Origin of the sequence: Aeromonas jandaei (assembly GCF_037890695.1) — a bacterium.
GTDB classification, from domain to species: Bacteria; Pseudomonadota; Gammaproteobacteria; order Enterobacterales; family Aeromonadaceae; genus Aeromonas; species Aeromonas jandaei.
Genome location: NZ_CP149571.1, coordinates 765001 through 821678, shown reverse-complemented (window position 1 = coordinate 821678; position 56678 = coordinate 765001). Strand labels below are relative to the sequence as shown.

General features: G+C 60.2%; 52 protein-coding genes, 4 tRNA genes, 2 pseudogenes and 1 riboswitch (2 of these 59 only partly in view). Of the genes and pseudogenes, 23 read left to right on the top strand and 35 right to left on the bottom strand.

What is annotated here, in order from left to right:
• The 5 genes from WE862_RS04060 to WE862_RS04040 form a co-directional block, all read right to left on the bottom strand.
• Positions 1-438 carry the 5' portion of a GNAT family N-acetyltransferase gene (locus WE862_RS04060; protein WP_042031094.1) on the bottom strand. Its footprint begins 327 nt before the window's first position, so 438 of the gene's 765 nt are visible here — the first part of the coding sequence; it begins with the start codon at positions 436-438; its stop codon lies beyond the left edge, outside the window.
• Between the two features lie 80 nt (positions 439-518).
• Positions 519-896 (bottom strand): VOC family protein, encoded by a 378-nt coding sequence (locus WE862_RS04055; RefSeq protein ID WP_042031095.1) that lies wholly within the window; start codon positions 894-896, stop codon positions 519-521.
• Positions 897-962: 66 nt separating this feature from the next.
• Complete coding sequence (locus WE862_RS04050; protein WP_042031096.1) at positions 963-1667, bottom strand: helix-turn-helix transcriptional regulator; 705 nt, start codon at positions 1665-1667, stop codon at positions 963-965.
• 65 nt (positions 1668-1732) lie between these two features.
• Positions 1733-2692, bottom strand: coding sequence for a helix-turn-helix domain-containing protein (locus WE862_RS04045; RefSeq protein WP_042031097.1), 960 nt, complete (start codon positions 2690-2692; stop codon positions 1733-1735).
• 91 nt (positions 2693-2783) lie between these two features.
• Complete coding sequence (locus WE862_RS04040) at positions 2784-3554, bottom strand: MBL fold metallo-hydrolase (protein ID WP_042031098.1); 771 nt, start codon at positions 3552-3554, stop codon at positions 2784-2786.
• A 280-nt stretch (positions 3555-3834) separates the two neighbouring features.
• On the opposite strand from WE862_RS04040, the gene WE862_RS04035 reads away from it, so the two are divergent.
• The gene (locus tag WE862_RS04035) at positions 3835-4248 is read left to right on the top strand and encodes an Hsp20 family protein (RefSeq protein ID WP_041210487.1); all 414 of its coding nucleotides are present in this window, start codon (positions 3835-3837) and stop codon (positions 4246-4248) included.
• A gap of 92 nt (positions 4249-4340) precedes the next feature.
• Positions 4341-4781 carry an Hsp20 family protein gene (locus WE862_RS04030; protein ID WP_005339297.1) on the top strand — a complete coding sequence of 147 codons (441 nt, stop codon included), beginning with the start codon at positions 4341-4343 and terminating at the stop codon, positions 4779-4781.
• 72 nt (positions 4782-4853) lie between these two features.
• On the opposite strand, the gene WE862_RS04025 is transcribed toward WE862_RS04030, so the two are convergent.
• Positions 4854-6104, bottom strand: a complete 1251-nt coding sequence (locus WE862_RS04025) for a valine--pyruvate transaminase (RefSeq protein ID WP_042031100.1) — start codon at positions 6102-6104, stop codon at positions 4854-4856.
• Between the two features lie 292 nt (positions 6105-6396).
• Between WE862_RS04025 and WE862_RS04020 the strand changes: the two genes are divergently transcribed.
• Complete coding sequence (locus tag WE862_RS04020; RefSeq protein WP_082035451.1) at positions 6397-6630, top strand: hypothetical protein; 234 nt, start codon at positions 6397-6399, stop codon at positions 6628-6630.
• On the opposite strand, the gene WE862_RS04015 is transcribed toward WE862_RS04020, so the two are convergent.
• Positions 6560-7384 (bottom strand): AraC family transcriptional regulator, encoded by an 825-nt coding sequence (locus WE862_RS04015; RefSeq protein ID WP_042031102.1) that lies wholly within the window; start codon positions 7382-7384, stop codon positions 6560-6562. The genes WE862_RS04020 and WE862_RS04015 overlap by 71 nt on opposite strands.
• Positions 7385-7478: 94 nt before the next feature.
• On the opposite strand from WE862_RS04015, the gene WE862_RS04010 reads away from it, so the two are divergent.
• Positions 7479-8609, top strand: coding sequence for a multidrug effflux MFS transporter (locus WE862_RS04010; protein WP_042031103.1), 1131 nt, complete (start codon positions 7479-7481; stop codon positions 8607-8609).
• A gap of 4 nt (positions 8610-8613) precedes the next feature.
• On the opposite strand, the gene WE862_RS04005 is transcribed toward WE862_RS04010, so the two are convergent.
• The 10 genes and pseudogenes from WE862_RS04005 to WE862_RS03960 form a co-directional block, all read right to left on the bottom strand.
• Complete coding sequence (locus WE862_RS04005; protein ID WP_033115265.1) at positions 8614-9297, bottom strand: response regulator; 684 nt, start codon at positions 9295-9297, stop codon at positions 8614-8616.
• A pseudogene (locus WE862_RS04000) lies at positions 9297-11886 on the bottom strand (DUF4118 domain-containing protein). Before WE862_RS04000 ends, WE862_RS04005 begins: the two are co-directional and overlap by 1 nt.
• Positions 11887-11955: 69 nt before the next feature.
• Positions 11956-12483: a potassium-transporting ATPase subunit C gene (locus WE862_RS03995; RefSeq protein WP_042031104.1), complete on the bottom strand. Its 528-nt coding sequence runs from the start codon at positions 12481-12483 to the stop codon at positions 11956-11958.
• 60 nt (positions 12484-12543) lie between these two features.
• Positions 12544-14601 (bottom strand): potassium-transporting ATPase subunit KdpB, encoded by a 2058-nt coding sequence (gene kdpB, locus WE862_RS03990; protein WP_339058703.1) that lies wholly within the window; start codon positions 14599-14601, stop codon positions 12544-12546.
• The gene (kdpA, locus tag WE862_RS03985) at positions 14602-16278 is read right to left on the bottom strand and encodes a potassium-transporting ATPase subunit KdpA (protein WP_042031106.1); all 1677 of its coding nucleotides are present in this window, start codon (positions 16276-16278) and stop codon (positions 14602-14604) included.
• 449 nt (positions 16279-16727) lie between these two features.
• Entirely contained in the window at positions 16728-18077 is a 1350-nt protein-coding gene (gene gorA, locus WE862_RS03980; protein ID WP_042031107.1) for a glutathione-disulfide reductase, read from the bottom strand.
• A 76-nt stretch (positions 18078-18153) separates the two neighbouring features.
• Positions 18154-20121 (bottom strand): ATP-binding protein, encoded by a 1968-nt coding sequence (locus WE862_RS03975; protein WP_042031108.1) that lies wholly within the window; start codon positions 20119-20121, stop codon positions 18154-18156.
• A gap of 119 nt (positions 20122-20240) precedes the next feature.
• Complete coding sequence (locus WE862_RS03970) at positions 20241-23321, bottom strand: multidrug efflux RND transporter permease subunit (protein WP_339058702.1); 3081 nt, start codon at positions 23319-23321, stop codon at positions 20241-20243.
• Positions 23322-23336: 15 nt separating this feature from the next.
• Complete coding sequence (locus WE862_RS03965) at positions 23337-24470, bottom strand: efflux RND transporter periplasmic adaptor subunit (protein ID WP_042031110.1); 1134 nt, start codon at positions 24468-24470, stop codon at positions 23337-23339.
• Entirely contained in the window at positions 24467-25063 is a 597-nt protein-coding gene (locus tag WE862_RS03960) for a TetR/AcrR family transcriptional regulator (protein WP_042031111.1), read from the bottom strand. The genes WE862_RS03965 and WE862_RS03960 overlap by 4 nt, the downstream gene beginning before the upstream one ends.
• Before the next feature lie 252 nt (positions 25064-25315).
• Between WE862_RS03960 and WE862_RS03955 the strand changes: the two genes are divergently transcribed.
• The 6 genes from WE862_RS03955 (at position 25316) to WE862_RS03930 (ending at position 26968) form a co-directional block, all read left to right on the top strand.
• A tRNA-Arg gene (locus tag WE862_RS03955) sits at positions 25316-25392 on the top strand.
• A 51-nt stretch (positions 25393-25443) separates the two neighbouring features.
• A tRNA-His gene (locus tag WE862_RS03950) sits at positions 25444-25519 on the top strand.
• Positions 25520-25539: 20 nt separating this feature from the next.
• Positions 25540-25625, top strand: a tRNA-Leu gene (locus tag WE862_RS03945).
• A 63-nt stretch (positions 25626-25688) separates the two neighbouring features.
• Positions 25689-25765: transfer RNA gene (locus WE862_RS03940), tRNA-Pro, on the top strand.
• Positions 25766-25988: 223 nt separating this feature from the next.
• Positions 25989-26429 carry an RICIN domain-containing protein gene (locus tag WE862_RS03935; RefSeq protein WP_042031112.1) on the top strand — a complete coding sequence of 147 codons (441 nt, stop codon included), beginning with the start codon at positions 25989-25991 and terminating at the stop codon, positions 26427-26429.
• Complete coding sequence (locus tag WE862_RS03930) at positions 26426-26968, top strand: RICIN domain-containing protein (protein WP_225628303.1); 543 nt, start codon at positions 26426-26428, stop codon at positions 26966-26968. The genes WE862_RS03935 and WE862_RS03930 overlap by 4 nt, the downstream gene beginning before the upstream one ends.
• A 33-nt stretch (positions 26969-27001) precedes the next feature.
• Here WE862_RS03930 and WE862_RS03925 read toward each other — a convergent pair whose 3' ends face one another.
• The 8 genes from WE862_RS03925 to WE862_RS03890 all read right to left on the bottom strand — a co-directional run bounded on the left by WE862_RS03925 (position 27002) and on the right by WE862_RS03890 (position 34974).
• Positions 27002-27814 (bottom strand): Cof-type HAD-IIB family hydrolase, encoded by an 813-nt coding sequence (locus tag WE862_RS03925; protein WP_042031113.1) that lies wholly within the window; start codon positions 27812-27814, stop codon positions 27002-27004.
• Between the two features lie 89 nt (positions 27815-27903).
• Positions 27904-28944 (bottom strand): alpha/beta fold hydrolase, encoded by a 1041-nt coding sequence (locus tag WE862_RS03920; RefSeq protein ID WP_042031114.1) that lies wholly within the window; start codon positions 28942-28944, stop codon positions 27904-27906.
• Positions 28944-29606 carry a CatB-related O-acetyltransferase gene (locus WE862_RS03915; RefSeq protein WP_042031115.1) on the bottom strand — a complete coding sequence of 221 codons (663 nt, stop codon included), beginning with the start codon at positions 29604-29606 and terminating at the stop codon, positions 28944-28946. Before WE862_RS03915 ends, WE862_RS03920 begins: the two co-directional genes overlap by 1 nt.
• Positions 29606-30337 carry a tRNA (guanosine(18)-2'-O)-methyltransferase TrmH gene (gene trmH, locus WE862_RS03910; protein ID WP_042031116.1) on the bottom strand — a complete coding sequence of 244 codons (732 nt, stop codon included), beginning with the start codon at positions 30335-30337 and terminating at the stop codon, positions 29606-29608. Before trmH ends, WE862_RS03915 begins: the two co-directional genes overlap by 1 nt.
• A gap of 45 nt (positions 30338-30382) precedes the next feature.
• Complete coding sequence (gene spoT, locus WE862_RS03905; RefSeq protein ID WP_041210828.1) at positions 30383-32500, bottom strand: bifunctional GTP diphosphokinase/guanosine-3',5'-bis pyrophosphate 3'-pyrophosphohydrolase; 2118 nt, start codon at positions 32498-32500, stop codon at positions 30383-30385.
• 136 nt (positions 32501-32636) lie between these two features.
• A complete protein-coding gene (gene rpoZ / locus WE862_RS03900; RefSeq protein WP_026456240.1) occupies positions 32637-32912 on the bottom strand; it encodes a DNA-directed RNA polymerase subunit omega in 276 nt (91 codons plus the stop codon).
• A gap of 80 nt (positions 32913-32992) precedes the next feature.
• On the bottom strand, positions 32993-33619 hold the full coding sequence (gmk, locus tag WE862_RS03895) for a guanylate kinase (RefSeq protein WP_033115281.1): 627 nt from the start codon (positions 33617-33619) through the stop codon (positions 32993-32995).
• A 299-nt stretch (positions 33620-33918) separates the two neighbouring features.
• A complete protein-coding gene (locus tag WE862_RS03890) occupies positions 33919-34974 on the bottom strand; it encodes a glycosyltransferase family 9 protein (RefSeq protein ID WP_042031133.1) in 1056 nt (351 codons plus the stop codon).
• A gap of 200 nt (positions 34975-35174) precedes the next feature.
• Here WE862_RS03890 and WE862_RS03885 point away from each other — a divergent pair, with 200 nt between their 5' ends.
• The gene (locus WE862_RS03885; RefSeq protein ID WP_042031136.1) at positions 35175-35888 is read left to right on the top strand and encodes a 3-deoxy-D-manno-octulosonic acid kinase; all 714 of its coding nucleotides are present in this window, start codon (positions 35175-35177) and stop codon (positions 35886-35888) included.
• A 70-nt stretch (positions 35889-35958) separates the two neighbouring features.
• Positions 35959-36821 (top strand): annotated as a pseudogene (locus tag WE862_RS03880) (GGDEF domain-containing protein).
• Positions 36822-36828: 7 nt separating this feature from the next.
• Here WE862_RS03880 and WE862_RS03875 read toward each other — a convergent pair.
• Positions 36829-37683, bottom strand: coding sequence for a carboxylate/amino acid/amine transporter (locus WE862_RS03875; protein ID WP_042031118.1), 855 nt, complete (start codon positions 37681-37683; stop codon positions 36829-36831).
• Positions 37684-37726: 43 nt separating this feature from the next.
• Here WE862_RS03875 and WE862_RS03870 point away from each other — a divergent pair, with 43 nt between their 5' ends.
• Positions 37727-38185 (top strand): DUF6314 family protein, encoded by a 459-nt coding sequence (locus WE862_RS03870; protein WP_042031138.1) that lies wholly within the window; start codon positions 37727-37729, stop codon positions 38183-38185.
• 127 nt (positions 38186-38312) lie between these two features.
• Here WE862_RS03870 and WE862_RS03865 read toward each other — a convergent pair whose 3' ends face one another.
• Positions 38313-38474: a hypothetical protein gene (locus WE862_RS03865; protein ID WP_104016764.1), complete on the bottom strand. Its 162-nt coding sequence runs from the start codon at positions 38472-38474 to the stop codon at positions 38313-38315.
• A complete protein-coding gene (locus tag WE862_RS03860; protein WP_041210832.1) occupies positions 38459-39358 on the bottom strand; it encodes a DMT family transporter in 900 nt (299 codons plus the stop codon). Before WE862_RS03860 ends, WE862_RS03865 begins: the two co-directional genes overlap by 16 nt.
• A gap of 91 nt (positions 39359-39449) precedes the next feature.
• On the opposite strand from WE862_RS03860, the gene WE862_RS03855 reads away from it, so the two are divergent.
• Positions 39450-40409 (top strand): LysR family transcriptional regulator, encoded by a 960-nt coding sequence (locus tag WE862_RS03855; protein WP_033115285.1) that lies wholly within the window; start codon positions 39450-39452, stop codon positions 40407-40409.
• On the opposite strand, the gene trpS is transcribed toward WE862_RS03855, so the two are convergent.
• A complete protein-coding gene (gene trpS, locus WE862_RS03850; protein WP_042031119.1) occupies positions 40388-41401 on the bottom strand; it encodes a tryptophan--tRNA ligase in 1014 nt (337 codons plus the stop codon). The two genes, WE862_RS03855 and trpS, sit on opposite strands and share 22 nt — an antisense overlap.
• A gap of 192 nt (positions 41402-41593) precedes the next feature.
• On the bottom strand, positions 41594-42031 hold the full coding sequence (locus WE862_RS03845) for a universal stress protein (RefSeq protein ID WP_005339229.1): 438 nt from the start codon (positions 42029-42031) through the stop codon (positions 41594-41596).
• 411 nt (positions 42032-42442) lie between these two features.
• On the opposite strand from WE862_RS03845, the gene fabV reads away from it, so the two are divergent.
• From fabV to WE862_RS03815, 6 genes are all read left to right on the top strand, one after another.
• Positions 42443-43630, top strand: a complete 1188-nt coding sequence (gene fabV, locus WE862_RS03840) for an enoyl-ACP reductase FabV (protein ID WP_042031120.1) — start codon at positions 42443-42445, stop codon at positions 43628-43630.
• Between the two features lie 92 nt (positions 43631-43722).
• Positions 43723-44247, top strand: a complete 525-nt coding sequence (gene ftnA / locus WE862_RS03835; RefSeq protein WP_041210835.1) for a non-heme ferritin — start codon at positions 43723-43725, stop codon at positions 44245-44247.
• Positions 44248-44397: 150 nt separating this feature from the next.
• Positions 44398-45582: an NAD(P)/FAD-dependent oxidoreductase gene (locus tag WE862_RS03830; protein ID WP_042031121.1), complete on the top strand. Its 1185-nt coding sequence runs from the start codon at positions 44398-44400 to the stop codon at positions 45580-45582.
• Between the two features lie 77 nt (positions 45583-45659).
• Positions 45660-47333 carry a sensor histidine kinase gene (locus WE862_RS03825; protein ID WP_033115291.1) on the top strand — a complete coding sequence of 558 codons (1674 nt, stop codon included), beginning with the start codon at positions 45660-45662 and terminating at the stop codon, positions 47331-47333.
• Between the two features lie 46 nt (positions 47334-47379).
• The gene (locus WE862_RS03820; protein ID WP_042031122.1) at positions 47380-48111 is read left to right on the top strand and encodes a LytR/AlgR family response regulator transcription factor; all 732 of its coding nucleotides are present in this window, start codon (positions 47380-47382) and stop codon (positions 48109-48111) included.
• Positions 48112-48220: 109 nt separating this feature from the next.
• Positions 48221-49417 (top strand): L-lactate MFS transporter, encoded by a 1197-nt coding sequence (locus WE862_RS03815; protein ID WP_019446255.1) that lies wholly within the window; start codon positions 48221-48223, stop codon positions 49415-49417.
• Between the two features lie 73 nt (positions 49418-49490).
• Here the strand turns inward: WE862_RS03815 and WE862_RS03810 are convergent, their stop codons facing one another.
• The 4 genes from WE862_RS03810 to WE862_RS03795 all read right to left on the bottom strand — a co-directional run bounded on the left by WE862_RS03810 (position 49491) and on the right by WE862_RS03795 (position 52418).
• Entirely contained in the window at positions 49491-50615 is a 1125-nt protein-coding gene (locus tag WE862_RS03810) for a 5-(carboxyamino)imidazole ribonucleotide synthase (protein WP_042031123.1), read from the bottom strand.
• Positions 50612-51121 (bottom strand): 5-(carboxyamino)imidazole ribonucleotide mutase, encoded by a 510-nt coding sequence (gene purE / locus WE862_RS03805; RefSeq protein WP_042031124.1) that lies wholly within the window; start codon positions 51119-51121, stop codon positions 50612-50614. Before purE ends, WE862_RS03810 begins: the two co-directional genes overlap by 4 nt.
• Positions 51122-51184: 63 nt before the next feature.
• Positions 51185-51487 carry a P-II family nitrogen regulator gene (locus WE862_RS03800; RefSeq protein ID WP_033138869.1) on the bottom strand — a complete coding sequence of 101 codons (303 nt, stop codon included), beginning with the start codon at positions 51485-51487 and terminating at the stop codon, positions 51185-51187.
• Positions 51488-51491: 4 nt separating this feature from the next.
• A complete protein-coding gene (locus WE862_RS03795) occupies positions 51492-52418 on the bottom strand; it encodes a sodium-dependent bicarbonate transport family permease (RefSeq protein WP_042031125.1) in 927 nt (308 codons plus the stop codon).
• A gap of 109 nt (positions 52419-52527) precedes the next feature.
• Here WE862_RS03795 and WE862_RS03790 point away from each other — a divergent pair, with 109 nt between their 5' ends.
• The 3 genes from WE862_RS03790 (at position 52528) to murI (ending at position 56452) form a co-directional block, all read left to right on the top strand.
• Positions 52528-53430 carry a LysR family transcriptional regulator gene (locus WE862_RS03790; protein ID WP_042031126.1) on the top strand — a complete coding sequence of 301 codons (903 nt, stop codon included), beginning with the start codon at positions 52528-52530 and terminating at the stop codon, positions 53428-53430.
• A gap of 35 nt (positions 53431-53465) precedes the next feature.
• Positions 53466-53643: riboswitch (cobalamin riboswitch) on the top strand.
• A gap of 52 nt (positions 53644-53695) precedes the next feature.
• Positions 53696-55540, top strand: a complete 1845-nt coding sequence (locus WE862_RS03785; RefSeq protein WP_042031127.1) for a TonB-dependent receptor domain-containing protein — start codon at positions 53696-53698, stop codon at positions 55538-55540.
• A 108-nt stretch (positions 55541-55648) separates the two neighbouring features.
• The gene (gene murI, locus WE862_RS03780; RefSeq protein ID WP_042031128.1) at positions 55649-56452 is read left to right on the top strand and encodes a glutamate racemase; all 804 of its coding nucleotides are present in this window, start codon (positions 55649-55651) and stop codon (positions 56450-56452) included.
• A gap of 7 nt (positions 56453-56459) precedes the next feature.
• On the opposite strand, the gene WE862_RS03775 is transcribed toward murI, so the two are convergent.
• On the bottom strand, positions 56460-56678 hold the 3' portion of the coding sequence (locus tag WE862_RS03775; protein WP_042031129.1) for an RNA recognition motif domain-containing protein. 273 nt of this gene lie beyond the right edge of the window; 219 of the gene's 492 nt are visible here — the last part of the coding sequence; its start codon lies beyond the right edge, outside the window; it ends in the stop codon at positions 56460-56462.

The following is a 56678-nucleotide window of genomic DNA, read 5'->3' as shown; positions in this document are numbered from 1 at the left end:
CATCAAGACAAAGGTCGGCCGGATTTTGGGATCCTGCTCGTTGACCGCTTCGATATAGAGGATTTTGCCTGCTGGCTGAGAACCGCAATGCGCTCTGAATATTGCAGTGTGATCCGGGCCTGCGGGCATATGAACGGCTTCGTGCAGATAACCGCTTTGAGTTAGAGGGGTATAGAGCTCCTGATACGTGGTGAGTATCACCACCTCATTAATGAGGTGGCCCTGCTGCCGTTGTTCATCGATCAGCTGATCCAGATAATCGAGCGGAGTACCGAGAAAGCTCGCTTCCGGGTAGTGGACGATGACGTTGGGGTTGAAGCCAAACTCCTGCTCACGCAGTTGCAGCAGGGCAAAAAGTGCCAACTGCTTCTCGCTCAGTTCATCGGCTGTGCAGTTATCTGGCTGATACAGTTTGAGTGGATTATGTCGAGTGGTCATTGTTTATCCATAAAATGATGCGCGCAGATGATAACACAGCCGATCGGATAGGGTCGTTCCACGTGGAACATTGAACCGGATTACCTCAGCTCAGGTGCCGGGCAGTAGAGGCGCAGACGATGGCCATCCGGATCGAGGGCCATGCAGGTGTAGCCAAACTCCATCTTGGTCGGCGCCTGGATCAGGGTGAGCCCGCGCGCCAGCCACTCGGCAGATAGGCGATCGACGGCATCATCATCGGGGAGGGCGAAGGCCAGCTCCATCGCTCCGGCCGTTTGGGTCACGGCAGGTTCAACTGTGGCGCTGGACCAGAGTGCCAGTCTGGCGCCCGATTCGAACACGAACATGGCAAAGGTAGGTGACTCCTCCACTGGTTCACGCCCGAACAATTCGCGGTAGAAGAGCGCGCTGCGGGTCGGATTGGTAACGTAGAGGATGGTGAACTGGGGGACTAACATGGTGATGCTCCTTGCTGATGAGATGGCGCATCGGCGCCGACCCCGTCAGCATGGCGCTACCTGCTGTCAGTTTCTGTCAGCAATGAATTTAGGCTGTGGGATCTGCTGGGTGGCGCGCCACTCCTTCAGCAGGCTCTCTCTGCTTTTTGGATAGCGGCAATCTTGCTGCTGCATCCGGGTGATGCGATCGACCCGAAAGTGGCGAAAGCCCTGACGCAGTTCGCACCAGGCCACCAGTACCCGTACCTGTTCGAAGTAGCCGAGGGCAAATGGCCAGACGGTACGCTCAGAGGCCTCATCTTTGAGATCGCGATAGCCCAGGATCACCTTGCGTTGCTGGCGGATGGCACTGCGCAGCGGGGCTTCATCGGTGAGGCTGTCGCTGCGGGAGGTGCCGATCAGCAGGGCATTGCTCTGGAGCTGCAGGCGATAGTCGGCGGGCAGCACGGCTTCTATCTTGGCCAGCGCACTGCTAGCCGATGCACTCAAGGCACCGTCACCGTGGGCGACGACCCAACGCGACCCCAGCACCAGCGATTCCAGCTCCTCTTCGCTGAACATCAATGGCGGCAGCATGAAGCCAGGACGCAACACATAGCCGATCCCCGGTTCACCCTCAATATGGGCACCTTGCGCCTGCAGGGTGGCGATATCCCGATAGAGGGTGCGCAGGCTGATGCCAAGCTGGCTGGCCAGCTCCGCGCCTGTGATGGCGTAGCGGTGGCCGCGCAGCAGCTGGAGCAGGGTCAGCAGGCGTTCGGAACGGGACATGGTATGACTCCTCGGGGTCTCTGGTTAGCCTGCCATAGCGGAGTGAGCGGGTACAGCGGGCATCATCAGGAGTTATGGCCACGAAAAGAGCGTCGCCACTCGCTGGGGGATATGGCAAAGCGGGCGCGGAAGTGGTTGCGCAGGGAGGTGGCACTCTTGAAGCCGACCAGCTCGGCGATGCGATCGATGGAATGGCCGCTTACCTCCAGCAGCTCCTGACTGCGCCTGAGCCGCTCCGCCAGCAGCCATTCACCCACCGAGAGGCCGGTTGCCTGATGAAAACGGCGAGTAAAGGTGCGTCGACTCATCAGGGTGAGATCTGCCAGAGAGTCCAGCGTATGGGGCTCTGCCAGATGGGCACGCAGGTGGTCCAGCAACTGGTTCATCCGGACATCGCGGGTGGAGGCGGGCACCGGCTGCTCGATAAACTGGGCCTGACCCCCTTCCCGGTGGGGCGGGATCACCAGCCGTCGCGCCACCTTGTTGGCGATGGCCGAGCCGTGGTACTGGCGTACCAGATAGAGGCAGCAGTCCAGCCCGGCGGCAGTGCCTGCCGAGGTGACCAGCCCTTCGTCATCCACATAGAGGGCGTTGGTATCGAGCTGCACGCAGGGAAAGCGGCGGCAGAAATCCTGTTCGTACTCCCAGTGGGTCGATGCCTTGTGACCATTGAGCAGCCCGGCGTAGGCGAGCACATAGGTGCCGAGGCAGAGTCCGACCAGCCGGGCACCTCTGGCTCTGGCGGCAATCAGGGCATCGAGCAGCTGTGCTGGTGGTCGTGCGGCCGGGTCGTGCCAGAAGGGGATGACGATGATCTCCGCCTCGGTCAGCACCTCCATCCCATGGGGAGCCTGAATGGTGAAGCCTTGCGCTGAGTGTGAATGAGGGTTGCCATCGCCGCAGCAGATCTTGAGCTCGAACAGTGGCTGGCCCGGCAGGATATCGCCGAAGATGAGACAGGGGACGGCGCAGTGAAAAGGGCTGAAGTGATCGAAGGTCACCACGGCAACGATCGGGGTGGTCATGGTGTTGGCTCCTCTCTGCGCGCAGACCCCTCATCATAAGCGTTCGGCAGTGAAAGCCGAAGGGCCATCTCTGGCATGGCCCTTTTGTGGGTCACAGTGATATCGCCTCGCCATCTTGCGGCACCCGTACCCGATCCATCATGCCCCGTTCCGCCAGATAGTCGCGCAGCTCTTGGCGTGACAGCACTGCGTGGTTGACCGCCTCCATATGGCTGGCGATCAGCGTGGCTTGCGGTGCGGCCTGATAAACGGCGGCGACATCCTCCTTGCCCATGATGATGGAACCTAGCCCGGGCACCTGTGCATCGCCACAGTTGAGGATGATGATCTCGGGTTGATGCTGTTGCAGGGCTTGCTCGACCCGGGGATGCCAGATGGTATCACCGGCCAGATAGAGGCACTGCTCATCAGGGTGGGAGAAGACCACGCCGCACACTTCTCCCATGCGCTCGCCCAGTACCGCCATCAACTGGTCGCTGCCGTGCTGGCCACCGGTCTGCTGCAGGCGAATGCCAGCAAACTCGGGCTGGTCGCTCAGCAGGCGCACATCCTCAAAGCCGCTGGCACGAATGGCATCGGCATCTTTCTGGTGTTGTACCAAGAGCGGCAGATGTTTGGGGATTAGCGCTCTGGCGGCGTCATCCCAGTGGTCGGGATGGTCGTGGGTGACGATAACGGCGTCCACATCGACCAGCTCATCGATCGGCAGCGGCAGCTCGACCAGTGGATTGCGCAGCTGGCTGTTGGCGGTGCCCTCAAAGCCGGGGAAAGCCCCCTTGGCCGAGAGCATGGGGTCGATCAGAAAGCGGGTGCCGGCATAGTCGAGCAGCAAGGTGGCGTTGCGAACCTGGGTAATCTTCATGGGATAGCTCCATGTTGGCTGGTGGATATGCAACCAATTATGGGAGACGGAGCGAGTTGCCATCAGTGGCCCACGGGTCGATTATCATCACTATCGGGCCAACAGGTTGATGTTCTACAGATCGGCGCAGCCATTTAAAAAATTTGAAAAAATCCCCTTGAAAGGAAAAAGTGAGCCCCTATATAGGTAACAAGGCCGGAACGCTCGACAGAGGTTTCGACCAGGCGCCCGTCCATAAGGAGGGCAAACAATCCGTTATCGCTCACAAGAGGGTAATACTATGCGTTCTATCGACTTTTCTCCGCTCTATCGTTCTGCCATCGGTTTCGATCGTCTGGCCAATCTCATCGAATCTGCGGCCAGCAATGGCAATGCCGGTTACCCCCCCTACAACATCGAGCAGTTGGGTGACAACGACTACCGCATCAGCATGGCGGTAGCGGGCTTTACCCAGGAAGAGCTGGAGCTGAGCTTCCAGGAAAATCTGTTGACGGTGAAGGGCAACAAGCAGGCCGATACCGAGCGCAACTATCTCTATCAGGGGATTGCCGAACGTGGTTTCGAGCGCCGCTTCCAGCTGGCCGACTATGTGCGGGTGAAAGGGGCCGATCTGAAAAACGGCTTGCTGCACATCGAGCTGGTGCGTGAAGTGCCTGAGGCGATGAAGCCGCGCAAGATCGAGATCAACGGCTGATAGCCTGAATTCACTGAAATTTTAAAATTTCCCGGGTGCCGATAACGGGCCTGTGGAGAGTTGAACCTGTTGCTTATTAGAAGGATAGGATTATGCGTAACCTCGATTTTTCTCATCTCTATTCCAACGCCGTCGGCTTCGAGCGGATGGCCCGTGAGCTGGAAGGTCTGTTTGAGCAGAAGACCGCCGCTTACCCCCCGTACAACATTGAGAAGCGCGATCAGGATGGCTATCGCATCACGGTCGCCGTGGCTGGCTTCGAGCGCGAAGAGCTGGAGCTGGAGACCGAAAACGGCACCCTCAAGGTGAAGGGGCGCAAAGGGGCTGCAGCCGGTGAGCGTCAGTTCCTCCATCAGGGGATTGCCGAGCGTGACTTCGAGCTCGCCTTCAAGCTGAGCCAGCACGTGGAAGTGCAGGGCGCCAAGCTGGAGCATGGTCTGCTGACCATCGATCTGGCACGCGAACTGCCGGAGGCGCTCAAGCCCCGCGCCATCCCGATCGGCAAGCCCGAGCAGCTGGCGCTGCCCGGCTAAGCAAACCGGATCGCGACAAACAACAAAGGCCTGCATCTGCAGGCCTTTCTGTTTTTGGCTGGCCGGACTGACTTAGCCGGCGTAGAGGGCATTGATTTCGTCGGCCAGAATGGCGATGCCGCGGCGAACCAGCTCCTCGCTCTGGGAGTAGTTGAGGCGGATGCACTCTTGGCTGTGGCGCCACTCGGGGTCGTCGATGCCGGGGAAGAAGTAGTGACCCGGCACGATCAGCAGGTTCTTCGCCTTCAGTCGCTCATAGAGTTCCTGACTATGGATTGGCAAATCTTCAAACCAGAGCCAGAGGAAGAGGGCGCCTTCCGGCTTGTGGATATGGAAGCGCGGGTCGGGGATCGCTTCGCGCAACAGCTGCACCGCCAGCTCCGCCTTCTGCTGATAGAAGGGCTTCACCACCTGTTCGCTGAGGGCGATGATCTCGCCGCTCTCGATCATCGGGATGGTGATAGCAGGCCCCAGACTGCCCGGCGCCAGATTGATGATGCCGCTCAGGTTGGTGATGGCCTGAATGATCTTCTCGTCAGCGATGACGATGCCGCAGCGGGTGCCCGGCAAGCCGAGCTTGGAGAGGCTCATGCAGAGGATGGTGTTGGTGTTCCAGAATGGCTTGGCTTCGCTGAAGATGATGCCTGGGAAGGGGACGCCGTAGGCGTTGTCGATCAGCAGCGGAATCCCCTTGTCGCGGGCGATCTGATCGAGGTGTTCGATCTCTTCGTCGGTCAGCACGTTGCCGGTGGGATTGGTCGGGCGGGAGACGCAGATCACCCCGATATTGTCACCCACCTGGAGGCTCTCGAAATCCACATGGTATTTGAACTGGCCATCGGGCAGCTTCTCGATGGTGGGCTTGTAAGCCACAAAGTAGTCGTCTGCCAGCGCCGAGTCGGCATAGCCGATGTATTCGGGGGCGAGCGGGAACAGCACCTTCTTCTTGCGGCCATCGGCAAATTCACCGGCCAGCAGGTTGAACAGGTAGAAGAAGGCATTCTGGCTGCCGTTGGTCAGGGCGATATTGCGGGCCGAGATATCCCAGCCCAGCTCCTTGCTGAGCAGTCCGGCTAGCGCCCTGGTGAACCTGTCTTTGCCTTGCGGGCCATCGTAGTTGGCCATCGCTTTGACCAGCTCGCCGTTGTCGAGCAGGGTTTTGGCCTCGGCCTGAAAGCGCTCCAGCATGGCGGGGATCGGGGCCGGATTGCCGCCACCCAGCATGATGGCGTCCGGATTGGTCAGCCCCTGATTGAGGTCATCCATGAGTTGGGTAATACCGGCGTGGCGAGTGAACTTCTCGCCGAACAAGGAAAATTCCATTCGGTGACAGATCCAGAGTCAGTTACGAAGATGTAGCACCATAGCTCAGTTTAAAAGCGGGTGTCGATCAAAAAGATGGGACGTTCCACGTGGAACATGGTGCAAAAATCAAGCGTGGTTAAAAGCACCAACTGTTGGTTTAAAAATGACCGAGCGGGATGCGTTTTGCGACTCAATTTGGTATCGAGATATAGTTAATTTAAACAAAATCATCATGTTATGAATTGCGTGAGGATTGGCACAACTATTGGAATAGCTATCTGGTCATCTCAACCATACCGGAGCAAGCCAGATGAAAAGCCTGATCGCTACCCTGATTGTGAGTGCCCTGAGCCTGAACGTGATGGCCAACGAAAACCCGCGGCCCGAGCTGGAGAGTGCCCAGTTGGAGCAGGATGTGCAGAGCGAGTTGCAACAGGCATCCCATGCCGTAGTGCAGGATGCGTTGCATAACCTCAAACCGCTGGCGCTGGATACCCAGGTGGTGGAGGCGAGTCAGGCTGTGGCGACTCACCCCGAGAGTTGAGGTAGCGCAGGGGGGTCTGTCCCGTATGTTGTTTGAAGAAGCTGATAAAGGCGCTGTCGCTGGAAAACTCCAGAGCTGAGGATATGCGACTGATGGACTGCCCCTCTGCCAACAGCTCCATCCCCCGCAGCAGTCGCCACTGCTGACGCCAGGCTTGGTAGCTCATGCCGGTCTCCCGCATAAAGATACGGCCAATGGTCTTGTCGCTGGCACCAATCTGTCCGGCTAACCGATTGAGCCGCTCCGGCAGGGCATCCCCCCGTTTCAACTGCTGTAGCCAGCCGCCCAGTCTGGGATCGGTTGGCAGCGGCAGCTGCCATGACTCCCGCGGCGCCTGCCCCAACTCCTCCATAAACAGTACCACCGTCCGTTGTTGCTGCTCTTGCGGTTTGTCCCACGGCCAGAGCGCCATCCGTTCGATCAGTTCGTGTAGCAGCGGATTGACCGCCAGCACCTCCACCGTGCCGGGCAACTCGGGGTGCGGCTGGAAGTAGAGGGAGCGGTAGGCCACCACACCACGCATCAGTACCCGGTGGGCTGTGCCCGCCGGCAGCCAGGCGGCGCGGGTGGGCGGTAGCAGGCAGACCCGACCTTCCAGCTCCATGGTCATGCAGCCGGATTGGGCGAACAGCAGCTGATGGCGTTGATGTTGATGCAGGCCCGAGTCGTGCCAGCCGAGGGCGGAGGCAATGCCGATCACGCTGCCCGTCAGCTGGTCAGGGTCAAAAGGGTGATCGGGAAGAATAAAGGCCATATGTCCGATTTTTGATGTTTATAGTCCTGCTTATTGTAATCAGACAATTGGCATCTCTCTAGAATGGCGACCTCTCTTGTGAAGGAGGTTTGTCATGAACAACAAGTTGCCACCGCTCTGGCTGGTGGTGGGATTGATGATGTTTCCCCAAATTGTGGAGACCATCTACAGCCCGGTCCTGACCCACATCGCTACCCAGTTTCAGGTGAGCGAAGGGCAGGCATCCCAGACCCTGTCGGTCTATTTTCTGGCGTTTGCGGTGGGCGTGGTCTGCTGGGGACGGCTCTGCGATCTGATTGGGCGGCGTCCCGCCATGCTGGCGGGTCTGCTCACCTATGGCGTCGGCACCTTGCTGGCGCTGCTGGCCAACCAGTTTGAAACCCTGCTGCTGGCCCGGGTTATCTCGGCTTTTGGCGCCGCGGTGGGATCCGTGGTGACCCAGACCATGCTGCGCGACAGTTATCAGGGCAGCGATCTGGCGCGGGTCTTCTCGGTGATGGGCATAGCGCTCTCACTCAGCCCGGTGTTGGGGTTGCTCAGTGGCGGGCAGCTGGCGAGCGGGTTTGGCTATCTCGGGGTGTTCAGCGGTCTGCTGATACTGGCGGCTCTCTTGCTGCTGGTTGCCTGCTGGCAGCTGCCGGAAACCCGTCCGGCCACCACACGGCAAGTCGCACTCTGGCCGCTGGCGTGCCGGATGATGAAGGATGGTGGGCTCTGGCGCAGTGCCATGCTGGTCGCCCTGTTCAACACCATGCTGTTTGGTTACTACAGTCTGGCGCCGTTCCTGTTTGCCGGATTGGGATTGAGCACCAGCGAGTTTGGTTATTCGGGGATCTTGCTGGCGCTGGCGACTCTGCTTGGCAGCCTGCTCAACAAGCATCTGCTGGGGAGGGGATGGCTGCCGTCCTCTCTGATCAGACTGGCTTGCGTTTTGGCACTGGTCACCGGGCTGCTGGTCTGGACGACTCAGGCCAGCCTCTGGTTCCTGCTGCCCATGATGGGAATCGTGGTGGCCTTCGGACTGGCGATCCCCAACGTGCTGAGTCAGGCGCTGCTGGCCTATCGCGAGGTAGCAGGCAGTGCAGGCGCCCTGTTCGGGCTTGGTTACTACCTGCTGCTCAGTCTGGGATTGGCGGTGGCGGCCGGATTGCAGGATCTTGGCCTGTTGCTCAGTGGCTGCGGTCTGCTGGCACTGCTTTGCTGCGGGCGTCGTCGTTCCACGTGAAACGTCAGTTGCCGATAAAGCGGTAGCCTATACCAGATTCGGTCTCGATAAGCGTCGGTTGCTGGGGGTTATCCCCCAGTTTTTTGCGCAGGCTGGCGATGACGATGCGCAGGTAGTGGGTGTCCTCCTTGTGGCTCGGTCCCCAGATGTCGTTGAGCAGCTGGGTCTGCATCACCAGCTTGCCGGGGTGGCATACCAGCGCCTGCAGCAGGGCGAACTCTTTGCGGGAGAGGGGGATCTCCTCCTCCTTCATGGTCACCTTGTGGCTGCTGATATCGAGCGTCAGGCCGCATTGGGGGAAGTGGCGCCGCTCGCCACTGCTGACCCCAGCCCGCTGGCGCAAGAGCACGCGAATGCGGGCCATCATCTCGCCGATGCCAAACGGCTTGCTCATGTAGTCGTTGGCACCGGCATCCAGCAAGCGCACCTTCTCCTGCTCCGAATCACGGGCCGACAGCACCAGCACCGGGTTGGGGTGGTGTTCGCGAATGGCCTGCAATACCTGAATACCATCGCCATCCGGCAGGCCGAGATCGAGGATCACCAGATCGGGGTTGAGATGGCGATATTGCTCCAGCCCCTCGGTGACGCTGACCGCTTCGCTCACCTGATGCCCCTCGGCAATCAGGCTGATCCGCAGAAAGCGACGGATCGCCGCTTCATCATCTATGACCAGAATGTGCGCCATCAAACCTCCGGTGAATTGAGCGCGAGCGGCAGGGAGATACGCATGCAGGTGCCGTTGCCATTGGGGCCGGAGAAGGCCCAAATCTTGCCGCCGTGGGCCTCTATCATAGCGCGGGAAATGGCGAGGCCAAGCCCGGTGCCACGGCTGCCGCAATCGCCCACCGGCTGGGTGTAGAAGAGATTGAAGATCTTCTCCCGATCCGACTCGGCGATGCCGACCCCGATATCGATGATATCGATGATAAGGTCGGGCTCGGCCACCATCACCTTGAACTCGATGGGGGTGCCTGCCGGCGAGTAGCGGGAGGCGTTGTCGAGGATGTTGACCAGTACCTGCTCGATCAGGGCGCCATGGACATAGAGCTGGGGTACATGCTGATCGATGTGTACCAGCAGCTTGTGCTGGCGCCAGGAGGAGTCGAGTCGCTTGCGGGCGCTCTCCACCAGATCGGTCAGGTCGACCCAGTCCCGCTTCAACTGGAAGTCGGGGGAGCCGATACGGGTCATATCCAGCAGGTTCTGTACATAGCTGTGCAGACGGCGCGCCTCGTCCTGTACCGAGTGGAGCAGTTCGTTGCGATCATCCGGCGGGATCCGGTCACCATATTCCAGCAGGGTGCTGCCGGCACCCATGATGGTGGCCAGCGGCGTCTTCAAGTCGTGGGAGACCGAGGAGAGCAGGGCGGCCCGCATCCGGTCTGTTTCCGCCTGCAGCTGGCTGTCGGCCAGCCGCTCGTTGAGGTCGATCCGCGCCAGCGCGGCGCGAATGTCGGTGAGCAGCGCCTGAAGTTGATGCTCGGCGGAGGAGGAGAGCGGATTGGCCAGTGTTATGCCGATCACCAGATCATCGCTGAGGTGGTGATACTGCGCCTCGGCGGCATTGAGGGTGGCGGTGTGGGCTCCGGCACTCTGCTTCTGGGCCAGACACCAGTCGATGGCCGCCTTGTCGGTCTGGCCGGGTCTGTGCTTCTCGTTGCCGAGGCGGTCGTGAAAATCCTTGTCGATCACTACGGTCGGCTGGCCAAGCGCCAGCGAGATCGCTTGTGCCCCTTGTCTCAGGCACCTCCTCCGGGCTGTTGGCGGTCGCCAGCCCCTGACTGAGGGAGAGCAGGGCATTGCCCAGCTGCTGGGTCTCGCGCAGGCCGATCAGCTGCTGGCGCTGGCGGGAGGCGAGGCGTCCCGCCGTCATGCCGACGATCAGCAGCACGAACAGGGTGAGCAGGTCGCTGTGGTTGGCGACGCTCAGGGAGAAGTAGGGGGCGGTGAAGAGCAGATTGTGGGCGATAAAGCCCAGCACTGCTGCCAGCGTGGCGGGCACCAGACTGGTGGTAAGGGCAGTCGCCAGCACCCCCAGCACGAAGATGAGCGGCAACGCTGCGGGGGGCAGCCAGTAGGATAGCCCCCATGCGATGGCCGAGGTGATCCCCATGATGGCCACCGCCAGCAGGCTGTGGTGAATATCCTTCGGCGTCGGGGATCGCATCCCCACTCTGTGTTTCTGCTTCTCGGTATCGACCAGGGTGATCTCCAGCCCCTGTGCCTGCTTGAGCAGGTGCTGCACCAGCGAGCGACGCCACGGCGCCTTGTGCGGTTTGCCGAGCAGTAGCTGGGATACTTGCTGCTGCTCGGCAGTCTCCAGCAGGGTGTTGGCGACCGCCGGACTGGAGAGGGTCAGCACCTTGGCCCCCAACTGGGAGGCGAGTGCCAGCGCCTGCTCCACGTCGGCCGAGCTGCGGCCATTGCTGTCCACGTGAACCACCAGCCAGGGCAGCTGGCGCCGCTGGGCAAAGCGGTGGCCATAGCGCACCAGCGCAGCCCCGTGCTGGTTGCCGAGGCAGACCATCAGCTTGCCCCGCAGCGGCAATGTGGTCTTGCCCGCCGCCTGCCATTGCAGTTGCAGATCGCCCTCCACATGGCTGGCTGCGGTCTGCATCGCCAGTTCCCGCAATGCGGTGAGGTTGTTGAGGGAGAAGAAGGATTGCAGGGCGGCCTTGGCCTGATGGGGTACATAAACCTTCCCCTCGCGCAGGCGGCCGAGCAGCTCCTTGGGGGGGAGGTCGATAAGAATAATGCTGTCTGCATCGAGCAGAACCTGATCGGGCAGGGTCTCTTTGACCCTGACCCCGGTCAGCTGCCACACCAGATCGTTGAGGCTCTCCAGATGCTGGACGTTGAGGGTGCTGTAGACGTCGATACCGGCGTTGAGCAGCTCCTCCACATCCTGCCAGCGCTTCTCGTGGCGGCTGCCGGGGGCGTTGCTGTGGGCCAGCTCATCCACGACCGCGATGGCCGGTTTGCGTGCCAGCAGGCCGTCGAGGTCCATCTCCTCCAGCCGCTGCTGACGGTGCATGTGGATCTTGCGCGGCTGGATGGCGAGTTTGTCGAGCAGGGCCAGCGTCTCCTGCCGGCCGTGGGTCTCCACCACGCCGATCAGGATGTCGACCCCCTCTTTGGCCTGTTCCCGTACAGCCTGCAACATGGCGTAGGTCTTGCCCACGCCGGGGGCGGCCCCGAGAAAGACTTTCAGCTTGCCCTTGTGCTCTTGCTCCAGACTTGCCAGCAGGGCGTCAGCCCTTACCTCATCACGCATGCTTATCCCTATCGAGCCAACTGCCCGCGTCGAAAATGGAGGTCAACGCCAGATCGGCAAGGAGCGCCCTCAGGCGCCCTTTTGATGATCCAGTTGCAGGTTCAGCTGGAGAATGTTGACCACCTGCGGGCCAAGGATACCAGCTTGTGCGGCCGACTTGACCTGCTCCGTCAGTTGGGCGGGATCCAGTCCACGTTCTCTGGCGACGCGATCCACCTGCGCCAGCACCGCATCGAGTGGCAGGTGGGGATCGAGGCCAGAGGCGGAACGGGTCAGCATGGCGGGAGAGCTGGTTTCAGGCTGTGCCTTGGCGGCCTGTTCGGCGAACTCTGCCCGCAGCGGTGAGCTCATCCCCAGATTGCTGGCACTACCGCCAATGGTGTTGAAATCACTGGCGGAGGGGCGGGGGTGGAAGTAGTCAGCCCGCTCGAATTTCTGTGCCAGCAGGGCGCTACCGATGAGTTGCTGCTTGCTGTCGGTCAGCTGGCTGCCGTTGGCCTGCCAGGGGAAGAGCAGCTGGGCCAGTCCGGTGACGGCCAGCGGATAACCCACGCCCAGCAGCAGGGTCAGGGTCAACAGGGTTCTGATTGCGATCATGATGGATATGCTCCGAATTCGTTGTGTGGATGCGGGCTGACCCGCATCCCGGTTATGTCGTTACACCAGACCCAGGCCGGTAATGACCAGGTCGATCAGCTTGATGCCGATAAAAGGCACCAGCAGGCCGCCGACACCGTAGATCAGCAGGTTGCGGCGCAGCAGGCTGGCGGCCGATCCCTTCAGGTCGACACCGCGCAGGGCCAGCGGCACCAGCGCTACGATGATCAGGGCGTTGAAGATGATGGCCGACAGGATGGCGCTCTGCGGGCTGCCCAGCTGCATCAGGTTCAGTACCCCCAGTTGCGGGTAGGCGGCGATGAACAGGGCCGGCAGGATGGCGAAATACTTGGCCACATCGTTGGCGATGGAGAAGGTGGTCAGGGCGCCACGGGTCACCAGCAGCTGTTTACCGACCAGCACCACGTCCAGCAGCTTGGTGGGGTTGGAGTCGAGATCCACCAGATTGCCTGCCTCCTTGGCGGCCTGGGTACCCTCGTTCATGGCCAGACCCACATCAGCCTGTGCCAGCGCCGGTGCGTCGTTGGCTCCGTCACCGCACATGGCGACCAGACGGCCATCGGCCTGCTCCTGCCGGATATAGGCCAGCTTCTTCTCCGGCGTCGCTTCGGCGATGAAGTCATCCACCCCGGCTTCGGCGGCGATGGCGGCAGCCGTTTTCGGGTTGTCACCGGTGATCATCACGGTACGGATCCCCATGTGGCGCAGGATCTGGAAGCGGGCCTTGATGCCGGGCTTGATGATGTCCTTGAGGTAGACCACCCCCAGCAACTGCTCATGGGTACAGACCAGCAGCGGAGTACCACCCTGACGAGCGATGTTGTCGACAGACTTGAGCACCAGCTCCGGTACCGCTTTACGGTCGAGGGAGAGGTAGTTCAGCACCGCATCGACAGCCCCCTTGCGATATTGGTGACCGTTGCGATCCAGTCCGCTCAGACGGGTCTCGGCACTGAAGGGGATCACCTTGTCATCATCCAGCTGGCTCGGTTTGGTGTGGCTCTTGCCCGCCAGGGTCAGGATAGATTTACCCTCGGGAGTGTTGTCACCCAGCGAGGCCAGCATAGCCGCTTGTGCCAGCAGGGCCGGGTCGACGCCGGGGGCCGGGATCAGTTCGTCAGCCATCCGGTTGCCGAAGGTGATGGTGCCGGTCTTGTCCAGCAGCAGGGTGCGCACGTCACCGGCCGCTTCGACGGCCCGGCCCGACTTGGCAATCACGTTCAGTTTCACCAGTCGATCCATACCGGCAATGCCGATGGCGGAGAGCAGGCCGCCAATGGTGGTCGGGATCAGAGTGATAAAGAGCGCGATCAGGTAGAGGCGCGGTACCTGGGTGCCGTTGTAGTCGAGGAACCAGGGCAGGGTGGCGACCACCAGCAGGAAGATGAGGGTCAGCCCGACCAGCAGGGCATCCAGCGCCATCTCGTTGGGTGTTTTCTGGCGCTTGGCCCCTTCCACCAGTGCAATCATGCGATCCAGCGTGCTTTCGCCCGGATTGTTGCTGACGCGTACCCAGATCTCGTCTGAAACGACGGTGGTATTGCCGGTTACACCGCTGCGATCGGTACCCGATTCGCGGATGACGGGGGCGGATTCACCGGTGATGGCGGCCTCGTTGACCGAGGCGATACCGGCGATCACCTCGCCGTCGGCTGGGATCATCTCGCCGCTGCGTACCAGCACCAGATCACCCTTCATCAGGCTGGTGGCGGGGCACCATTCGCCCTGACCATCTTTTGCATTAGCCACCCGACGGGCCTTGAGCTGGCTCATGCCAGCCTTGAGGCTGTCGGCTCGCGCCTTGCCGCGACCTTCGGCCAGCGTCTCGGCGAAGTTGGCAAACCAGAGGGTGAGCCAGAGCCAGGCAGTCAGCTGCCAGGCCAGCGAGGGGGCGACCCCGGAGAACGGCTGCCCCAGCAGTGACTCCACCGTCGCCATGACTGCTGCCAGCCAGAGGGTGAACAGAATGGGGCTGCCAAACAGCGCCTTGGGATTGAAGCGATAGATGGCTTCAACCATGGCCTGCAGGATCTGCGATTGCTGTTTTTTGCCCTTCACCAGCATGGTGTCGGGACTCATTGAAGTGGACTTGCTCATTTAGAAAGCTCCCAGCATCAGATGTTCTGCCACGGGGCCCAGTGCCAGCACCGGCAGGAAGGAGAGGCCGCCAATCAGCAATACGGTGATGATCAGCAGGGTAATGAAGAGCGGGCCGCGGATCGGGAAATCCCCCTCGCTTATCTCCTGACGCGGAGCGCGGGCGAGCTGGCCGGCAATGGCCATGATGGGGATGATGTAGCCGAAGCGACCGAGCAGCATGGCCAGGCCGATGGTAACGCACTGCCAGTTGTCACCGGCAGCAAAGCCGGCAAAGGCTGAGCCGTTGTTACCGGCAGCCGAGGCGTAGGCATAGATGAGGCGTGACAGGCCGTGGGGGCCATCGTGACCTATGATAGTGGCCGCATCCGGCATCAGCAGAGTGACACCGCCGATCACCAAAACCCCCACCGGCATCACCAGCATGCTGGCGACGACCCACTTCATCTCGGTGATACCGAGGCGCTTGCCCAGATAGGTCGGGGTACGACCCACCATCAGACCGCACAGGAAGACGGTGAGCAGCACGAACAGCATCATGCCGTAGATGCCGGCACCCACACCGCCGAACACCACTTCACCCAGCAGCATGTTTATCATGGCTACCATGCCGGAGAGAGGAGCGAAGCTGTCGTGCATTGAGTTGACCGAGCCGTTGGAGGCAGCGGTGGTCGCCACTTCCCAGATACTGGAGAGCACCGGGCCGAAGCGGCTCTCCTTACCCTCCCAGTTGCCCGCTTCGCTGGCAAGATGAGTCAGGGCCGGATCCAGTTTCATCTCCTGAGTGATGGAAACGAAGAGTCCCAGTGCCAGCATGATGGTCATGGCAATGACGATAGCGCGGCTGTGGGCCATGTCCTTCACATAGCGACCCAGGGTAAAGACCATGGCGGCAGCCAGGGTCAGCAGGGTGACCATCTCCAGCCAGTTGGAGAGGGCGGTCGGGTTCTCGAACGGGTGGGCGGAGTTGATGCCGAAGAAGCCGCCGCCGTTGGAGCCGAGCTGCTTGATGGCAATTTGCGAAGCTGCCGGGCCGAGCGGCAGCAGCTGCTCCTGACCTTCCAGAGTGTGGAACGGCAGATAGGCTGACAGGCTCTGCGGAACCCCCTGCCATACCAGCAGCAGCGCCAGGATCAGCGACATCGGCAGCAGCACGTAGAGGCAAAAACGCACCAGATCCAGCCAGAAGTTGCCAAGGTGGGTTGTCTGCTGGCGGGCGATACCGCGGAACATCGCAACCGCTACGGCAGCACCTGTGGCGGCAGAGACGAAGTTCTGGGTGGTCAGGCCCACCATCTGGCTGAAGTAGGAGAGGCTGGCCTCACCGGAATAGGCTTGCCAGTTGGTGTTGGTCATAAAGCTGACCGCAGTGTTGAAGGCGAGTTGCCAGTTCAGGCCGGGCAACTGCTGCGGGTTGAGAGGCAGCAGACCCTGCGCCATCAGGATCAGGAACAGCAGGCCGAAGCCGGCGCCATTGAAGGCCAGCAGGCTGAGGGTATAGGACTTCCAGTCCTGTTCCCGTCCGTCCGTGCCGCAACATAACAGGGTGGCACGCTCCACGGGGGCCAGCCAGCGGCACTGGCCTTCAAATACCCGGTAGAGATAATTGCCAAGCAGCGGTGCTGGCAGCAGTACCAGCAGCACAAATGCGACGGGATAGATCATTTCTTGCCACATAGCGGATTCCTCACTCGTGACTGCGCGTGAGTGCGCGCAGCAGATAGGCCATCAAGGCGAGGACCAGCAGCAGATATAGCCAATTCATATCGACTCCATTGAGATAATTAGCTGCGAGAGCCGATGTAAAACCATATCGACTCTGTTAGTGTCATTGACGCTGAAATGGTAAGAAGAACTGGCGTAAAGGCGCCATAAAGCGCCATGTGGCAGGCGTAAAATCGGCGTAAAGAACGACGCTTTTACGAGGGTTCTGGTGGCGAGGCGGGATCAAAAAACCCGGCCTGAGCCGGGTTTGAACGCTGGTGAATGAAGATGACCTGATAGGGACAGTTCAGCTTCAAACGTGCTTATCGCATTGTTACAAACTCTCCTGCGCTGGTGGGATGAGGAATGGGCACGCAGTTGTTGTAGCTGGCCTGATAGTGACAGTTCAGCTTCAAACACGCTTATCGCATAGTCACAAACTCTTCCGCACTGGTGGGGTGGATTGCGACACAGTTGTCGAAGTCCGCCTTGGTGGCCCCCATCTTCATGGCGACGCCAAAGCCTTGCAGGATCTCGTCCATGGCAAAGCCGATGCCATGCAGACCTACCACCTTCTCTTCAGGGCCGACGCAGACCAGTTTCATCCGGGTGGGCTGGCGATGCTTGGTCAGCGCTGAATACATGGCGGTGAACTGGCTACGGTAGACCTTCACCTGATCCTCGCCATATTCGGCGATGGCTTCCGGCTCGGTCAGGCCAATGGTGCCGATGGGGGGGTGGCTGAAGACCACGGTCGGCACCAGATCGTAGTTGAGATGTTCGTTCGGCTTGTTGTTGAACAGCCGTTCGGAGAGGCGACGGCCCGCTGCGACGGCTACCGGCGTGAGCTGGATGCGACCTGTGTTGTCACCTACTGCATAGATGTTGGCAACGGCAGTATTCTGGAACTTGTCGGTCGGGATAAAGCCCTTCTCGTCCAGTTCGATACCGGCAGCGGCCAGATTGAGGTTGTCGGTGGCCGGGACGCGGCCGATGGCCCAGATCAGGCAGTCGACGGTGAGGTGGCGACCATCTTCCAGCTGCAGGGTCAGGCTGTTGTCAGCGTTCTTGAGCACGGCCTTGGGAATGGCGTGGGTGTGCAGCTTGGGCCCTTCCTGCGCCATGATCTCCACCAAAGTCTCGTGGATCATGGGGTCAAAGTTGCGCAGCGGCGCGTGCTTGCGCACCACCAGATGGGTCTCGGAGCCCAGTGCCTGCATCACCCCGGCGATCTCGACGGCGATATAGCCGGCACCCACTACGGCAACCCGTTTCGGTTGTACCTGCAGCTCGAAGAAGCCGTCGGAGTCGATACCCAGCTCGGCACCCGGGATGGCCGGAATTTCCGGACGGCCACCGGTAGCGATCAGGATGTGATCTGCGCTGTACTGCTCGCCATTGACCTCGATCGTGTTGCTATTGACGAAGCGAGCGAATCCCTTGATGACGGTAATCTGGTTCTTGCCCAGCACATTCTGATAGGAGGTGTGGATACGGCCGATATAGGCCTGGCGGGACTCGACCAGCTTGGCCCAGTCGAAGTGGTTGAGAGTGGTGTCGAAGCCGTAATCGGCGCCATATTTCAGGGCATCGGCGAGCTGGCCGGCATACCACATGGCTTTCTTCGGGACGCAGCCTACGTTGACGCAGGTTCCACCCAACTCTTTGGCTTCAATCAGGGCAACTTTCTTACCGTACATGGCAGCCCGGTTGGCAGAGGCGATACCGCCGCTGCCGCCGCCGATGGCGATATAGTCAAAATGCTGTGCCATTGCGAGGTTCTCCGCTCATTAAGAATGCAATCACAGCATGATGGGGACAAAGCGGCTGGCTCACAAGAGCCAGCGCTCAGTTATGTTGGATCGGCAGGCGAATATGGAACTCGGCGCCGTTGCCCGGTTCGCTGGCACAGTGGATGCGGCCGCGCAGCAGTTGCACCACCAGGTTGTAGATGATGTGGGTACCGAGGCCGCTACCGCCCTGACCCCGCTTGGAGGTGACAAACGGATCGAAGATGCGCGGCAATATCTCCGGCGGAATGCCGCGACCGTTGTCGCTGTAGTCGATCAGCAGCTCTTCTCCCTGCTGCTCCACCTTGATGGTGATCTTCTTGGGTTTGTCCCAGTTGTCGAAACCATGGTTGATGGAGTTGAGGATCAGGTTTGAGTAGATTTGGGTAAAGCTGCCGGGGAAGGAGAAGATCGACAGCTTGGGATCGCATTGGATATCGACCTCGCACTGGGCCTTTTTCAGCTTGTGGCCGAGGGAGACGACCACCTGATGGAGGTTGTCGGCGAGGCTGAAGTTGTAGCGCGCTTCCGATGACTGATCGACAGCCACCTGCTTGAAGCTGGCAATCAGTTCGGAGGCGCGGCGCAGGTTGCCTTGCAGCAGTTGCATCGACTCGTCGAGGTTGACGGTGAACTCGTTGAGATAGGAGCGTGACAGCTGTTTTGACTCAATGTGCGATTTGAAGTCGGCAACCCGCTCCTGCAGATAGGAGGAGGCGGTCACACTGATACCGATCGGGGTGTTGATCTCGTGGGCCACACCGGCCACCAGTGAACCGAGGGACGCCATTTTTTCCGACTCTACCAGAGTCTGCTGAGCCTGCTTCAGATCGTCGTAAGCCTTGCCCAGCTGGGTGTTGGCTTCGCTCAGGCTGCGTGTCCGCTCGGCAACCTTACCTTCCAGCTGCTCGTTGAGCTGGATAATCTCCCGTTCGACTTTCTTCAGTTGGGTGATGTCGTAGCCAAACCCGATCTGGTACTTGAGGTTGGGCCCCTCGTAGAAGGGGACAAAGGTCCACTGCAGCACCAGTTCATGGGCCTGCTGGTCATGCATGATGACCACCTTGTCGGCGAGTGAACCCTCTGCCGAGAGGATGTTGCTCAGCTCCTGACGTTGGGCGTTGCTGACAAAGAGATCGAGCCAGTTGTGTTGCAGCAGCTCCTGCTGGTGGTAGCCGGTTAGCAGGATGGCTGCCGGGTTGATGCTGGCGATGGTGAGATCCGGCTCCATGCAGCAGATCACCATGTTGGCCGAATTGATCAGAGTGGCAGAGAAGTCGCGCTCCTGTTGCAACTGTTCCACGGCCTGATGGCGAGCCAGCAGCTCATCGCGCAGTCGGGTGCGCATCTGGTTGAGAGTGGCGACCAGGGTATCCAGTTCATCAGGCTTTTTGCGGGGCAGGGGGCGCCCCTCCAGCTCAAGCTCCATGTCGAGCCGATCCAGATTGAACTTCTGGGCATAGCTGGCGATGCGGTTGATGTGACGAACCACCAGATAGTAAATGATGATCAGGATGCAAAACGAGACCACCAGCGTCTTGATAGTCTGGCTGACCATGATCAGCACCGATTTCTCGATCAGGCGCTGGTAGATCTGCTCCAGCGAGGCTGCTACGAACAGCTTGCCCACCACTTCGCCTTGATAGGTGAGGTTGAATTCGCGGGAGATGTCGTAGCTTTCCCGCTCCACCCCCTGGGTCAGTAGTGGGACTTCGGAGTTGCCGAGCATCTCCTTGACCATCACGAACTGCATGTTGGGCAGGTTCATGATGCCCTCGATCTGTACCTTCACCTGCTCTTCATCCAGGTTCCATAAGCTGGCAGCGATAGGTTGCAGAAAAGAGGCCTCGATCTGGCCGATGCTGTCTTCGATAACGGCAACGTCCTTGCGGTAATCCCAGGCAAGCTGCAGTGCAGTGATGACCATCGCCAATACGGTACTGCACACCAGAATGTAGGAGAGCAGGCGGTATGAGAGTCCGTTACGGCCGACGGCCCTGGCGGTCTTGAAGAAATGTCCTGACATGGCGTCCTTGCGGTCTGGATGTGATGTTTTTTAGTTTAACTGCTTCATGGACTTATGTCGTCTTTCCTGCAAAGCATAAAAAAGGCCCCGTTACGGGGCCTTTTGCTTGAGATGAACGCTTAGTTTCCGCTGTTTGCCTTGGGCGGAATGGTCTCATCAAAGACCGGTAGCGGTTTGTGTTCGGACGCCAGGAAGGTGTAGATCACCGGCAGTACGAACAGGGTGAACAGGGTGCCGATAGCCAGACCGGCCACGATCACGATACCGATACTGAAGCGCTGGGCGGCCCCTGCGCCAGCTGCATAGAGCAGCGGGATCAGACCGGCAATCATGGCTGCTGTGGTCATCAGGATCGGACGCAGACGCACTTTGGCGGCCTGCATCACGGCTTCCATCCGGTTCATGCCGTGCAACAGCTGCTCCTCCTTGGCCACCTCGCAGATCAGAATACCGTGTTTGGTAATCAGACCCACCAGGGTGATGAGACCTACCTGGGAGTAGATGTTCATGGTCGCCAGACCCCATGCGAGCGCGATCAGGGCACCACTGATGGCCAGCGGAACCGAGACCATGATCACCAGCGGGTCACGTACCGATTCGAACTGGATGGCCAGCACCAGGAAGATGATGGCCAGTGCCAGCGCGAAGGTGGCGTAGAGCGCATTACCTTCGGTAACGAACTGGCGAGCTTCACCCATGAAGTCGTAGCGATAGCCTTGCGGCAGCTTCTCGTCGGCAGTGGTCTTGAACCAGTTGATGGCATCACCCATGGCAACCCCGGGGGCCGGAACCGCACCTATGGTGGCGGAGTTCAGCTGGTTGAAGTGCGGCAGGGCGCGCGGCTCACCGACCACTTCAATGCTGATCAGGCTGCCAAGCGGGATCGACTTGCCGTCAGCGGCTCGGACGTAGTAACCCTTCATGGATTCCGGGTTGAGGCGGTATTTACGCTCGACCTGCGGGATCACTTCATAAGAGCGGCCATCCAGGTCGATACGGTTGACGTAGCCGTCCGCCATCATGGTGCCCATGGTGATACCGATGTCCTGCATGGTGATGCCGTAGGCACCTGCCTTGTCCTTGTCGATCTTGATCTTCATGGTGGCAGAGTCGTAGTTCAGATCGAGATCCGAATAGACGAACTGACCATTGCTCTCGGCCGCGCTCAGCATCTCGCCAGCTACCAGGAACAGGCTTTCGAAGCTGTTCGGAGTGGTGATGACGAACTGGATCGGCAGACCGCTGGAAGCACCCGGCAGTTCAGGGAACTGGAAGGTGGTGATGGCCATGCCCGGGATGTCTTTCACCAGTTTGGCGACGCGATCCAGTACCTCTTTCTGGCTCGCTTCACGCTGGCTCCAGGGCACCATGGAGGCGATACCGAACGCCTGGTTGGAGTTGAACACACCAGAGAAGACCTGGGAGTAGGCGATTTCCGGCTGCTCGTCCAGGATCTTGTTCACATCGGCCATGGTGTTTTCGATGTAGTCCAGGTTGGCGTTGGAGGGGGCTGTCCCCAGTACCGCCATTACCCCTTTATCTTCCGACGGTGCCAGCTCGCTCGGGATGAACTTGAACAGTAGCGGCAGGCTGGCGAAGACGATGATGGCAAAGACCACTACCACGATGCGTTTTTGCATCACGGCGTGCAGCATGCGGTCATAGCGATCGGTCATCCGCTCCAGCAGGTGGTGGACAGTGCTCTCGAACTTGCTTGGCGTCTGGTTGGCTCTGAGCATCTTGGAGCACATCATCGGCGACAGGGTCAGGGCGATGATGCCCGAGACAAACACGGCGCCAGCCAGAGTCAGGGCAAACTCCTTGAATAGCGAGCCGGTGATACCGCCCATCAGGGCGATAGGCGCGTATACCGCCGCCAGCGTGACGGTCATGGCGATAACCGGCACGGCGATTTCGCGAGTACCGATAATGGCTGCCCGGAAGGGCTCTTCACCTTCCTTGATGTGACGGTTCACGTTCTCCAGTACCACGATGGCGTCATCCACCACCAGACCGATGGCCAGAACCATCGCCAGCAGGGTCATCAGGTTTATCGAGAAGCCGAACATGTCCATCATCATCACCACGCCGATAAGACTGAGCGGGATGGTGATGATCGGGATGATGACCGCGCGGAACGAGCCCAGGAACAGGGTAATCACCACCAGTACGATGGCGGCCGCTTCCAGAATGGTCTTGATAACCTCGCTGATCGATTCGTTGATGGCGATGGTGGAGTCATACAGCACGTTCACCTGCATGGTGCTCGGCATGTTGCGCTTCAGACTCGGCAGCAGCTCCAGTACATCGTGGGCGATGTTGATGGGGTTGGCTGTCGGCGCGGCGTTGACCGCCATAACCACGGCTTCACGGCCGTTGGCGCTGGCGCGGTAGACGTCGTGGCTCTTCTCCATCGTGACCTTGGCGATGTCGGAGAGACGGATCACCTTGCTGTCACGGCTGGCTACCACCAGACGCTTCAGCTCTTCGATATCACCGACCTGCGTTTCGGCATTGCCGTTGAAGAGGGTGAAGTAACCGGTCGCCTGACCCGTTGCAGACTGATAGTTGTTGCTATTGAGCACTGTCATCACGTCGCTGGCGGTCAGATTGAACGCCGCCATCTTGGCCGGATCCAGCCATACCCGCAGCGCAAACTTCACACCACCGTAGAGGTCAACCTTGGAGACCCCGCCGACGGTAAAGAGCTGCGGTTTGATAACCCGCTCCAGATAGTCGGTGATCTGGCTGGAGTTGAGCTCCGGGCTGGTGAAGCCGAGGTAGAGCACCGCTGTGGTTGAACCGGTGGAGGAGGTGACCGAGGGGTCTTCCGCCTCTTTGGGCAACTGGGAGCGCACCGAGTTGACCTTGGCCAGGATGTCGGACAGCGCGGCATTCGGGTCGGTGTTGAGCTTCATGTACGCGGTGACGGTGGAGCTGCCCAGCTGGCTGGAGGAGGTCATGAAGTCGATGTTGTCGGCTTGCGCGACCGCCTGTTCGAGCGGCTGGGTGATGAACCCCTGGATCAGGTCGGCACTGGCACCGTAATAGCTGGTGCTAACCGTGATCACCGTGTTGGTCACCTCGGGGTATTCCCGTACCTGCATCTTGAATACTGCCTGAAAGCCCAGCAGGGCAATCAGGAAGCTGAGCGAGATTGCCAGCACGGGTCGTTTTATGAATATGTCAGTAAATCGCATCGCAGATCTCCGCGCTTACAGCATCGGGGTTTGTGCCGGAACGGCCAGAGCATCGTTCTCGACCACATGCACCTTGGTGTCATTGCTCAGACGAACCTGGCCTGACAGTACGATCTCGTCGCCAGCCTGGATGCCGGAGAGCACGTGCACGTCATTGCCACGGCGCTCACCCGCCTTGACGACTACCTGCTTGGCGCGTTTGACCATCACCTTCTTGCCCTCTTTGTCGGTCTCTTCGCTCTCTTTGAGCACGTAGACGTTCTGACCGTAGAGAGTGAAGGAGATGGCAGACTGCGGCACCACGATCTGGTTCTGTACGGTAGGCAGGATGATGCTGGCGCGGGCAAACATGCCGGAGCGGAGCTGGCCATCGTTGTTCGGGATATCTGCCTGCACCTGGATCAGGCCGCTCTGGTAGTTGACGGCAGGCTCGATGGCGGTGATATGGCCATCAAACTGGGTCTGGGGATAGGCATCCACATTGATTTTGATGATCTGACCCAGCTTGATTTTGGAGATATCGGTCTGGGGTACGGTGAAACGCAGACGCATCACGCTGGTGTCTTCCAGACGCACGATATCGGTACCCGGTTGCAGGTACTGACCAAGGAAGACATTGCGTAGACCGACCACGCCGCTGAAGGGGGCGCGGACTTCACGACGGGCAATGGTCGCCTTCAGACTCTCGATATCCGCTTCCAGCGAACGATAGGCTGCTTCCGCCTCATCCAGCTGCTCTTTGGAGATGGAGCTGGTCTTGTAGAGGTTCTGGAAGCGGTCAAATTTGGCTTTTGCCGCCGGCAGCTTGGCCTGGGAGGCGCGCAGATTGGCCTTCTCCACGCTGGAGTCGAGGCTCAGCAGCAGCTGGTCAGCCTTGACCGGCTTGCCTGATTCGAAGGTGATGGCATCAATGGTGCCGGCCAGCTCGGTCGAGAGGGTAACCCCCTGATTCGGCTCGATGAAGCCGATCGCCTCGATGGTCGGGATCCAGTCTTGCGCCTTGGTGACCATCGCCGTTACCGGGAACTCGGGTTCCGGCCGGTTGGCCATGTATTTGGCGATCATCTTCTGTTTAAACAAGTTGAAGCCGATGACGCTGCCAAACAAGGCGATCGCTATCAGCAACATAATGGCCATCCACTTTTTCATGAACAGGCTCCTGAGGTGGAAGTATTGGGAGATAAAATTGCATTCCAGCTGGCACGAATAACAGTTTCCAACTGCGGTTCGGTCAGCGTGATCTTGTGAACCCCGCACTGCAGGGCCAGGTGTACCACACTGTCCAGGCTCAATACCTGGAGTGCTCGTATCGGTAAATCAATAAACAATTCTTGCTCAACACCTCGCTCAAAAAATCTGTCCAGTGGCTCCCATGCCGACAGCAGAACAGGATTGGTGGCCAGCTCGGCCCCGAGGGGCGAGCTCTCATACTGTAATTTGCATTTCAGAGCGTTGGGTTCGTTCACAAAAATGGCATGAATATTGAGCCATAATTGTCGAAATTGTTGAAATGAAACTTCATTGAAATTCACTTCTCTTATGACCAGCGGCACGCACTGCAATATCGTGTGCTGATGCAACTGTCGAATCAGGTCATCCTTGTCATTGAAGTAGCGATAGATGGTGCCGGCGGCGACGCCGGCTTTCTTGGCGACTTCGGCGATCGACAGGCCATGAAAACCCCGTTCACCCAGCACCTCATGGGCGGCATTGAAGATGATCTCTTTCTTGTCGTGACTCATCAGAATGAACTCGTGAATGAACGTTCATTCATTCTAGGTGGGGAAGAGATCAAGTCAAGGCGGCAACATGGTTAATACGGAAAATAGCGCCGGAAGCGATCATCCAGGCGAAGCAGCGGGTGTGTTGTAGGGGAAAAAATGAGCCAAAAACGCTCTGTTTGTTTGAAAAAACAACGCTTGGCGCAAAGGGACAAAAAAAGTGTAGACAAGCATGCCCCCCATCATTAATATTGCGCCCCGTTCGACAGCGTAGCGCCCGTAGCTCAGCTGGATAGAGCGCTGCCCTCCGGAGGCAGAGGTCACAGGTTCGAATCCTGTCGGGCGCACCATCCAAAGTGCGCCGGTTAAACGGGCGTTGTTGTAGAACGAAAACAGCTGTGGTGGCTGTAGCTCAGTTGGTAGAGTCCCGGATTGTGATTCCGGTTGTCGTGGGTTCGAGCCCCATCAGCCACCCCATTTTACAGCTTGTCAGGTACGCGAAGGTGGCGGAATTGGTAGACGCGCTAGCTTCAGGTGTTAGTGCCCCCCGGGTGTGAGGGTTCGAGTCCCTCTCTTCGCACCATACTTGCTGTATAACGAGGATGACCATCAGGTCGTCTTTGTTTTTTGTAAGACAAAATATTATCGGTGATTAGCGCAGCCCGGTAGCGCATCTGGTTTGGGACCAGAGGGTCAAAGGTTCGAATCCTTTATCACCGACCACATTCTGAAAAACCTCGCTTCGGCGAGGTTTTTTGCTTTCTGCCGCTCCCATCTTCGTTTTTCCACGTTGCTGTAACGTCTGTTTACACTCTATCCGGACAGTCTTGCCCTCTCTTCAGTTATCCTGCCAGCTGGAGTCCTTGGTGACCGGATGTCACAGACCTCTTTCAGGCTTGTTTTTATGCATAACAGAATTTCGATTTTCTCCCGCTACCCCGCACTTATGGCGGCCATGGTACTGGGCGGGTGTACCCTTAAACCGCCATCGACCGATGAGATGCTGAGCACGATCGTGGTTGCCCATCCGCAGAGCGAGTCAGCCCCCTCACTTTTACTGACCAACAACGGTTTTTGTGTCGGCATTGCCCGTCAGCAGGCGGTGACACAGGTTTGCACTGATAAAGATGCACAACCATTGGAGTGGGATCTTGGCGAGTTGAAGTTGCAGCAGACCTGCTTGCAGGCCAAGAACAGCAATGAGCTGATGCTGGCGCCCTGTGATGGCCATGCGCAGTGGGTGTGGCAGGAGGACAAACTCTTTAACAGCAAGGTCTCCCGTTGTCTGGACGTCGCTGGCCGACGTCACTCTGCGAATACGCCTCTGCGTCTGGCCGACTGTTACGGTGGGGCCAACCAGAGCTTTCTGGTCGGGGGGATTGAATGATTCGCCCGTCACCTCTGATTGCTGCATGTCTGTCGCTCTCTCTGGGAGGGTGCCAGAATCTCGACTCTTCTGATCTGCTGTTGGGCACTGTGGTGATTGGCGCCATCGGTGCCGCTGCGTATTACGGCCACAAGCAGGAAAAGAAAGAGGCTCGCGCCCGGGAAGATCATGGCGGGCAAATCGTGGCTGCCAATGGCAAATGTCTCGATATTGCCGGTGGTGTACGTAATGGTAACCGCTTGCAGCTATGGGATTGTCACGACGGGGATAACCAGCGTTTTCGTCTTGATGGCAATGCCATAAGGGTTGGCGACAAGTGTTTGGATGTTGCCGATGGTGGCCGCGATGCCGGTGCCAAGGTGATTGCCTGGGATTGCCATGGTGGCGACAACCAGCAGTGGCGCTGGGAGCGAGATCGGCTCATCAGCCGCAGCAGCAAGCTCTGTCTGGATGTTGCTCAGAGGGGAAGCGCCAATGGCACTTCCCTGATCCTCTGGCAGTGCCACGGCGGTGACAACCAGCGCTTTCGGCGGAAGTAATAAAAACGGGAACCCGATGGTTCCCGTTTTTATTTAGCTGGCGACCGGTTCCAGTTCGAAACAGCGCTCCAGATAGACGGCAACGCCATCTTCATCGGAGGTGAGTGTTTGCTCATGCTCCGGCAGCGCCATTTTCAGGCGGTCGTGGGCGTTACCCATGACGATGCCGCGACCCACCATGCTCAGCATTTCGAAGTCGTTCATACCGTCACCGAAGGCGATGGCCTGGGACATCTCCAGCCCGTGTTGCTCCAGTACGGCGCGCACGGCATTGCCCTTGTGGACGCCGGCGTGCATCACTTCGAGGCAATCCGGCAGGGAGAAGGTGACGTTGAGCTGGTCGCCGTAGCGCTGGTTGAGGTGTGCCTCGATCTTCAGCAGCTTCTCGTGCTCGCCGATGTAGAAGACCTTGTTGATCTGCTCCATCGACTCCTGTTTCAGGTCATCGACCAGACGATAGGTGAAGCCGGATTCGTCGTGGAATTGCAACAACCAGGGCAGCTCCTCCTCGACCACCCAGTCATCGCCCTGATAGACGTTGAGGTGGATGGAAGGGTCACGTTCGAGTGCAACCAGCTCGGCGGCGATGTCGGTCGGCAGAGGCTGGTTGAACACCAGTTTGCCCTGCTTGTCATGCACCACGGCACCGTTGGAGGTGATGAGGTAGATATCCAGACCCAGCGCATCGCGGAAGCTGCGTACATCGACGTGGTGACGGCCGGTGGCGACCACGAATTTCACGCCCTGCTCAACCAGACGGCGGACGGTCTCCCGGGTGCGGGAGGAGATCTGGTGCTGCTTGTTGAGCAGAGTTCCATCGAGATCGGATACAACTACCTTGAACATCTTTACCTCGGCATCAATTGAAAGCGGGGGCAGTTTACCCCAGCCTGCATGGTCACCCCATTTATTTAGGGTTACAAAAAATAGCCAGCCTAGTAGCGGGCGAAGAAATCGAGCATGGCGGTCAGTGCGGGCTGGCGCTTGTCGTCGGATTCGATAAACAGCTCGTGCCAGGCCCCTTCAATTCGCAGCGGTTTGCCCCCTTCACAGCTGGCTTTGGTGCAAAACGCATCCTGCGCCGCGTTGTCCACCACGCTGTCGTTGCCAGCCTGCAGCAGCAGAAGCGGCGTCTTGATGGCGTTCGCATCGGCGATGGCGGCATCGGCACCGGTGATCCCCTGATAAATCCAGTGGGCGGTGGCCCCCCCCAGCTTGATCTGCGGGTGCTGCTCATAAATCTGGCGGAAAGCCTGATAGCGTGACTGGCTGTGAGTCAGCTCGTTATCGGCAAAGCCATGATCCTGATAGGGGCCCTGACCCGGCCCATAGGGTGGTTCGCCAAACCAGCCGCCGAGTGTGCCTATGGTGGTGGCCAGTCCCTTGGCCAGCCATTTGGGCAGGCCGCCCAGATTGATGCCCAGCATGGGGGAGGAGAGCACGGCGGCGCGGATATCATCGGGCCAGCGCTCCAGATAGCGGGCCGAGATGGCCCCCCCCATGGAGTGAGCCAGCAGGAACAGCTTGGCGGGCTTGTCCGCCATGATTATCTGGTCGTGAAACTGCTTCAGATCGACGACATAATCGTCGAACTGGTCGACATAACCCTTATCATGGTCGTTCAGCATGCGGCCGGACATCCCCTGACCACGATGGTCGATAAGGTAGAGGCTGTAGCCCTGGCGCCAGAGATCCCATGCCAGCTCCTGATACTTGAGGTAGCTTTCTACCCGGCCGTTGACGATCAGGATGGCGCGATCAACCTTCTCCTGCCGCAGCGCGGCATAGCGGATGGCGATGCCATCCTTGCCCTTGAACTCTCCTTCTATGGCATGCTGGCGCCAGAAGTCGGGCAGGGTTTGCTGGTAGAGGGTGGGCACATCGGCTTCGCTGGTCAGCGCATACGGATTGGTCACGGCAAGGGCTCCGGCAGAAAACAGGGTCAGGGCCAACAGGGGAATCGAGAGGGATTTCATCAGGCACACTCCGTTTGCCAGTATTGATAAAGCATTGCGATGTCGCCGGAACAGAGCAGCGACATGGCGCTTTGCAGTGTGGGCAGAGGCCAGTCCCACCACTGCATCTCTTGCAGCATGGCGATCTGCTCATCGTTGAAACGGCGGCGGATAGGTTGGGCCGGATTGCCGCCGACTATGGTGTAAGGGGCCACATCCTTGGTCACCACGGCACGAGTGGCGATGACGGCGCCATCACCTATGGTGATGCTGGGCATGATCATCGCCTCCGAACCGATCCAGACATCGTTGCCGATCCGGGTATCTCCTTTGCGCAGAAAGCCACTACGGGCCCCTTCGCCAAAGGTGTCAGGGTTGAACGGGAAGGTGGAGACCCAATCCAGCCGGTGGCCCTGATTGCCTGCCAGCATGAAAGTGGCGCCCGAGGCGATGGAGCAGAACTTGCCGATGATCAGGCGGTCTACTTCTGTACCCCACTCGCCGCTGTCCCAGCTTGCTCTGGTCGAGCCATCCCCGAGTAAATAACGGACACAGTGATCCTCGAACGGCTTGCCGTGGTAGTAGCCGGAGTAGTAGCTATAGTCGCCGGCCTCTATGTTCGGATTGGTCAGGTGGTCCCGGATGATGCGGGACTCCAGCCAGCTGCCAAAAGGGTTCTCCATCACGTCTCCTGCTGATCGTCCTGCTCGCTCTGCTGCGCCCAGCCTTTGCGGGTCAACTGCATCCGCTGCCACCACTCTTCGTCCGCCAGAATTTCACCGGCAGGGCCGAGCTGGGGGTAGGGCATCTCTTTCTCTTTGCAGAGCTGGGCATAGATGGGATATCCACCCTCGAACAGGATGCTGTTCTGCTCCTCCGGAGTGAGCGGGCAGCCGCGTTGATAGCAACCGGCCAGCTCGCGCTGGCGCTGTGCCTCGTAGAGGATGGCGGCTGCGGCCACCGAGACGTTGAGGGATTGCACCATACCCACCATGGGGATGACGATATGGTGATCGGCCAGCGCCAGCGCCTCTTCACCGATGCCGTGTTTCTCCTGTCCCACCAGAATGGCGGTCGGTTTGGTGTAGTCGATGGCGCGAAAATCGACCGAGCTGTCGGAGAGATGGGTCGCCAGGATCTGCATGCCGGAGGCTTTCAGCTCGGCGACCGCGCTGCCGATATCCGGGTGCAGTTTTACATCCACCCAGTTCTGGCTGCCGCGGGCGGTGCCCTTGCGCTTGTGGATCCAGGTTTTGGGCCACACTGCGTGTACCCGGTGGATACCGATAGCATCGGCGGTACGCACGATGGCAGCCAGATTGTGAGGTTTGTGCACCTCTTCCATACAGACGGTCAAATCGAGCTGACGCTGGGCCAGCATATCGGTGATGCGCTTGAAGCGTTCGGGGGTCATGGTTGTCTCTTAAAAAGCAGCAGGCGGCTTGCGCCGCCTGTGTGATCAGTTCTTTTGCCGGCTCACCTTGAGCACGTTGGGCATGACGCGGATCTTGCGCATGATGTTGGCCAGATGGATGCGGCTCTTGGTGGTGATGAGCAGGCTCACCTGATAGACCCGGCCATCCTTCTCTTCGGTGCTGATGGCGTGAATGTTGGCACCGGTGGCGGCAATCACGTTGGCCAGTTCGGCCAGCGCACCCTGATGATTGATGATCTCGATGCTGATGCCGGTGCGGAACTCCTGTTCCTGCTCCTTGTCCACTTCCCACTGTACCGGCAAGTACTTGTCCGGCTCCTTGCTGTAGCCCTTGATGTTGCGACAGGCTTCCTGGTGGATCACCAGACCCTTGCCCGGGCTGATGTGGGCGATGATGGCATCCCCCGGGATCGGACGGCAGCAGTTGGCGAAGGTGACCAGCATGCCGTCGGCACCCTTGATCGGCATCTTCTTGCTGCTGGTTTTGGGCTGTTCTTCCGGCGGCAGTTCATCCCCCAGCATGCGGCGCGCCACCATGACGCTCATGGCGTTGCCGAGGCCCACATCGGCCAGCAGGCCTTGCAGGTTCTCGTGCTTGGTATCGGCCAGCACCTGTTTGATGCGCGGCTCGGGGATGTCTTCGATATTCTTGGCGCCCAGCGCATGGTTGAGCAGGCGACGACCCAGCACCACCGACTCTTCGGTGCGCAGGTTCTTGAGGAACTGGCGGATCTTGGAACGTGCCTTGGTGGTCACCACGAAGTTGAGCCAGGCCGCGTTGGGACGGGCGCCCGGCGCCGTAATGATCTCCACCGTCTGGCCCGAGTGCAGCGGGCTGCTGAGCGGGTAGGGGTGGCGGTCGACCCGCGAACCGACACAGGCGTGGCCGATATCGGTGTGCACCGTGTAGGCGAAGTCCACTGGCGTGGCGCCTGCGGGCAGTTCCATGATGCGCCCTTCGGGGGTAAAGACGTAGATTTCGTCAGGGAAGAGGTCGGTTTTGACCCCTTCGATAAATTCAAACGAGCTGCCAGCGCTCTGCTGCAATTCCAGCAGGCTCTGCATCCAGCGCTGGGCGCGGATCTGGGCAGTGGTGCCCGAGCTGTCTCCATCCTGCTTGTAGGCCCAGTGGGCGGCAACCCCTTTATCGGCCATCTGATCCATAAATTCGGTGCGGATCTGCACCTCCACCGGCACCCCGTGCGGACCCACCAGCGAGGTGTGCAGCGACTGGTAGCCGTTGGTCTTGGGGATGGCGATGTAATCCTTGAAGCGGCCGGGGCGCGGCTTGTAGAGGCTGTGCATCTGCCCCAGCACCCGGTAACAGGTATCTATGTCCTTCACCTTGACCCGAAAGGCGTAGATATCCATTACCTCATGAAATTGCAGCTCTTTTTTCTCCATCTTGTTGTAGATGGAGAAGAGGTTCTTCTCGCGGCCACTGACCTGATGTTCGATCCCAGCCTCACGCAGGCGCCCGCTGATTTCGCTCTGGATGGAGTCGATAATCTCGCGGCGATTGCCACGGGCGCGGCGCACCGATTCGCGCAACACGCGGGAGCGCATTGGATAGAGCGCCTCGAAGCCCAGCTCTTCCAGCTCGTTCTTCATGGTGTGAATACCGAGGCGGTTGGCGATGGGGGCGAAGATTTCGAGGGTTTCCCGGGCGATGCGGCGGCGCTTGTCAGGGCGCAGAGAGCCCAGGGTGCGCATATTGTGGGTGCGGTCGGCAAGCTTGATCAGAATGACCCGGATATCCTGGGTCATCGCCATCACCATTTTGCGGAAGTTCTCGGCCTGAGCCTCTTTGCGATCGCGAAACTTCAGCTTGTCGAGCTTGGAGACCCCGGCTACCAGCTCGGCGACCGCATCGCCAAACTGTTCGGCCAGATCGGCCTTGGTGATCGGGGTATCCTCAATGACGTCGTGCAGCACGGCGGCCATCAGGGTTTCATGATCGAGGCGCATATCGCCCAGAATTCGGGCTACGGCGACGGGGTGAGTGATATAGGGCTCGCCACTGGAACGCATCTGTCCCTGGTGGGCATCACGGGCCACCACATAGGCTTGCCTGAGCTTCTCGACCTGCTCGGGCGGCAGGTAGGAACTGGCTATTTCTTTAAGATTTTCAAATAAATACAAGACAGTCCCCGCAGCGGTGAAACGGCAATTCGTGGAGTTGAGCGTGTAGCCCTGAGTTTGCGAGGTTTTCGAGCGGTTGTAAATGGGGATGAACAGTCGGCACCCGGGCGGGTGCCGACTATGGGGAAAGAGTGACTTAACCGCGGCCTTCGGCGATGGCAGCAACGGCAGCCAGCTCGGCGGCTTCCTGTTCTTGCTGCTCGTAGCGGTCCTGGGTGTCCATTACCTGGTTGTTTACCAGACCCAGTTCGATCTCACGCAGGGCGATCACGGTCGGCTTGTCGTTCTCTTCTTCAACCAGCGGATCTTTGCCTTGAACCGCGATTTGACGGGCGCGGCGTGCGGCGACCAGCACCAGGTCAAAACGGTTACCAACCTGTTTTACAGCATCTTCTACAGTAACGCGTGCCATGCAGGACTCCAGTTATGTGGGCTTTCTGTGTTTAGAAAAGCGGTGTTTAAAAATGACGCAAAAGTTTACTCGTTTTTGGCTTATTCTGCCAGTAACTGTTGCAGCAAGTTTTGTTGTGCCTGCTGTTGATGACGCATCTCCAGCCGTTGGCACTCAATAATGGCTCTGAGCTGGAACAGTGCCTGCTCGAACTCTTCATTGATAATCACGTAGTCATATTCGTCGTAGTGCACCATTTCGGCAATGGCTTTTGCCATCCGGCCGGCGATCACCTCTGCGCTGTCCTGACCGCGGCCAATCAGGCGGCGTTCCAGCTCTTCACGGCTGGGAGGCAGGATGAAGATGGACTTGGTCGGCATCAGTTCGCGGATCTGGCGGGCGCCCTGCCAGTCGATGTCGAGGAATACGTCGATTCCCTGCGCCAGACAGGCTTCGATGGCGGCGCGGGAGGTTCCGTAGTAGTTGCCGAATACTTCGGCCCACTCCAGAAAATCGCCGCGCTCGATCAGCTCCTTGAACTCTTCCACCTTGACGAAGTGGTAGTGGACACCGTGCTCTTCGCCGGGGCGGGTGGCGCGTGTGGTGTGGGAGACCGACAGCTGCATCTTGCCAGCTTGATTGTGGTTGGTCAGCAAGGCGTTGAGCAGACTGGATTTACCTGCGCCGCTCGGGGAGGAGATGATATAGAGAGTGCCTTGTTGCGCCATGTTATTACCTTTAATCGGGACCCGCATTTTGGTTGTAGCAGAGGCCGCCGTCTTGTGCCCGAAAGGGAGACAGCCAAACGCATGATGCGGATAAATTCTTGGATCAGGGGGATGTAAAGGCGGCGAATTTTAACAGAAGGTGGCGAATAAAAAAACGGCCGGAATCATATTCCGGCCGATCAAAGTGTTCGTAGCTTGTTGCGGGAGCGTAACCCACATCGGTCTTTATTCTGCCTGTCGCTCCGGCATGGGGCCATCAGGTTATCCCTGCCTCACTGCTCGGGATTTCCGAGCTGCTTTCAGTCAGGCAGATGGCGATCGGCGCAGAGGCGATCGAAGGCGGCGATCACCTGCTCGCTGGTGATTTTTCGCATGGCATCGGGATCCTTGAGGCGGGTGCGCCAGCCAAGCTCGGCCAGCGGCTTGCCGGTCTCCTGCTCAATCAGGGTCTGATAGACGCTGACGACATAATCCCGGCAGAGATAGGGGCCGGTGCGGGCCGGATTGTGGTGGGCATAGAGGCCGATGACCGGTGTGCCGACAATGGTGGCCATGTGGGTTGGGCCTGTGTCGGGGGCCAGCACCAGACTCGCCTCACCAATCAGCGCCAGCAGCTGCTTGAGGTTGGTCTGGCCAACCAGATCGACCGGCTTGCTCTGGCTGAGTTGCCGGATCTCGGCAGTCAGATCACGCTCCAGTTTGGCTGGCCCGCCACAGAGATAGACCTGAAAACCCTTGCTGGCTGCGTGATCCGCCAGTGCGGCATAGCCCGCAGCCGTCCAGTTTTTGAACGCCTTGCTGGCGGCGGCGCAGATCAGCAGGGTCGGTTTGCCACCAATCTTCTCTTTCGCCCAGGCTTGGTGTTCGGGGCTGATGGGCAGCTGCCAATCCGGGGTCAGATCCTTGATGCCGAGCTCTTTGGCAAAGGCGAGGAAACCGTCCAGCACGTGGGGAGAGGTGGGCGAGGGCACCTTGTGGTTGGTGAACAGCCACTGACCGTCGTTGGCCCGCTCCCGATCAAACCCGAGTTTGACCCTGGCCTTGATGCCGAGGGTGGCGATGCTGGCGCGCATGGCAGCCTGCAGATGCAGCAGGGCATCAAACTGGCGTCCCCGGAGGGTCTGCCACAGGTCGCGATAGCCGCGCCATCCCTTGCTCTTGTCGAAGGCGATCACCTCGACACCGGGCAGATCGGCAAACAGGGTTGCCTCGATTTTCCCGGTGATCCAGGTGATGCGGGTTTGCGGCCACTCCCGCTGGATGACCCGTACCAGTGCCAGCGCGTGGCAGCAGTCGCCGATGGCGGAGAGCCGCAGAATGCAGATGGAGGAGGGAGGCGTTTGAAATAGCGGCATGATGTGGCGCACGGCTGGCAAAAAGGGTGGATGGCATTATGCAAACTCCCCTGTGGATTGTAAAATTGCGCGCAATCGTCAGCCGGGCTTTGCCACCCTAATAGCCGCCATGGCTGGCACATGTTGCGGGCATGCCACAGTCGCAGCCTCATCGCCCATACATAGGGGCGATCAACGACCCACCGAGCGGGATCTTCATGATGCTGATACAGACCGAACACAACCAGGTTTGCTGGTTCGCCGAAGGGGCCTTTCGCGACCCCACTTCCCAGTTATTCGAACCGGCCTGGTGGCAGAACAACCGTCAGGTGGTGGGAACCTCCATTGGCCGCGGTGTGACCTGGTTCGTCAAGGATGAGTCCCGCCATCTGGTGCTGCGCCACTACTATCGTGGCGGCATGGTGGGCAAGGTGGTGCGGGATCGCTTCTGGTTCGAAGGGGTCGAATCGAGCCGCGCCATGGCGGAATACACCCTGCTGGCCAAGTTGTGCGAACTGGGGTTGCCGGTGCCGCGTCCGTTCGGTGCGCGGATGGCCAAACAGGGCCCATTTTATCGCGCCGACATCCTGATCGAGCGTATTCGCGGTGCCAAGGACATGGTCGCCCTGCTCAAGCAGGGGCCGGTTGCCAGCGAGGTGTGGCACAAGATTGGCCAGACGGTGCGCCAGCTGCACGATGCCGGGGTTTACCACGCCGATCTCAACAGCCACAACCTGCTGCTCGATAAGGATGAGAAGGTGTGGGTGATCGACTTCGACAAGGGGGCGATCCGCTCCCCCGGCGAGTGGCAGAAGGGCAATCTGGAGCGGCTCTTGCGCTCCTTCAACAAGGAGTCCCAACTGCACACCAGCTTCCACTTCGTACCGGATAACTGGCAGACCCTGATGGAGGGTTATCACGGAAAAGCGAGCTGACCCTGTTGCTCGCCGCCATGGCCAATGTTACTTATGAATCAGCTCTTCAGATTCGGTTTCGAGGTGCCCCATGGAAATGCTCAAGACACCTTTGGTGGATGTCACCGCCCGGCTTGATCCGGGTCTGCTGTTTGATGCCATGGCGCTGCTGGAGGCGGGGATCTGGCCTGGTCCCCGCAACAGGGGTTGCGCCGCGACCCCTCCTGCCTGCGCCTGCTGGGGCTTGGCGATAGCTGGCCGGATGATCTCGGCTGGCTGGAGCGGGTGCATCCCGATGACGTTGCCCGGCTGGCTGATGCCCTGAGCGCCTGCCAGAGCGGCCGCAGCAGCGGTCTGCGCCTCGAATATCGCATTCTTCACCACCACGGCCACTACATCCGGCTGGAAGAGCGGATCCGCCGTGACGAACGGGGCCATCTGCTTGGCGTGGTACGCCATCTCGATCCCGCCGTCGTGCTGGTGGAAGAGCGGCACGGTACCGATCCGCTGACCGGGCTGGAGAGTCGCAGCCGCTTCGAGCAACTGCTGGAGGAGAGGCTGTTGGCCGAGGGGGGAACCTTCAGCCTGTTGCAATTCTCCGTCGATCACATGGCCAAGATCCGCCAGCTCTTTGGCGAGGTTGCCTGTGACGCCATGCTGGCCAAGCTGGCGCGCATCGTGCGCCACGAGCTGCGCCGCGAAGATCCCTTCGCCCGCTGGGATGAGGATGGCTTTATTCTGATGCTCTCCCGCACCGAGCGGATGAAGGGGCTGGAGATTGCCGAACGGCTGCGCCTCGAAATTGCCGACGCCAGCCTGCTGCCACAGCGGCCAGTGACCGTCAGTATCGGGCTGGTACAGAGCCAGCCCGGCGAGCAGCTTGACCATCTGCTGGCCCGTCTGGCCACCTGCCACGGTCAGGCCAGACGGGAGCGCAACGCCGTCGTCGGCTAGTTGCCACTCAGGATGAAGTGACCTTGCGATGCTGGCACACCTTGAGGGATGCCAGCATCAGCACTCCGCCGATGGCCAGTCTGGTCAAATCGGTATCCTTGCCCCAGATCAGCAGATTGACCAGCAGGCCGGCCGGAATGAGCGCATTGTTCATGATGGCGAGCACCCCGCTGCTGACCAGCGTTGCCCCCTTGTTCCACAGGAAGTAGCCCAGTCCCGAAGCGCCCACCCCGAGCCAGAGCAGAATGCCCCACTGCAGCCCGCTGGTCGGGTACTGGGGTTTGCCCAGCAACCACCAAGCAGGCAGGGCGATCACCAGTGCTCCCAGATAGAAGCAGCCGAAAATCGCCAGCTGTGGCGGTTGCTCCGCCTCCCTTGCCAGCAGTACCTTGTAGCCCACCTGACCCATGGCAAAGCCGAGGTTGGCTCCCTGCACCACCAGAAAGCCCAGCGCATAACTCTCGGTCAGCCCGTCAAAGCGGATCACGGCTGCACCGGCGACGGCCAGCAGGGCTCCCCACAGATAGGCGAGGTTGAAGCGCCGCTCAAGCAGGTCGTGGAGCAGGGTGACGTAGATGGGGGTGAAGATGGTAAAGACCAGCACTTCCGGTACCGTCAGCAGCAGAAAGGAGTGGTAGTAGAAGAGATACATGATGCCGAGCTGGATGGCACCGAGAGCCATCAGTTTGCCTGCCAGAGCGGGTCGCAGCCAGCGGCGACGCAGGAAGGGTAGAAACACCAGACTGGCGAGAGCGATGCGGGTCAGCACCGAAAAGTAGGCATCCACCTGACCGGCGAGGTAGACCCCGATCAGGCTGAAGGAGAATGACCAGAGCAGGGTGACCCCTATCAAGTAGTTCATGTGGTTGATTTGTCATCAGTTGTCAATTTTTGAGGGGGCTATGATGGCCGAGATGCAAGCGGCAATCCAGCGTTTATGGGCACGATTGCCACAGGTCGGAGCATTTGACTTCACCGCCAGCAATGGCGAGGGGTCGGCGACCGACTGGAATGGTCGCGGCGAAGGGGTCGTGGCGGTGACCGATCATCAGGGTGGCTGGCTCTTCAGCGAGCAGGGGAGCTACACCACTCCCCATGGTCGGGTGCTCACCATGCACAACCGTTTCTGGTGGCAGCGTAGCGAGCGGGGGATCCGCCTTTCTCACCTGCGTTATGAAGCGCCGGTCGAGTTGTTCGAGCTGCTGCCGCAAGGGGATGGCTGCTGGCTGACCGCCGAGCCCCATCTGTGCGGGGCAGACCACTACCGCGCCGAGCTGACCGAGATTGACGGCGGTTTTCTGCTGAGCTGGCAAATCACCGGGCCGCGCAAGAACGAGCGGATCGACTACCGCTACCGGATGTGAGTGGCGGCAAGCGGGCATAAAAAAACCGGCGCAGAGCGCCGGTAGCGGGGGACAAATCGGAGGTTTTTTTAAAACAGTCCCAAAAAATAGGAGAGATGTACTCTCTTCACACACTCAGAAAAGTGATTCAGGCACTCAGGGCATAGCTCAGCATGGCTTGCAGCTTGCTATCGAAGAACCAGGGCAGCAGTACCATCAACAGCCCCAGCATGCCCGCCAGTCGCTGGCGATACTGCCAGCCGGCAATCAGGACCAGACCGCCGCACAGGGTGGTCAAGATGCCTGACATAGGGTTGCCTCACGCTGTACACGACGCTGCTGGGCCCACTGGTTCATGGCGACCGAGCCGAGGATCAGGGCCAGGGCCACGCCGGTGGTGGGGTGGATCTGTTCACCGAGGAACAGGGCGCCCAGCATCACGCCGAACAGCGGCACCAGATAGTTGCTGAAGGAGGCGAAAGTCGGGCCGGCCTTCTGGATCAGCGCCATGTAGAGGAAGTAGACCAGACCGGTACAGAGGGTACCCAGCACGGTAATCGCGCTCAGGGCCTGGCTGCTCGGCAGGGTCAGGCTGCTCAGGTCAACCATGAAGGGGGCAACCAGCAGCAACTGGGTGGCCGAGGAGATCAGGATATTGCGGGCAACGACCACAGGGTGATCCTTGGCGAAGCGCTTGATCATCAGCAGACCGATAGCGAAGCAGCTGGCACCCAGCAGGATGGCCATGGCACCGAGCAGACCGGCGTTCATGCCCTGGGAGAGTTTCGGCCAGAACAGGGTGAGCACACCGGCAAAGCCGATGATCACGGAGAGCAGGCCGGTTTTGGTGATTCTTTCACCAGAAATAAACAGCGGTGCAGCCAGAATGGTCACAAACGGGATACAACCCATGACCACGGCAGCGATGGCGCTATCCACATACTGCTGGCCCCAGGCGACCATGATGAAGGGGATGGTGGCATCCAGCAGGGCGATCAGCATGTAGGTACGCCACGGGGTGTTTTCACTCTTGAGGCGCATGAACAGGCAGAGCAGACCCAGGGTCAGACTGCCACACAGGGCACGACCCGCAGCCACCAGAATGGGGGGCAGCTCGGCAACGGCCTGGTGCATGAAAATGAACTGGGAACCCCACAGCAGGCCGATGGCCAGCAATAACAGATAGCTACGCATTTTAATCTCCGATGTATTAAGCCTGCGCATTCTAGGTAATCTGTTACTATGGTAAAAATGAATTGTCGGCATTCAACTATGGCTAATATCGATGGATAGCTCTCTCTCCCGCCTCGACCTCAACCTGCTCGCCGTATTCGACATGCTGATGCAGGAGCGCAACGTCACCCGTGCCGCTGAACGGCTGCATCTCTCCCAATCCACCGTCAGCCATGCGCTGGGTCGGTTGCGGATCGCGCTGGATGACCCCCTCTTCGTGATGAGCCGACGGGAGATGATGCCGACCGAGCGGGCCAAGGCGTTGGCCGGGCCGGTGCGGCAGGCGCTGGCGATGCTGGAGCAGGGGTTGCGGCAGGCCAAGGGATTCGAACCTGCCAGCGCGCGGCGGATCTTCCGCATCGCCACCCCGGGTTCGGTAGAGCACGGGCTGGTGCCGTTGCTGGTGGATCGCTTGTTCCGCGCAGCGCCCCACTGCCGGCTGGAGGTGTGCGAACTGGCCGACAGCGACTACGAGCGGGAGCTGGAGAAGGGGGAGCTGGATCTGGTGATCGGTTTTGCCGGTGCCAACCACCTCTCGCCCCGTCTCTGGCGCGAGGAGTGGTTCAGCAATCCGCTGGTCTGCCTGTCGCCCCTTGGCAGCGAGCTGCCCGATCTGTTGACTCCGGTCGAGCTGGTCAGCCGCCCCCATATCCACACCTCCAGCTGGGGCCACAGCCAGGCGATGGTGGAGCTCTGGCTGGCCCGCTTCGGGGTGGAGCGGGAGCTGGGGGTCAGGTTACCGAGCTTTATGGCGGTGCCGCCGCTGATGGCGACCGGCCGCTATCTGGTGGTGGTGCCCGAGATGATCGGGCGCCACTTCTGCCGCTACTACCCGCTGCGGATGCATCAGCTGGATCCGGAGATTCCTATCGTCTATCTGATGGCGGGCCACCCGCTGACCGCCCATGACGAGGCGATCAGCTGGTTCAAGAGCCTGCTGCACCAGCTGGTGTACGACCTCTACGGCGCCGATGCGCTCGGTACGCCGACTCAGCGGATGCTGGCGAAGTAGTCGAGCCCCATGGCGCTTTTCACCTCCGCCAAAACCTCATCGGTGATGATGCGGGCCTGCTCGGTGCCCTGATAGAGCAGTTCCAGCAGCATCTTCTTGTCGGCGATGGCCGCAGCACGGCGCTCCCGCATCGGGGCGAGCAGGGTCTGCAGGCAGTCGTTCAGCACCTGTTTGCAGCGCATGTCGCCCAGTCCGCCGCGCCGGTAGTGCGCCTTCATCTCGACGACCAGCTCCTTGTCGGGGTGGAAGGCATCGAGATAGGTGAACACCGTATTCCCCTCCACTTGACCCGGATCGCTCACCTTGAGGTGGTTGGGGTCGGTATACATGGCGAACACCGCCTGTTTGACCTCTTCCGCCGACATGCCGAGCTCTATGGTGTTGCCCAGAGACTTGGACATCTTGGCCTTGCCGTCGATGCCGGGCAGGCGGCCGGTGTCGCTCAGGATCGGCTGGCATTCGGTCAGCACCTCTTTGCCTACCAGAGAGTTGAAGCGGCGGACGATCTCGTTGGTCTGCTCCAACATCGGCAGCTGATCTTCCCCGACCGGCACATGGCTGGCGCGAAAGGCGGTGATGTCGGCGGCCTGACTCACCGGATAAACCAGAAAACCTGCCGGCAGCGTGCGTTCGAACCCTTTTTGCTGGATCTCCGTCTTGACGGTGGGGTTGCGTTCCAGCCGGGCGACGCTGACCAGATTGAGGTAGTAGCAGGTGAGCTCGGCGAGGGCGGGCAGGGCGCTCTGCAGACAGAAGGTGGTCTTGGCCGGGTCGAGGCCGACCGCCAGATAGTCGGCCATCACCTCCAGCACATTGTCAGTCACCTTGGCCGGGTTGTGGCCGTTGTCGGTCAGCGCCTGCAGATCGGCGATCATCACGAATTGACGGTAGTGGTGCTGGGCTTCGACGCGCTGGCGCAGGGAGCCGACATAGTGGCCGATATGCAGTTTGCCGGTGGGACGATCGCCAGTCAGGATAACGGGGTTGTGCATGTCACTCTCTCCAGTTGGGTGAGCCGGGAGGCGACAAAGGGATAAAAACAGTTGACCGCCTCTCGGCGGTCACGGTGTTTTCTTTGGGAAATTTACAATAGAAACGCGGTGCCGCCTGTTTAAGAGCAGCACCACCAGTAGTTGTGATTGAATGAGGTCATATTCATGGCAAATCACACTACGCCGGTTTGATCACTTCTGCAAGGGAACGACCAGCAGATCGCAGGGCACGGTATTCATCAGCTGACGGGCGCTCGAGGTGAGCAGGCTCCAGAAGCTCTGGCGATGGCCGCACACCAGCAGATCGATCTCGTACTCCTTGACCGCCTGATTGACCCGTTCGCTCAGATCGCCGCAGATAACCAGCTTCTTCTCGATGGGGTAGTCCACCGAGGCGAGAAAGGCCTCCAGCTTCTCTTTCGCTTCGGCGATCACCTGATCCTGCACGTTGTCGATGTCGATATCGATCATCTCGGTGTAGAGATCCTTGAGGTCCACATCGACATGGATAACCGACAGCTTGGCGCCGTTGGAACGGGCTCTGTCCACCGCCTTGTCGATCACCTTGCGGTTATCTTCCGACAGGTCGATCGCAGCCAGAATGTGCTTGTAATAGGTTGTACCACTCATGGGATGTCTCCTTACCGATCCTTCACTCACTATACCAATCTCTGCTGAAACTAAAATGGTGCCTTGGGCACAGTTTAGGGATTTGAACGAGTTTAATTTCGAGTCTGCGGTTGCAATTGACTCAATTAATAATCACTTTTTGCTCGTAAATTAAACAGGAGTTTGAGCCAGGTCACACCCACTCTATTGCCCGCAGCCAGTGAGAGGCATAGGATGTGCCCGTGCTTCGCAATGAACACAAAACAACAAAAAGCATCTGAATACCGCTTTGGGGAGCCACGTGCTCCCTTTTGTTTTTCTGCCTGATTTCCTGCTGCTTTTCTTGCCGTTTTCTTGCTGATAGAGATCCGGCATCAAGTTAATCTCCCGCGACTTGGTTATGCTGTAGCCAGTTTCTTTGGAGGCCTTCTCATGATCATTCATCCGCAGATCCAGGGCTGTGTTGCCCGCAACTGTCACCCTATCGGCTGCCGCGCCGCCGTGCAGCAGCAGATCGAACGCATCAAGGCCGCCGGCCCGTTCAGCGGGCCCAAGCGGGTGCTGGTGCTGGGGGCCTCCTCCGGGTTCGGGCTGGCGTCGCGCATTGCGCTCGCCTTCGGTGCCGGTGCCGACACCATTGGCATCTCGTTCGAGCGTGGCCCCTCCGACAAGGGGCTGGGCAGTGCCGGTTGGTACAACAACATCTGGTTTCGCAAGGAGGCGGAGCAGGAGGGTCGCATCGCCATCAACCTGATCGGTGATGCCTTCTCCGACGGCATGCGCCAGCAGGCTATCGACACCATCCGCCAGCAGCTGGGGCAGGTGGATCTGGTGATCTATTCGCTCGCGAGCGGCATCCGGGTGCTGCCCGATGGCACGCAGGTGCGTTCGGTGCTCAAGACTACCGGCCAGCCGTTCAGCGGCTGGGGGCTGGATCTGGAGCGCGATACGCTGGTGCAGCAGTCGCTGGCGCCTGCCACGCCGGAGGAGATCCGCGATACCGTGACCGTGATGGGGGGCGAGGATTGGCAGCTCTGGATGCAGGCGTTGCAGCAGGCGGATTGTCTCGCCGCTGGTGCACAGACCGTCGCTTACTCCTACATCGGCCCCGAATCCACCTATCCCCTCTATCGGGATGGCACCATCGGTTATGCCAAGGAGCATCTGCACGCCACCGCCGAGACCATCAACCTGCAGCTGGCCGAGATCGGTGGCCACGCCTGGGTGTCGGTCTGCAAGGCGCTGGTGACCAAGGCGAGCGCCTATATTCCGGTGCTGCCGGTTTATCTCGGCCTGCTGATGGGGGTGATGAAGGAACGCGGCGTACACGAGGGCTGCATCGAGCAGATGCAGCGACTGTTCGCCACCAAGATGTACGGGCCCAATGGGGTGGTGGCCGATGGCAACCGGCTGATCCGGATGGATGACCACGAGCTCGACCCGGCCATTCAGGCCGCCGTTTCGGCGCTCTGGCCCAAGGTGACGCCGGACAATTTCCACGGACTGGGGGATTTTGCCGGGTTGCGGCAGGATTTCATGCAGCTCAACGGCTTCGAGTTGCCGGGCGTCGATTACGGTGCGCCGGTGGATGTCGCCTCCCTTGGCGAGCTGACACCCTGAGTTGGCAGGAACGGGATCCCCCTCTCTCTGGCGGGTTGATTCATGGCCGGAGTGTGGCGACAATCGATACCAAATCACTGAGGAGAAACAAGATGTTGGCCAAAGCCATGATCGAGAAGTTGAACGAGCAGATTAACCTGGAGTTCTACTCCTCCAATCTCTATCTGCAGATGAGCGCCTGGTGTGAAGACAAGGGTTTCGAAGGTGCTGCCACCTTCCTGCGCCAGCACGCCGTCGAGGAGCGCCAGCATATGGAGCGTCTGTTCACCTATGTGAGCGAGACAGGTGCCATGCCCAAGCTGGGCGCCATCGATGCCCCTCCCCACGAGTTCAAGTCGCTGGGCGACGTGTTCCGTACCACCCTGGAGCACGAGTACCACATCACCAAGTGCATCAATGGTCTGGCCCACGTAGCCTTCACTACTCAGGACTACTCCACTTTCAACTTCCTGCAGTGGTATGTGGCCGAGCAGCATGAAGAGGAGAAGCTGTTCAAGAGCATCGTCGACCGTCTCGGTCTGGTGGGGGAAGATGGCAAAGGCCTCTACTTCATCGACAAGGAGCTGGCCGAACTGGCCAAGGGCGCTCCGGCCAGCATCATGGACAGCAACGCCTGATAGTCGTGGACACTTAGTGTTCAGCCAGTACAATAACGGCCCTTTTAAGGGCCGTTGTTTATTCTGGTTGGCAGCCACTATGGTTGTGTTCCGCCAGAGGCAATCTCGGTTCTGGCCAGGTGCCGTTTCTATTTTGATAAGTGAGTGATGATGAAGCAGGTCGATGTGGTGGTGATCGGGGCCGGTGCGGCCGGATTGATGTGTGCGGCGCAGGCGGGCTATCGGGGCCGCTCGGTGCTGGTGCTCGACAATGCCAAGAAACCGGGCCGCAAGATCCTCATCAGTGGCGGTGGTCGCTGCAACTTCACCAACCATCAGGCTGGCGCTCACGCCTACCTGTCGGAGAATCCCCACTTCAGCAAGTCGGCACTGGCTCGCTACACCCAGCAGGATTTCATCGATCTGGTGGATCGCCACGGGGTCAACTATCACGAGCGCACCCTGGGGCAGCTCTTCTGTCTCGAGAGCGCCAAGGAGATCGTCGATGCGCTGCTTACCGAGTGCGACTGGGCCGGGGTGACCCTGCAGTTCCAGACCGAGATCCTCACCGTCAGCAAGCAGGGCGAGGGTTTCGTGCTGACGACCAGCAAGGGGGAGATCGGCTGTCACTCGCTGGTCATCGCCACCGGTGGTCTCTCCATGCCCAAGCTGGGGGCGACCCCATACGGCTTCAAGCTGGCGGAGCAGTTTGGCCTCAAGGTCATTCCGACCCGCGCCGGTCTGGTGCCCTTCACCCTCCATCAGGCGGAGAAAGAGGCGTTCGCCGATCTGGCGGGCATCAGCCTGCCGGTGACGGTGACCGCCGAGGATGGCACCCGCTTCAAGGAGGCGATGCTGTTCACCCATCGCGGCCTCTCCGGCCCCGTCATCCTGCAGATCTCCTCCTACTGGCACGCCGGCGAGAAGATCCACATCAACCTGCTGCCGGAGCTGGATATTCCGGCTGCCTTGCGCGAATGGGCACATGCGCATCCGGCACAGGAGCTGAAAACCGTGCTGGGGCGCGAGCTGCCCAAGCGCTTCGTCGACAAGCTGGTGGAGCTGGGTCAGCTGGTCAGCAAGCCGATGCGCCAATATAACGAACGGGAACTTGAGGCGATCGCCAACCTGCTGGGTGACTGGCAGATCCTGCCTAACGGCACCGAGGGGTATCGCACCGCAGAAGTGACCCTAGGTGGCGTCGATACCAACGAGCTCTCCTCCAAGACCATGGAAGCGCGCAAGGTGCCCGGCCTCTACTTCATCGGCGAGGTGGTGGATGTGACCGGCTGGCTCGGTGGCTACAACTTCCAGTGGGCCTGGTCATCCGGCTGGGTGGCCGGCCAATATTGTTGATGTCGCTGGGGCTGGTTTATCCGGCCCCGGTTTTTGGTGATGATTGTGGGTTGAACGAGTGACAAGAGGGGGTCTGGATGCTTGAAAATCAGATGATGCTGCTGGCGGTGTTCGAACGGGCGGCGCTGATGCTGATGACCCTCTTCTTCCTGACCCGCACCCGGCCGTTCCAGCGGCTGTTCCAGAAACAGGATCATACACCGGCGGAGCGGGTGCTGGTTGCCACCATCTTCTGTCTGTTTGCGGTGTTCAGTACCTATACCGGCATTCCGGTGGAGGGGGCGCTGGTCAACGTGCGGATCATCGCCATTATCTCGGGCGGCATTCTGTTTGGCCCCTGGGTCGGTATTCCGGCCGGGGTTATCTCCGGTCTGCACCGCTATCTCATCGACATGGATGGCCACACTTCGATCCCGTGCCTCATCGCCAGCATCATCGCCGGCCTGCTCGCCACCTGGCTGCACCTGCGCTGCCGCAAGTCGCGGCTCTGGCTCTACGGCATTCTGGCGGGGATGCTCTGTGAAGGGCTCACCATGCTGCTGATCTGGCTGCTGACCGAGCCGCACGAGGTGGGCGTCGAGATCGTCAGCCATATCGCTTACCCGATGATCGCCGGGGCGCTCTGCATCGGCCTCATCATCAAGCTGGTGCAGGATCTGGATGACGAGAAGGAGCTGATTGCCGCCAAGCAGGCCAAGCTGGCGCTCGACATCGCCAACAAGACGCTGCCCTTCTTCCAGAACATCGATCGCCACTCCCTGAGCCAGGTCTGCGCCATCATTCGCAGCGAGATCAGTGCCGACGCGGTGGCCATCACCGACACCCGCGACGTGCTGGCCTATGTCGGGGTGGGCAAGGATTACTACGAGCTGGAGGAGCACCACGCCATCAGCGGCATGACCCAGCAGGCGGTGCTGCTCGACCAGATCATCATCAACAACGATCTGCGCCAGTACCATCTGGCCGACTTCCACTCGGTCATCATTATTCCGCTGCGGGAGAACGGCGCCGTCAGCGGCACCCTCAAGATCTACTACCGTCGCACCCACAGCATCACCAGTTCGCTGCGGGAGATGGCGGTCGGCCTCTCCCAACTCATCTCCACCCAGATGGAGGTGTCGCGCATCGAGCAGTTGAAAGAGATGACCCGCAAGGCGGAGTTCACCGCGCTGCAGAGCAAGATCAACCCGCACTTCCTGTTCAATGCCCTCAATGCCATCTCGTCGCTGATCCGCATCCGGCCCCAGCAGGCGCGCCAGCTGATCGCCAATCTGGCGGATTACCTGCGCTACAACCTCAACAAGGGGGACACCCTCATCGACATCAAGGAGGAGTTGCAGCAGGTGCGCGACTACGTGGCCATCGAGCAGGCCCGCTTTGGCGACAAGCTGGAGGTGGTGTTCGATGTGGATGACGTGCATATCGAGGTGCCGAGCCTGCTGTTGCAGCCGCTGGTGGAAAACGCCATCCTGCACGGCATCCAGCCCCGTAGTGCGCCGGGCCGGGTCACCATCGAGGTGAAACAGCTGGCGGGCGGCATCCGGGTGGCGGTGCGGGACACCGGTTACGGCATCAGTCAGGAGGTGATCGACGGGGTGGCCGCCGGTCGGGTGGAGAGCCGCAGCATCGGCCTGATGAACGTACATCAGCGGGTCAAGCTGCTCTATGGCGATGGCCTGCACCTCAAGCGGCTGGAGCCGGGTACCGAGGTGAGTTTCTATCTGCCGGATCAGGAGTCGATGCCATGCTGAGTGCCATCATGGTTGAGGATAAGTGTGTGCCGCGAGAGGTGTTGTCATGCTGAAAGCGATCATAGTGGAAGATGAATATCTGGCTCGCGAGGAGCTCATCTATCTGGTGAATCAGCACAGCACCATCGAGATAGTGGCGAGCTTTGAGGATGGGCTGGAGGCATTCAAATACCTGCAGGATCACGAGGTGGACGTGGTGTTTCTGGATATCCAGATCCCCTCCATCGACGGCTTGCTGCTGGCCAAGAACCTGCACAAGTCGAGTCACCCGCCCCACATCGTCTTCGTCACCGCCTACAAGGAGTTTGCGGTGGAGGCGTTCGAGCTGGAGGCGTTCGACTACATCCTCAAACCCTATAACGAGCCGCGCCTCATCAGCCTGTTGCAAAAGCTGGAGCAGGCGGGCAAGGCGCAGGCGGGGCAGGGGAGCGAGCCGGGGGCAGCGCAGAATCGCACCGTCAATCTGGTGAAGGGGGAGCGCATCATCGTCACCCCCTGCGAGCAGATCTACTACGCGGAAGCCGACGAGAAGCTCACCTATGTCTACACCCGCGATGACCGTTACGTGATGACCATGACCATCAGCGAGTTTGTCAGCCGCTTGCCTGCCGAGGGGTTCTTCCGCTGCCACCGCTCCTACTGCGTCAACATCAACAAGATCCGCGAAATCGTCCCCTGGTTTAACAGCACCTATCTCATTCGGCTCCATGATCTGCCGTTCGAGGTGCCGGTCAGTCGCAGCAACATCAAGGCGTTCCGTCAGCTGATGCGGCTCTGATTGTCATTCATTCCCGCCGATCTGCATTTCATGCCTTAATCGATCGGCGCGAGCTGCGTCTTGCCTATAGTGGCCTCAATTTCCTTAAGGCCATCGACCGAGACGCATCATGACCAAAGAGATGAATCGCACCCGGTACCTGACACTGATCGGTACCATCATCACCCAGTTCGCACTGGGTTCTGTCTACACCTGGAGCCTGTTCAACGCCCAGCTCTCCGACAAGCTGGACGAGCCGGTGAGTCAGGTCGCTTTCGCCTTCGGCCTGCTCAGCCTCTCGCTGGCGGTCGCCTCCTCCATGGCGGGCAAGCTGCAGGAGCGATTCGGGGTGCGCAACGTGACCCTGGGCGCCGGTGTGCTGCTCGGCATCGGCTTCTTCCTCACCGCCCATGCCAGCAATCTGGCGATGCTCTACCTCTGCGCCGGCATTCTGGTCGGTTTTGCCGACGGTACCGGTTACCTGATGACCCTCTCCAACTGCGTGAAGTGGTTCCCGGAGCGCAAGGGGCTGATCTCCGCCTGCTCCATCGGTGCCTATGGCCTCGGCAGTCTCGGTTTCAAATACATCAACCTGCTGCTGCTCTCCAGCTCCGGCCTTGAGACCACCTTCCAGCTGTGGGGGCTGATCGCCATGTCCATGGTGCTGGTGGGCGGCATGCTGATGAAGGATGCGCCCAAGCAGGCCGCCTCCGTGCAGCAGAGCGAGAGCCGTGACTTCACTCTGGCCGAGGCGATGCGCAAGCCGCAGTACTGGATGCTGGCGCTGATGTTCCTCACCGCCTGCATGAGCGGCCTCTACGTTATCGGCGTGGCCAAGGATATCGGCGAGAAGATGGTGGGTCTGCCGGCCGTGGTCGCCGCCAACGCCGTTGCCATCATCGCCATGGCCAACCTGGGTGGCCGTCTGGTGCTGGGCATTCTCTCTGACAAGATGTCCCGCATCCGGGTCATCACCATCGCCCAGTTGATTACCCTGGCGGGCATGGCGCTGCTGCTGTTCGTACCGCTCAATGCCAATCTGTTCTTCGTGGCGGTTGCCTGTGTGGCCTTCAGCTTCGGCGGCACCATCACCGTCTACCCCTCGCTGGTGAGCGACTTCTTCGGTCTCAACAACCTGACCAAGAACTACGGCGTTATCTATCTGGGCTTTGGTCTGGGCAGCATCATCGGCTCTATCGTGGCCTCCCTGTTTGGCGGCTTTATGGCGACCTTCCACCTGATCCTGGTGTTGCTGGTGGTGGCGCTGGTGCTCTCCCTCACTATCCGTCTGCCGGCTCCCGTGGCGCTGACCACCGAACGGGCCTGACAAGGCTCCCAGCCAGAGCAAGCAAAAACAGAGACCCGGGCCATGCCCGGGTCTTTGCATTTCCGATGGTCGATCAGCGCGGCGCTAGCCCCAGCCGCTGGCGGGCCTGACGGCAGCGCTCCTCCACCGTTGACCAGTCGTCACCGGTCACCGTGACGTGGCCCATCTTGCGGCCGGGGCGGGGTTCGCCCTTGCCATAGAGGTGCAGATGCAGGCCGGGCTGCGCCAGCAGGGTGGCCCAGTCGGGGGTGCCGTTCTGCCAGAGATCCCCCAGCAGGTTGAGTAACAGGGCGGGGCGCACGGCGATCTGCTCTGGCAGCGGCAGGTCGCACAGGGCCCGCACCTGCAACTCGAACTGGCTGCATGCGGCGTTATCGAGACTGGGGTGACCCGAATTGTGGGGGCGAGGCGCCAGCTCGTTGACTAGCAGTCGCCCTTCCACCAGAAAGAACTCCACCGTCAGCACCCCGACGTAGTCGAGGGCTGCGATCAGCCGCTCGGCGATCCCTTTGGCTTCGCGCTCCAGCGTTGGCACATTGGCCGGGGAGCGAGTCTGATCGAGAATGCCGCCGCTGTGCCAGTTCTGCACCAGCGGCAGGGCGCTGATGGCGCCGCTCGGGCTGCGGGCCAGGGTCAGGGCAAACTCCCCCTCCAGCGTCAGCCGTTTTTCCAGCACGCAGGGCACGCCACTGGCTGTCAGCGCCGTCGCCAGCTCATCCAGATTGCTCACCTGCCACTGCCCCTTGCCGTCGTACCCCTCGCGGGCAGTCTTGAGAATTGCGGGGAAGAGTTCGCTGGCCTGTGCGGGGATGGGCTCTTCCGGCAGTAGCGCCAGAGAGGGGGCAACCGGGATGTTGGCCCCGCGCAGAAAGGCTTTCTCTTCACGGCGATCCTGACAGACCCGCACCGTGCTGGCGGCCGGGCGCACCGGCTTGTACTGCTCCAGCAGCGCCAGGGAGGCGGCGGGCACGTTTTCGAACTCGCAGCTGATGGCCTCGCAGTGGCTAGCCAGCTCGTGCAGGGCGGTCTGGTCGTCATAGGGGGCGACAATATGGTGATCGGCGGCGGCACCGGCGATGCTGGCCGGGTCAGGATCCAGCACCACCACCTTGTAACCGAGGCGGTGGGCGGCCATCACGAAGTAGCGGCCGAGCTGGCCGCCCCCCAGCATGCCGAGGGTGGCGGGGGGCAGGATCATGTCGGCTCCTCCAGCGTGAGGGCCAGCACCCGGTCGCGCTCACGGGTGCGGAAGTCGTCGAGCTGCTGCCGGTAGCGGGGGGCGTCGCCGTCTTGTGCAACGGAGAGCAGAGAGACCGCAAACAGGGCGGCGTTGGCAGCCCCCGCTTCGCCGATGGCGAAGGTGGCGACCGGCACCCCCTTGGGCATCTGCACGATGGAGAGCAGGGAGTCCATTCCCTTGAGATGGCGGGAGGGGATGGGTACCCCCAGCACGGGCAATGTGGTCTTGGCGGCGACCATACCCGGCAGGTGAGCGGCGCCACCGGCTCCGGCGATGATGGCGCGTAGTCCGCGTTCGCGGGCAGTGGCGGCATACTCGAACAGCAGATCCGGGGTGCGATGGGCCGAGACTACCTGCGCCTCGTAGGGCACGCCGTGCTCCTTGAGGATGCGGGCGGCGGCCTGCAGCACGGGCCAGTCGGAGTCGGAGCCCATTACCAGGCCGATCAGCGGAGGGGTGTTCATGTGTATTGGTTCCTTGCTGTTAAACGTTTGCTTTTGGTAAACAAAAAGAGCCGGCAAGCCGGCTCAGAATTTCTCGGGTCGCACGATTTCGACCGGTTGCAGAAAGGCGATCATGGCGTAATCGGGGTAGTAGCGACTCTGCAGGTGGGCCAGCAGCCGCTCCGCTTGCTCCCGGCTGCAGATCGCCTCCAGCCGGATGTTGCCGCTCTCGCTCCAGCTGGCGTTGCGCTCGCCATGATCCCCCCTGCCGCGGGCATCTGTGATGGTGTAGCCGCGCAGCCCCTCGCGGGTTAGGGTGCGCAGCAGGGTAGGCTCCAGATTGGCTTCCGTGATGATGGTCAGCAGGGTGCGGGTCTCGGTCTGCATGTGGCTACTCCGTGAAGTGGCGGGCCCAGCTGTGGTAGAGCGGGATCCCCAGCATGATGTTGAACGGGAAGGTGACCCCCAGCACGGCGCTGAGAGAGAGCCCCGGGTTGGCCTGGGGCACGGCGATGCGCATGGTGGCCGGCACGGCAATATAGGAGGCGCTGGCCGCCAGGGTGGCTAGCAGGGTCAGGCCGCCGAGGGAGAGCCCCATCAGTTGGCCAGCAGCCAATCCCAGTCCCGCTGAGGCGAGCGGCATCAACAGGGCGAAGCCGAGCAGGAACAGGCCATGGCGGCGCAGATCCTGACACTGGCGGGCGACGATGAGGCCCATCTCCAGCAGGAACAGCGCCAACGCCCCCTTGAACAGGTCGACAAACAGCGGTTTGAGCGGAGCGATCCCGTCCGGCCCGGCCAGATAGCCGATGGCCATGCCGCCGAGCAGCAGGGTTACCCCTTTGCCGAGGAAGGTCTCGTGGGCCAGCATGCGCCAGCGGGTCTCGCGGCTGATGCCGCGGGCGAGCACTATGCCCACCAGAATGGCCGGGATCTCCATCACCGCGAGAAAGATGGAGAGCTGGGATTCAAAGCTGATGCCCCGTTCGGTGAGCCAGTTCACCCCGACCGCAAAGGTGGCGACGCTGACCGAGCCGTAGTGGGCGGCGGTGGCAGCGGCATCGACCCGGTTCATCTTGAGGCGCAGCAAGGCAAAGCCGAGCAGGGTCTGCACCACGCCCAGCAGGATCACCAGCGCCAGTTGCGGCAGCAGAGGCTGCAGGGATTGCTGGGCCAGACCGACGCCGCCCTTGAGGCCGATGGCCAGCAGCAAAAAGAGGGAGAGAGTGTCGTAAAGGGCGGGCGGCAGCTTGAGCTCGGAGCGCACCAGACCGGCCAGCAGACCAAACAGAAAGAAGAGAACAACGACGTCCAGCATGATGGCTCGCAGGGCAGTTCAGATAATGGTTGCATGCTAGAGCCCGCAATGTTTCGATAAAATCAGATTCTCACTGATGGTTGTTCGGAAAAAACTGATAGGGAACGGCATGCTCAACTACAAACAGCTCTACTACTTCTGGCATGTAGCGCGCTGCGGCAGCGTGACGCAGGCCGCCGAACAGCTGCACCTCACGCCGCAGACCATCAGCGGTCAGGTCGCCGAGCTGGAGCAGTCCCTCGGGGTGGCGCTGTTCAACCGGGTGGGGCGGCGTCTGGTGCTGACCGCTGCGGGTCGGCAGGCGCAGGAGCAAGCGGGGGCGATTTTCTCGCTCGGCGCCGAGCTGGAGCACACCCTGCGCCACGCCAGTCAGGAGCTGACCATGCAGGTGGGGATCGCCGATTCGGTACCCCGTACTCTGGCGTTCGAGTTGCTGGCTCCCGCCATGGCGCTGGCGACGCCGCTGCGGCTGGTGTGTCATGAGGAGCGGGCCGAGCAGCTGTTCAGCGAACTGGCCCGTCACAAGCTGGATATGGTGCTGATCGATCGCCCGCTTCCCCTCGACAGCGGCGTGCGCGGCTATAACCATGAGCTAGGGCGTAGCCCGCTGGCGCTGTTTGCCAGCGCCGAGCTGGCGGCTCGGGCACGGGATGGCTTTCCCGCCTCGCTGGAGGGGTTGCCGTTGCTTATTCCCGGAGAGAAGTCGGCCACCCACGATCGGCTGCTGGAGTGGTATCGCCAGCAGGGCATTCATCCCCATCTGGTGGGGCAGTTTGATGACTCCACCCTGATGAAGTCGTTCGGCAAGGCGGGGATGGGGATCTTCCCAGCGCCGCTAGCGATGGCTGACGAGATTGGCCGCCTCTACGGAGTGGAGCGGATTGCGACTCTGGCCGACGTTACCCTCTCTTATTATCTGGTCTCGGCAGGGCGCCATCTCTCCCATCCCGGGGTACAGGCGGTGATGGAGGGGGCCCAGCAGCGGCTGGAGGCGCTGGCGGGCAATAAATAGAAATCTGGATGGCTATACATCCAGCGTTGCTCTGCCTATAATCCTCCCGCTTTGGCGCATCATGCTTAATAGGGAATCCGGTGAGAATCCGGAGCTGGCGCGCAGCGGTAAGGGGGAACGAAGCGACATCAGGGCACTGCCGTCAGGCGGGAAGCCGTCGCCGTAGGCTATCAGCCCCCGAGCCCGAAGACCTGCCAGAGTTCGTATTTCGGGCCGAGAGAAACCGGCCACGAAGTAGATACTTACGCGAACTTAAGGATCTCTCATGTCGAAGAAATTTCTGGCGGCTGCCCTGTTGCCGACGGCGGCGTTTGCCCAGCAGCTGACCATTCCCGTTAATCCCACCATGGTGGTGACCGCTACCCGCGTCGCCCAACCCGCCTCCAGCGTACTGGCCCCGGTCAATGTGGTGACCCGGGACGAGATCGACCGTCTGCAAGCCCAGACCGTGACCGATGTGGTCAAGACCCTGCCCGGCGTGGAAGTGGTCAGCAATGGTGGCCGCGGCCAGATGAGCTCGCTGCGGGTGCGTGGCGGTACCTCTTCCCAGACGCTGGTGCTGGTGGACGGGGTGCGCAGTGCCTCCCTGACCGCCGGGATGACCGAACTGAACAACCTGCCGCTTAATCAGGTGGAGCGCATCGAATATATTCGTGGCCCGCGCGCCACCATTTACGGTTCTGATGCCATCGGCGGGGTGATCAACATCATTACCCGCCCCGACAAGGGGGCGAGCCAGCACAAGTTCAACGTAGGGGCCGGTTCCCATCAGCAACGTCAGGCATCTTTCAGCAGCACCGGTCAGGTGGGCGAGGCGGGTCAGCTCAAGGTAGCTGGCGGTTTTGATGATGAAGAGGGGTATAACGTACACCCCTTACCCGGCATCAACGATGGTGACCAGCATGGTCACCGTGGCTATAACGCCATGCTCGATTATCAGCAGGCGCTTGGCAGCAACTGGGATCTGTTCGGTACGACCCGCTGGTTCCGCAATATTGCCCAGTATGACAACTCTTATGTCGCTCAGCAGCGCAACGAGACCTGGACTGAAAACCAGAGTTATCAGCTGGGTTCCCGTTATCACAACGAGCGCTATCTGAGCGAGCTGCGTGGCGCCTTCTCCAGACAGGATGCTTACGACTATCAGGATACCAGTGGCCGCGATCAGGCCAATAACCGGACCTATACCCGTCAATACAGCCTGAACTGGGTCAACAGCATCAAGCTGAACGAGCTGTGGACGCTCGGCGGCGGTGCTGACTGGCAGCGCGACATGCTGGACGATCGCTCGCGTTCTTCTGGCTCCCCCTATCCGGCAGGGGCCAAGGAGCGTGACAATACCGGGGTCTATGCCCTAGCCCAATTCGACAACCAGACATGGCAGGGTGAGCTGAGCGGGCGTAGCGATGACAACGAACAGTATGGTCGCCACAATACCTGGCAGACCGGTGCTGGCTGGCGTTTTGCGGAGGATTACCGCCTGAGTGCCCGTTACGGCACCGGTTTCCGTGCTCCCTCCTTTAATGACCTCTACTACCCGGGTCTCGGCAACCCCGACTTGAAGCCGGAAGAGTCGAAGAGCAGCGAGCTGATGCTGGACGGTCAAACTGCGGGTGTTGAGTGGCGCATGACCGGTTATCGCAATGACTTCGAGCAGATGATCCAGTGGGCCCCTAATGGTAATGGTGGGTCATCACCACAAAACGTTGGCAAGGCTCGGATTGAAGGGGTCGAGCTGGAAGGGGAATTCGACACTGGCTGGTTGAGCCATCGGGTCTCTGCCGAGTATAAGGATCCCAAAGACAAGGTGACCAACAAACAGTTGCAGTTGATCTCCCGCAAAGGGGCCAAGTGGATTACGCAGGCGCAGTGGCAACAGTTTGACGGCTCGTTGAGCTGGATCTATCAGGGTGAGCGGTATGGCAATGTGGCCAACACCACCGAACTGGGTGGTTACAGCCTCTGGAATCTGGCCGTTGGCTACAAGGTAACGCCAGCGCTCAAGGTATCGGGCAAGATCAACAACCTGCTGGGCAAGCACTATCAGACGGCGGTGGGCTACCCTGCCGATGAGCGCGCTTACTACGTGACAATGGATTACTCACTCTAAGCCGGACCCGGCAAGCGGAAAAATCAGGGGCCCTGCCATTGGCAGGGCCTTTTCTATTGGCGGCAGGCGGGAGTATGATCGTCGCCTTGCACCAAAGGGGGAGGTCAAGTGGCCAATATTCTCGTGTTTGACTCCGGTATGGGTGGTCTGACCATCTACCGCGAGATCCGTCGCGTTCTGCCGGCACACAACTATTTCTACTGCTTCGACAACGCCAACTTCCCCTATGGTGAATTGAGTGAGCCCGCCCTGATTGCTGCCTGTTCCCGCTTGGTGACCACCATGGTGGCCCGTCATCAGATCGATCTGGTGGTGATTGCCTGCAACACGGCCAGCACCATAGCGCTGCCGGCCCTGCGCGAGGCTCTGGATATTCCCGTGGTGGGGGTGGTGCCTGCCATCAAGCCCGCCGCCGCGCAGACTCGCAACGGTTGTATTGGCCTGTTGGCCACGCCAGGTACCGTCAGCCGCGACTATACCCACGAACTGATCGCCCAGTTTGCCCCCGGCAAGCGGGTGCTGCTCAAGGGCACCACCGAGCTGGTAATAGAAGCGGAGCACAAGCTTGCGGGCCTGCCGGTCAATATGGCGCTGCTGCGTGAAGTGCTGGCTGACTGGCTGGAGGGGGAAGAGCAGCCGGATACGCTGGTGCTCGGTTGTACCCACTTCCCGCTACTCAATGAAGAGATTGGGCTGCTGATGCCGCAATGTCAGCTGATTGACTCAGGCAGTGCGGTTGCCAAACGGGTGGCCTGGTTGCTGAGCAATGGCGGGCACGCCGCCGTGCAGCCTGTACATATAGAAGAGGTGATTGCCAGGGCTTACTGCACCCGGCTGGATGGGGAGGCCCAAAAACTGACAGCCCCCTTGCAAGCATGGGGGCTGTCATCACTGGAAGAGGTGGGGTTCTGACGGGGGATCAAGCCTCGACTTCACCATCCTCCTTCTCCTCTTTGTCTCGCTTGTCGTTCGCTTCGCGTACCTTGAGGGTTCGCTGCTGATACTCTTTGTCATTCAATGCGGCAATCGCTTTGGCAGCATCGGCAGCAGGCATCTCGACAAAACCAAATCCTCTGCGCTTGCCGGTTGCCTTGTCCTTCATCAGGCGTACGGAAATTACCTGGCCCTGTTCGGCAAA

Coding starts and splice junctions, on each gene's coding strand:
- WE862_RS03820 (WP_042031122.1), top strand. CDS start 47,380: ATGCTGAAAGCGATCATAGTGGAAGATGAATATCTGGCTCGCGAGGAG.
- WE862_RS03800 (WP_033138869.1), bottom strand. CDS start 51,487: ATGCAGACCGAGACCCGCACCCTGCTGACCATCATCACGGAAGCCAAT.
- WE862_RS03970 (WP_339058702.1), bottom strand. CDS start 23,321: ATGCGATTTACTGACATATTCATAAAACGACCCGTGCTGGCAATCTCG.
- WE862_RS03890 (WP_042031133.1), bottom strand. CDS start 34,974: ATGCCGCTATTTCAAACGCCTCCCTCCTCCATCTGCATTCTGCGGCTC.
- WE862_RS03845 (WP_005339229.1), bottom strand. CDS start 42,031: ATGAGTGGTACAACCTATTACAAGCACATTCTGGCTGCGATCGACCTG.
- rpoZ (WP_026456240.1), bottom strand. CDS start 32,912: ATGGCACGCGTTACTGTAGAAGATGCTGTAAAACAGGTTGGTAACCGT.
- WE862_RS03870 (WP_042031138.1), top strand. CDS start 37,727: ATGGCCGAGATGCAAGCGGCAATCCAGCGTTTATGGGCACGATTGCCA.
- WE862_RS04040 (WP_042031098.1), bottom strand. CDS start 3,554: ATGAAGATTACCCAGGTTCGCAACGCCACCTTGCTGCTCGACTATGCC.
- kdpA (WP_042031106.1), bottom strand. CDS start 16,278: ATGTGGCAAGAAATGATCTATCCCGTCGCATTTGTGCTGCTGGTACTG.
- fabV (WP_042031120.1), top strand. CDS start 42,443: ATGATCATTCATCCGCAGATCCAGGGCTGTGTTGCCCGCAACTGTCAC.
- WE862_RS03865 (WP_104016764.1), bottom strand. CDS start 38,474: ATGTCAGGCATCTTGACCACCCTGTGCGGCGGTCTGGTCCTGATTGCC.
- WE862_RS04005 (WP_033115265.1), bottom strand. CDS start 9,297: ATGGCGCACATTCTGGTCATAGATGATGAAGCGGCGATCCGTCGCTTT.
- WE862_RS03815 (WP_019446255.1), top strand. CDS start 48,221: ATGACCAAAGAGATGAATCGCACCCGGTACCTGACACTGATCGGTACC.
- WE862_RS03860 (WP_041210832.1), bottom strand. CDS start 39,358: ATGCGTAGCTATCTGTTATTGCTGGCCATCGGCCTGCTGTGGGGTTCC.
- WE862_RS04010 (WP_042031103.1), top strand. CDS start 7,479: ATGAACAACAAGTTGCCACCGCTCTGGCTGGTGGTGGGATTGATGATG.
- WE862_RS03935 (WP_042031112.1), top strand. CDS start 25,989: ATGGCGGCCATGGTACTGGGCGGGTGTACCCTTAAACCGCCATCGACC.
- WE862_RS03915 (WP_042031115.1), bottom strand. CDS start 29,606: ATGGAGAACCCTTTTGGCAGCTGGCTGGAGTCCCGCATCATCCGGGAC.
- WE862_RS03830 (WP_042031121.1), top strand. CDS start 44,398: ATGAAGCAGGTCGATGTGGTGGTGATCGGGGCCGGTGCGGCCGGATTG.
- WE862_RS03925 (WP_042031113.1), bottom strand. CDS start 27,814: ATGTTCAAGGTAGTTGTATCCGATCTCGATGGAACTCTGCTCAACAAG.
- trmH (WP_042031116.1), bottom strand. CDS start 30,337: ATGACCCCCGAACGCTTCAAGCGCATCACCGATATGCTGGCCCAGCGT.
- WE862_RS03885 (WP_042031136.1), top strand. CDS start 35,175: ATGCTGATACAGACCGAACACAACCAGGTTTGCTGGTTCGCCGAAGGG.
- purE (WP_042031124.1), bottom strand. CDS start 51,121: ATGAACACCCCTCCGCTGATCGGCCTGGTAATGGGCTCCGACTCCGAC.
- gorA (WP_042031107.1), bottom strand. CDS start 18,077: ATGGCACAGCATTTTGACTATATCGCCATCGGCGGCGGCAGCGGCGGT.
- WE862_RS03810 (WP_042031123.1), bottom strand. CDS start 50,615: ATGATCCTGCCCCCCGCCACCCTCGGCATGCTGGGGGGCGGCCAGCTC.
- WE862_RS03995 (WP_042031104.1), bottom strand. CDS start 12,483: ATGATCGCAATCAGAACCCTGTTGACCCTGACCCTGCTGCTGGGCGTG.
- WE862_RS03960 (WP_042031111.1), bottom strand. CDS start 25,063: ATGAGTCACGACAAGAAAGAGATCATCTTCAATGCCGCCCATGAGGTG.
- gmk (WP_033115281.1), bottom strand. CDS start 33,619: ATGGCGCAACAAGGCACTCTCTATATCATCTCCTCCCCGAGCGGCGCA.
- WE862_RS04020 (WP_082035451.1), top strand. CDS start 6,397: ATGAAAAGCCTGATCGCTACCCTGATTGTGAGTGCCCTGAGCCTGAAC.
- WE862_RS03965 (WP_042031110.1), bottom strand. CDS start 24,470: ATGAAAAAGTGGATGGCCATTATGTTGCTGATAGCGATCGCCTTGTTT.
- WE862_RS03930 (WP_225628303.1), top strand. CDS start 26,426: ATGATTCGCCCGTCACCTCTGATTGCTGCATGTCTGTCGCTCTCTCTG.
- trpS (WP_042031119.1), bottom strand. CDS start 41,401: ATGCACAACCCCGTTATCCTGACTGGCGATCGTCCCACCGGCAAACTG.
- WE862_RS04050 (WP_042031096.1), bottom strand. CDS start 1,667: ATGTCCCGTTCCGAACGCCTGCTGACCCTGCTCCAGCTGCTGCGCGGC.
- WE862_RS03975 (WP_042031108.1), bottom strand. CDS start 20,121: ATGTCAGGACATTTCTTCAAGACCGCCAGGGCCGTCGGCCGTAACGGA.
- WE862_RS04015 (WP_042031102.1), bottom strand. CDS start 7,384: ATGGCCTTTATTCTTCCCGATCACCCTTTTGACCCTGACCAGCTGACG.
- WE862_RS04035 (WP_041210487.1), top strand. CDS start 3,835: ATGCGTTCTATCGACTTTTCTCCGCTCTATCGTTCTGCCATCGGTTTC.
- ftnA (WP_041210835.1), top strand. CDS start 43,723: ATGTTGGCCAAAGCCATGATCGAGAAGTTGAACGAGCAGATTAACCTG.
- WE862_RS04045 (WP_042031097.1), bottom strand. CDS start 2,692: ATGACCACCCCGATCGTTGCCGTGGTGACCTTCGATCACTTCAGCCCT.
- WE862_RS03795 (WP_042031125.1), bottom strand. CDS start 52,418: ATGCTGGACGTCGTTGTTCTCTTCTTTCTGTTTGGTCTGCTGGCCGGT.
- WE862_RS04030 (WP_005339297.1), top strand. CDS start 4,341: ATGCGTAACCTCGATTTTTCTCATCTCTATTCCAACGCCGTCGGCTTC.
- WE862_RS03825 (WP_033115291.1), top strand. CDS start 45,660: ATGCTTGAAAATCAGATGATGCTGCTGGCGGTGTTCGAACGGGCGGCG.
- WE862_RS04025 (WP_042031100.1), bottom strand. CDS start 6,104: ATGGAATTTTCCTTGTTCGGCGAGAAGTTCACTCGCCACGCCGGTATT.
- WE862_RS03855 (WP_033115285.1), top strand. CDS start 39,450: ATGGATAGCTCTCTCTCCCGCCTCGACCTCAACCTGCTCGCCGTATTC.
- WE862_RS03790 (WP_042031126.1), top strand. CDS start 52,528: ATGCTCAACTACAAACAGCTCTACTACTTCTGGCATGTAGCGCGCTGC.
- WE862_RS03875 (WP_042031118.1), bottom strand. CDS start 37,683: ATGAACTACTTGATAGGGGTCACCCTGCTCTGGTCATTCTCCTTCAGC.
- WE862_RS03920 (WP_042031114.1), bottom strand. CDS start 28,944: ATGAAATCCCTCTCGATTCCCCTGTTGGCCCTGACCCTGTTTTCTGCC.
- kdpB (WP_339058703.1), bottom strand. CDS start 14,601: ATGAGCAAGTCCACTTCAATGAGTCCCGACACCATGCTGGTGAAGGGC.
- WE862_RS03785 (WP_042031127.1), top strand. CDS start 53,696: ATGTCGAAGAAATTTCTGGCGGCTGCCCTGTTGCCGACGGCGGCGTTT.
- WE862_RS04055 (WP_042031095.1), bottom strand. CDS start 896: ATGTTAGTCCCCCAGTTCACCATCCTCTACGTTACCAATCCGACCCGC.